The 55921-nt window shown below is 66.2% G+C and carries 48 protein-coding genes and 1 pseudogene (1 of these 49 cut by a window edge); 31 read left to right on the plus strand and 18 right to left on the minus strand.

Annotation, left to right across the window (positions count from 1 at the left end):
• On the minus strand, positions 1-384 hold a 384-nt coding region (locus PSEWESI4_RS15190), incomplete at its 3' end, for a contractile injection system protein, VgrG/Pvc8 family (RefSeq protein ID WP_268960786.1).
• Between the two features lie 479 nt (positions 385-863).
• Here PSEWESI4_RS15190 and PSEWESI4_RS15195 point away from each other — a divergent pair.
• The 7 genes from PSEWESI4_RS15195 to pelG are packed head-to-tail and all read left to right on the plus strand — an operon-like array spanning position 864 to position 13004.
• The gene (locus PSEWESI4_RS15195; protein WP_187672057.1) at positions 864-3644 is read left to right on the plus strand and encodes a bifunctional glycoside hydrolase 114/ polysaccharide deacetylase family protein; all 2781 of its coding nucleotides are present in this window, start codon (positions 864-866) and stop codon (positions 3642-3644) included.
• Entirely contained in the window at positions 3622-7221 is a 3600-nt protein-coding gene (locus tag PSEWESI4_RS15200; RefSeq protein ID WP_187672058.1) for a tetratricopeptide repeat protein, read from the plus strand. The genes PSEWESI4_RS15195 and PSEWESI4_RS15200 overlap by 23 nt, the downstream gene beginning before the upstream one ends.
• Positions 7222-7248: 27 nt before the next feature.
• Entirely contained in the window at positions 7249-7767 is a 519-nt protein-coding gene (locus PSEWESI4_RS15205) for a penicillin-binding protein activator LpoB (RefSeq protein ID WP_187672059.1), read from the plus strand.
• 5 nt (positions 7768-7772) lie between these two features.
• Positions 7773-9143, plus strand: a complete 1371-nt coding sequence (locus tag PSEWESI4_RS15210) for a PelD GGDEF domain-containing protein (RefSeq protein ID WP_187672060.1) — start codon at positions 7773-7775, stop codon at positions 9141-9143.
• Complete coding sequence (locus PSEWESI4_RS15215) at positions 9121-10113, plus strand: tetratricopeptide repeat protein (RefSeq protein ID WP_187672061.1); 993 nt, start codon at positions 9121-9123, stop codon at positions 10111-10113. Before PSEWESI4_RS15210 ends, PSEWESI4_RS15215 begins: the two co-directional genes overlap by 23 nt.
• Positions 10110-11633 (plus strand): GT4 family glycosyltransferase PelF, encoded by a 1524-nt coding sequence (gene pelF, locus PSEWESI4_RS15220; RefSeq protein ID WP_187672062.1) that lies wholly within the window; start codon positions 10110-10112, stop codon positions 11631-11633. The genes PSEWESI4_RS15215 and pelF overlap by 4 nt, the downstream gene beginning before the upstream one ends.
• Complete coding sequence (gene pelG, locus PSEWESI4_RS15225) at positions 11634-13004, plus strand: exopolysaccharide Pel transporter PelG (protein ID WP_187672063.1); 1371 nt, start codon at positions 11634-11636, stop codon at positions 13002-13004.
• Between the two features lie 2 nt (positions 13005-13006).
• On the opposite strand, the gene PSEWESI4_RS15230 is transcribed toward pelG, so the two are convergent.
• Complete coding sequence (locus tag PSEWESI4_RS15230) at positions 13007-13891, minus strand: DUF6685 family protein (protein ID WP_187672064.1); 885 nt, start codon at positions 13889-13891, stop codon at positions 13007-13009.
• A 134-nt stretch (positions 13892-14025) separates the two neighbouring features.
• Here PSEWESI4_RS15230 and PSEWESI4_RS15235 point away from each other — a divergent pair, with 134 nt between their 5' ends.
• Positions 14026-14244: a DUF2835 domain-containing protein gene (locus tag PSEWESI4_RS15235; RefSeq protein WP_187672065.1), complete on the plus strand. Its 219-nt coding sequence runs from the start codon at positions 14026-14028 to the stop codon at positions 14242-14244.
• Positions 14245-14319: 75 nt separating this feature from the next.
• On the plus strand, positions 14320-15342 hold the full coding sequence (locus tag PSEWESI4_RS15240; RefSeq protein WP_187672066.1) for a quinone-dependent dihydroorotate dehydrogenase: 1023 nt from the start codon (positions 14320-14322) through the stop codon (positions 15340-15342).
• 178 nt (positions 15343-15520) lie between these two features.
• Here PSEWESI4_RS15240 and rmf read toward each other — a convergent pair whose 3' ends face one another.
• Positions 15521-15736, minus strand: coding sequence for a ribosome modulation factor (rmf, locus tag PSEWESI4_RS15245; protein WP_187672067.1), 216 nt, complete (start codon positions 15734-15736; stop codon positions 15521-15523).
• A 541-nt stretch (positions 15737-16277) separates the two neighbouring features.
• Here rmf and rlmKL point away from each other — a divergent pair.
• A complete protein-coding gene (rlmKL, locus tag PSEWESI4_RS15250; RefSeq protein WP_187672068.1) occupies positions 16278-18461 on the plus strand; it encodes a bifunctional 23S rRNA (guanine(2069)-N(7))-methyltransferase RlmK/23S rRNA (guanine(2445)-N(2))-methyltransferase RlmL in 2184 nt (727 codons plus the stop codon).
• Positions 18462-18704: 243 nt separating this feature from the next.
• Here rlmKL and PSEWESI4_RS15255 read toward each other — a convergent pair whose 3' ends face one another.
• Positions 18705-19520 carry a TatD family hydrolase gene (locus PSEWESI4_RS15255; protein WP_187672069.1) on the minus strand — a complete coding sequence of 272 codons (816 nt, stop codon included), beginning with the start codon at positions 19518-19520 and terminating at the stop codon, positions 18705-18707.
• Positions 19521-19750: 230 nt separating this feature from the next.
• On the opposite strand from PSEWESI4_RS15255, the gene PSEWESI4_RS15260 reads away from it, so the two are divergent.
• Both PSEWESI4_RS15260 and PSEWESI4_RS15265 read left to right on the plus strand, forming a co-directional pair.
• A complete protein-coding gene (locus tag PSEWESI4_RS15260; protein ID WP_187672070.1) occupies positions 19751-21172 on the plus strand; it encodes an MltF family protein in 1422 nt (473 codons plus the stop codon).
• 109 nt (positions 21173-21281) lie between these two features.
• On the plus strand, positions 21282-21716 hold the full coding sequence (locus tag PSEWESI4_RS15265) for a DoxX family protein (RefSeq protein ID WP_187672071.1): 435 nt from the start codon (positions 21282-21284) through the stop codon (positions 21714-21716).
• Between the two features lie 61 nt (positions 21717-21777).
• On the opposite strand, the gene PSEWESI4_RS15270 is transcribed toward PSEWESI4_RS15265, so the two are convergent.
• From PSEWESI4_RS15270 to thpR, 3 genes are all read right to left on the minus strand, one after another.
• Entirely contained in the window at positions 21778-22719 is a 942-nt protein-coding gene (locus tag PSEWESI4_RS15270) for a triacylglycerol lipase (protein ID WP_187672072.1), read from the minus strand.
• Between the two features lie 279 nt (positions 22720-22998).
• Positions 22999-24015: a lipase secretion chaperone gene (locus tag PSEWESI4_RS15275; RefSeq protein ID WP_187672073.1), complete on the minus strand. Its 1017-nt coding sequence runs from the start codon at positions 24013-24015 to the stop codon at positions 22999-23001.
• A gap of 211 nt (positions 24016-24226) precedes the next feature.
• Entirely contained in the window at positions 24227-24745 is a 519-nt protein-coding gene (gene thpR, locus PSEWESI4_RS15280; protein ID WP_187672074.1) for an RNA 2',3'-cyclic phosphodiesterase, read from the minus strand.
• A 189-nt stretch (positions 24746-24934) separates the two neighbouring features.
• Here thpR and PSEWESI4_RS15285 point away from each other — a divergent pair, with 189 nt between their 5' ends.
• On the plus strand, positions 24935-25261 hold the full coding sequence (locus tag PSEWESI4_RS15285) for a class I SAM-dependent methyltransferase (protein WP_187672075.1): 327 nt from the start codon (positions 24935-24937) through the stop codon (positions 25259-25261).
• A 44-nt stretch (positions 25262-25305) separates the two neighbouring features.
• Here PSEWESI4_RS15285 and greB read toward each other — a convergent pair whose 3' ends face one another.
• Genes greB through PSEWESI4_RS15300 form a run of 3 tightly spaced genes read right to left on the minus strand, consistent with a single transcriptional unit; the run spans position 25306 to position 29039 of the window.
• Positions 25306-25803 carry a transcription elongation factor GreB gene (gene greB, locus PSEWESI4_RS15290; RefSeq protein ID WP_187672076.1) on the minus strand — a complete coding sequence of 166 codons (498 nt, stop codon included), beginning with the start codon at positions 25801-25803 and terminating at the stop codon, positions 25306-25308.
• A gap of 39 nt (positions 25804-25842) precedes the next feature.
• Complete coding sequence (locus PSEWESI4_RS15295) at positions 25843-28356, minus strand: ABC transporter permease (protein ID WP_187672077.1); 2514 nt, start codon at positions 28354-28356, stop codon at positions 25843-25845.
• Positions 28356-29039 carry an ABC transporter ATP-binding protein gene (locus PSEWESI4_RS15300; protein ID WP_187672078.1) on the minus strand — a complete coding sequence of 228 codons (684 nt, stop codon included), beginning with the start codon at positions 29037-29039 and terminating at the stop codon, positions 28356-28358. Before PSEWESI4_RS15300 ends, PSEWESI4_RS15295 begins: the two co-directional genes overlap by 1 nt.
• Before the next feature lie 10 nt (positions 29040-29049).
• On the opposite strand from PSEWESI4_RS15300, the gene PSEWESI4_RS15305 reads away from it, so the two are divergent.
• The 3 genes from PSEWESI4_RS15305 to PSEWESI4_RS15315 all read left to right on the plus strand — a co-directional run bounded on the left by PSEWESI4_RS15305 (position 29050) and on the right by PSEWESI4_RS15315 (position 31017).
• A complete protein-coding gene (locus PSEWESI4_RS15305; protein ID WP_187672079.1) occupies positions 29050-29655 on the plus strand; it encodes an arylesterase in 606 nt (201 codons plus the stop codon).
• Positions 29656-29713: 58 nt separating this feature from the next.
• Positions 29714-29995 (plus strand): hypothetical protein, encoded by a 282-nt coding sequence (locus PSEWESI4_RS15310; RefSeq protein WP_187672080.1) that lies wholly within the window; start codon positions 29714-29716, stop codon positions 29993-29995.
• Positions 29996-30057: 62 nt separating this feature from the next.
• Positions 30058-31017: a L,D-transpeptidase family protein gene (locus PSEWESI4_RS15315; RefSeq protein ID WP_187672081.1), complete on the plus strand. Its 960-nt coding sequence runs from the start codon at positions 30058-30060 to the stop codon at positions 31015-31017.
• 140 nt (positions 31018-31157) lie between these two features.
• On the opposite strand, the gene oprI is transcribed toward PSEWESI4_RS15315, so the two are convergent.
• Positions 31158-31409, minus strand: coding sequence for an outer membrane lipoprotei OprI (gene oprI / locus PSEWESI4_RS15320; protein WP_187672082.1), 252 nt, complete (start codon positions 31407-31409; stop codon positions 31158-31160).
• Between the two features lie 331 nt (positions 31410-31740).
• Here oprI and PSEWESI4_RS15325 point away from each other — a divergent pair, with 331 nt between their 5' ends.
• Positions 31741-33006, plus strand: a complete 1266-nt coding sequence (locus PSEWESI4_RS15325; RefSeq protein WP_187672083.1) for a hypothetical protein — start codon at positions 31741-31743, stop codon at positions 33004-33006.
• Between the two features lie 19 nt (positions 33007-33025).
• On the plus strand, positions 33026-33307 hold the full coding sequence (locus PSEWESI4_RS15330; protein WP_187672084.1) for a GNAT family N-acetyltransferase: 282 nt from the start codon (positions 33026-33028) through the stop codon (positions 33305-33307).
• 57 nt (positions 33308-33364) lie between these two features.
• Here PSEWESI4_RS15330 and PSEWESI4_RS15335 read toward each other — a convergent pair whose 3' ends face one another.
• Both PSEWESI4_RS15335 and PSEWESI4_RS15340 read right to left on the minus strand, forming a co-directional pair.
• Complete coding sequence (locus PSEWESI4_RS15335; RefSeq protein ID WP_187672085.1) at positions 33365-34441, minus strand: 3-deoxy-7-phosphoheptulonate synthase; 1077 nt, start codon at positions 34439-34441, stop codon at positions 33365-33367.
• Between the two features lie 169 nt (positions 34442-34610).
• Positions 34611-35024 carry a PilZ domain-containing protein gene (locus tag PSEWESI4_RS15340; protein ID WP_187672086.1) on the minus strand — a complete coding sequence of 138 codons (414 nt, stop codon included), beginning with the start codon at positions 35022-35024 and terminating at the stop codon, positions 34611-34613.
• 102 nt (positions 35025-35126) lie between these two features.
• Here PSEWESI4_RS15340 and PSEWESI4_RS15345 point away from each other — a divergent pair, with 102 nt between their 5' ends.
• From PSEWESI4_RS15345 to cysB, 5 genes are all read left to right on the plus strand, one after another.
• The gene (locus PSEWESI4_RS15345) at positions 35127-35411 is read left to right on the plus strand and encodes a YbbN family protein (RefSeq protein ID WP_235978950.1); all 285 of its coding nucleotides are present in this window, start codon (positions 35127-35129) and stop codon (positions 35409-35411) included.
• Positions 35412-36368 (plus strand): putative 2-dehydropantoate 2-reductase, encoded by a 957-nt coding sequence (locus PSEWESI4_RS15350; RefSeq protein WP_187672087.1) that lies wholly within the window; start codon positions 35412-35414, stop codon positions 36366-36368.
• A gap of 7 nt (positions 36369-36375) precedes the next feature.
• Entirely contained in the window at positions 36376-37281 is a 906-nt protein-coding gene (locus PSEWESI4_RS15355; RefSeq protein WP_187672088.1) for a 5'-nucleotidase, read from the plus strand.
• A 76-nt stretch (positions 37282-37357) separates the two neighbouring features.
• The gene (locus PSEWESI4_RS15360) at positions 37358-37858 is read left to right on the plus strand and encodes a universal stress protein (RefSeq protein WP_187672089.1); all 501 of its coding nucleotides are present in this window, start codon (positions 37358-37360) and stop codon (positions 37856-37858) included.
• A 121-nt stretch (positions 37859-37979) separates the two neighbouring features.
• Positions 37980-38954, plus strand: coding sequence for an HTH-type transcriptional regulator CysB (gene cysB, locus PSEWESI4_RS15365; protein ID WP_187672090.1), 975 nt, complete (start codon positions 37980-37982; stop codon positions 38952-38954).
• Between the two features lie 84 nt (positions 38955-39038).
• On the opposite strand, the gene PSEWESI4_RS15370 is transcribed toward cysB, so the two are convergent.
• Positions 39039-39386 carry a hypothetical protein gene (locus tag PSEWESI4_RS15370; protein WP_187672091.1) on the minus strand — a complete coding sequence of 116 codons (348 nt, stop codon included), beginning with the start codon at positions 39384-39386 and terminating at the stop codon, positions 39039-39041.
• A gap of 4 nt (positions 39387-39390) precedes the next feature.
• Positions 39391-40125 (minus strand): phosphoadenylyl-sulfate reductase, encoded by a 735-nt coding sequence (locus PSEWESI4_RS15375; protein ID WP_187672092.1) that lies wholly within the window; start codon positions 40123-40125, stop codon positions 39391-39393.
• Between the two features lie 187 nt (positions 40126-40312).
• Here PSEWESI4_RS15375 and thrH point away from each other — a divergent pair, with 187 nt between their 5' ends.
• Positions 40313-40930, plus strand: a complete 618-nt coding sequence (gene thrH / locus PSEWESI4_RS15380; protein WP_187672093.1) for a bifunctional phosphoserine phosphatase/homoserine phosphotransferase ThrH — start codon at positions 40313-40315, stop codon at positions 40928-40930.
• A 249-nt stretch (positions 40931-41179) separates the two neighbouring features.
• On the opposite strand, the pseudogene pabB reads toward thrH, so the two are convergent.
• Positions 41180-42238, minus strand: a pseudogene (pabB, locus tag PSEWESI4_RS15385) (aminodeoxychorismate synthase component I); the annotation flags it as partial.
• A 185-nt stretch (positions 42239-42423) separates the two neighbouring features.
• On the opposite strand from pabB, the gene PSEWESI4_RS15390 reads away from it, so the two are divergent.
• The 7 genes from PSEWESI4_RS15390 to PSEWESI4_RS15420 all read left to right on the plus strand — a co-directional run bounded on the left by PSEWESI4_RS15390 (position 42424) and on the right by PSEWESI4_RS15420 (position 53251).
• On the plus strand, positions 42424-45135 hold the full coding sequence (locus PSEWESI4_RS15390) for a LuxR C-terminal-related transcriptional regulator (RefSeq protein ID WP_187672095.1): 2712 nt from the start codon (positions 42424-42426) through the stop codon (positions 45133-45135).
• Positions 45136-45146: 11 nt separating this feature from the next.
• On the plus strand, positions 45147-47861 hold the full coding sequence (locus PSEWESI4_RS15395) for a helix-turn-helix transcriptional regulator (RefSeq protein WP_235978949.1): 2715 nt from the start codon (positions 45147-45149) through the stop codon (positions 47859-47861).
• Between the two features lie 215 nt (positions 47862-48076).
• Positions 48077-48538, plus strand: coding sequence for a DUF6160 family protein (locus tag PSEWESI4_RS15400; RefSeq protein WP_187672097.1), 462 nt, complete (start codon positions 48077-48079; stop codon positions 48536-48538).
• Positions 48539-48632: 94 nt separating this feature from the next.
• A complete protein-coding gene (locus PSEWESI4_RS15405) occupies positions 48633-49394 on the plus strand; it encodes a C39 family peptidase (RefSeq protein WP_187672098.1) in 762 nt (253 codons plus the stop codon).
• 107 nt (positions 49395-49501) lie between these two features.
• Entirely contained in the window at positions 49502-50470 is a 969-nt protein-coding gene (locus PSEWESI4_RS15410) for a transporter (RefSeq protein ID WP_187672123.1), read from the plus strand.
• A gap of 18 nt (positions 50471-50488) precedes the next feature.
• Entirely contained in the window at positions 50489-52081 is a 1593-nt protein-coding gene (locus PSEWESI4_RS15415) for an outer membrane protein transport protein (RefSeq protein WP_187672099.1), read from the plus strand.
• Between the two features lie 9 nt (positions 52082-52090).
• On the plus strand, positions 52091-53251 hold the full coding sequence (locus PSEWESI4_RS15420; RefSeq protein WP_187672100.1) for a MalM family protein: 1161 nt from the start codon (positions 52091-52093) through the stop codon (positions 53249-53251).
• Between the two features lie 475 nt (positions 53252-53726).
• Here the strand turns inward: PSEWESI4_RS15420 and PSEWESI4_RS15425 are convergent, their stop codons facing one another.
• Positions 53727-54716, minus strand: coding sequence for an alpha-L-glutamate ligase-like protein (locus PSEWESI4_RS15425; RefSeq protein ID WP_187672101.1), 990 nt, complete (start codon positions 54714-54716; stop codon positions 53727-53729).
• A 3-nt stretch (positions 54717-54719) separates the two neighbouring features.
• Positions 54720-55921 carry the 3' portion of an osmotic stress tolerance membrane protein RloB gene (gene rloB / locus PSEWESI4_RS15430; protein ID WP_187672102.1) on the minus strand. The gene runs 325 nt beyond the window's last position, so the window shows 1202 of its 1527 coding nt (coding positions 326-1527); its start codon lies beyond the right edge, outside the window; it ends in the stop codon at positions 54720-54722.

Genomic DNA, 55921 nt, shown 5'->3' on the forward strand with positions numbered 1-55921 from the left:
GTTGATGCCCTGGGCGCGGAGGACGCTGTCGAGGATCTGCGGGACGCTGCGCTGCTGGAAGATCCGCCAGTTGGAGCGCAGCTCGGCGCGGGCCAGGGCGGGCTCGACCACGGCGCTGTAGCGGGTGCGGCGGAAACCGGTGTCGCCCTGGGCGAAGGCGCTGACCAGGCCGTGGACATGGCGCACCGCCCGCTCGCCGCGCCAGAGGGTGAACAGCGCGGGCCGGTCGAGGATGGCGCCGAAATCCACGGCGGGGTCGCGGCTGGAGAGCTCGAGGGTCAACCGGAAGGGCATGGACAGCCCTTCGTCCAGCTCGAAGGAGATGACCTCGAAGTCGCCGCTGGCGGGCGCGAAGGTGAAGCGCAGGTCGGATTGGCGGGGCATCGCAGGCTCCTTGCCGATGGTTCGGCATCCTTGCAGGAATGGCACGCCGCACCATCGGGGGGCAGGGAGGAGCGATCAATAGGACTTTTCTGGAATATGTGCGGGGTGGATTCTGGTGTGAGCGGCACCTCTTTCCGGGTGCCGACCCGATCGCATTTGCGGGGAGGCAACCCAGGTGCGGAGGGTTTGCAACCCATGCCGCACGATAGTGCCAGTATATTGGCATGCTAAGTGACTAAAAATTGACGATAAGCCATCGAATAAATCAATAAGCTATTCAATAGACAATAAATTGACATTTCTCCGGTAAAGCTGATTCAATCCCGCAGAGTTAATCGGGATATTTGGACTAGGGACCGGCAGCGTTCTGCTCTTGGATGGTAGTGGGAGCGAGTGGGTGGGCTGTAGCAATCGGGGGCAGCCATGTCGGACCCGCTAAAAAGGAAGTCGGTGCGTCAAGCACCGCAGCTCATGGAATTATGCGACTGACTGATTCGAGGGGGATGGCCAGGTCTATCGGCCTGGCCGTGCTGTTGTTTGCTTCAGTGGCCCTTGCCAAGCCTTCCAGTGTGGCGTTCTGGTATGCCGACCAGCCGCCGCTGGCAGAGCTGGCGCAGTTCGACTGGGCGGTGCTGGAGCCGGGCCACGCCTCGGCCGCCGATGTCTCCTATCTGAAGACCCAGGGCAGCGTGCCTTTCGCCTATCTGTCGGTAGGCGAGTTCGACGGCGACGCCACGGACCTCGCCAGCACCGGACTCAGCGATGGCGCCAGTTCCGTGCGCAACGATGCCTGGAGCAGCCAGGTCATGGACCTGGGCTCGCCGGTATGGCGCAAGCACCTGCTCGAACGCGCCACCGAATTGCGCCAGCAAGGCTACGACGGCCTGTTCCTCGACACTCTCGACAGCTTCCAGATGCAGGCCGAAGACCAGCGCGATGCCCAGCGCCAGGCATTGGCCAGCCTGCTGGCGGAAATGCATCGCCGCGAGCCGGGGCTGAAGCTGTTCTTCAATCGTGGCTTCGAAGTGCTGCCCGAGCTACCGGGCGTGGCGTCGGCAGTGGCGGTGGAGTCGATCCACTCCGGCTGGGACGCCGCCAGCTCGCGTTACCGCGAAGTGCCGCAGGAAGACCGCGAGTGGTTGCAGCCGCACCTGGAAAAACTGCGTGCCCAGGGAACGCCCATCGTTGCCATCGACTATCTGCCGCCGGAAAGCCGCGACCAGGCCCGTGCCCTGGCCGCGCGATTGAAGGCCGAGGGCTTCATTCCCTACGTGACCACCCCGGCGCTGGACTCCCTGGGCGTCGGCGCACTGGAGGTGCAGCCGCGCCGTCTCGCGCTGGTGTACGACCCGAGGGAAGGGGACCTGGAACTCAATCCGGGGCACATTCACCTGGGCGGCCTGCTGGAATACCTCGGCTATCGCATCGACTACTGGCCTTCCGACTCCCTGCCGCAGCGTCCGCTGAAAGGGCTCTACGCCGGCGTGGTGATCTGGATGACCAGCGGCCCGCCGGAAGCCAGCGACGCCTTCGACGCCTGGCTGGATGCCCGCGTGGACGAGCAAGTGCCGATCGCCTTCCTCGCCGGCTTGCCGGTCGACAACGACAGCCTGTTGCAGCGCCTGGGCATGCGGACCCTGTCCCAGCCGCTGCGGGGAACCCCGACGCTGGAGTCCCACGACAGAACCCTCGTCGGCTCCTTCGAGGCGCCCCTGACGATCCGCACGCGCGACCTGCCGGCGCTCACCGTGACCGATCCGCAGCGGACCACCGCCGCGCTGGTCCTGCAAGGCGACGGCCGCCGCTACGTTCCCGTGGCGACCGGCCCCTGGGGTGGCGTCGCGCTGGCGCCCTACGTGCTCGAAGAGGCGCTAGACCATCGGCGCTGGATCATCGATCCGTTCGCCTTCGTCCAGCGGGCGCTGGGCCTGCCGCCGCTGCCCAGTCCTGACGCGACCACCGAGAACGGCCGGCGCATCGCCACCGTGCACATCGACGGCGACGGCTTCGTCTCGCGGGCGGAAGTGCCGGGCACGCCCTATGCGGGCCAGCAGGTGCTGGAAGACTTCATCAAGCCCTATCCGTTCCTCACCTCGGTATCGGTGATCGAGGGCGAGGTCGGGCCGAAGGGCATGTATCCCCACCTGGCCCGCGAGCTGGAGCCGATCGCGAGGAAGATCTTCGCCGACTCCAAGGTCGAGGTGGCCAGCCATACCTTCAGCCACCCGTTCTTCTGGCAGCCGGACAAGGCCTCGCAGCGCGAGGGGTTCGAAGCGCAGTACGGCTACAAGATGGCGATTCCCGGCTACGACAAGGTGGACCTGCGCCGCGAAGTCGTCGGTACCCGCGACTACATCAACGAGCGGCTGACCACGTCGGACAAGCCGGTGAAGATGATCTTCTGGTCCGGCGACGCCCTGCCTGACGCCGCCACCATCAAGCTGGCCTACGACAGCGGGCTGCCGAACGTCAACGGCGGCAACACCGCGCTGACCAAGGCCTTCCCGTCGCTCACCGGCCTCTACCCACTGATCCGCCCCACCAGCGGCGGCGTGCACTACTACGCGCCGATCATCAACGAGAACGTCTACACCAACCTGTGGACCGGGCCCTACTACGGTTTCCGCGGCGTGCTCGACACCTTCGAGCTGACCGACCAGCCGCGCCGCCTGCGCGGGCTGCACCTCTATTACCACTTCTATTCCGGCACCAAGCAGGCGTCGATCCGCACCATGCACGAGATCTATCGGACGATGCTGAAGCAGCAGCCGTTGTCGTTGTGGATGAGCGACTACGTCACGCGCCTGGAAGGTTTGCACCAGGCCAGCCTGGCCAAGCGGGCCGATGGCGCCTGGCAACTGCGCGGGCTCAATGGCTTGCGCACCCTGCGCCTGGACCCGGCGTTGGGCTGGCCGGACCTGGCCCGCTCCAGGGGAGTGGCCGGCGTGCGCGATCTGCCGCAGGGGCGCTACGTCCACCTCAGTGATCCAAATGCCGTGCTGGCCCTGCGTGCCACGCGCGATCCGCGCCCCGCGCTGGAAGAGGCCAACCTGCCGCTGAGCGGCTGGAGCTACCGGGGGGAGAACCAGGTGGCCTTCTCGTTCCGCGGGGACATGCCGCTGCACTTCAGCGTGCGGGCTTCCGGCACCTGCCGGGTAACGGTCGCGGGCAAGCCATACCACGGGCAAGGCGCGAACGGTCTGTGGAATTTCGAACTGCCGATGAAACAGGTGCGTGATGGTCAACTTGTCTGTAACTGATAACAGCGAGAAGACGCGCCTGCTCAACCCCTGGATGATCGTGCTGGTCGCATTGATCGTCGCTGCGTTGCTGGCGTTGTCGTACAAGAGCGAAGAGGTGTTCCTGCCGGCGGACGACGAGAAGCCGGACGCGGTGGCGATCGGCTACACCGAATTGCTGCTCCAGGCCCACCCGGACGACGACCGCCTGCGGGTGCGGCTGATCGACCAGTTGATCCAGTTCGGCGACCTCAAGCGGGCGCGCGAATACCTGAGCCAGTTCCAGGAGCGGGTGTTGGCCGTCGCGCCTTTCTACGCGGCGGTGCTGGATATCCTCGGCGCCCAGGCCAACCCGGAAGGCATCGACGAAGCCGAGCGGCTGCGCCTGGTCGAGCAGTTGCGCGCGCTCGATCGTGCGACGCTGGACAACGCCATGCTCGAACGCCAGGCGAGGCATGCCTTGCACCTCGACGCCCCGGACGTGGCGGTGCTCGCCTACCTGGAACTGGCCGAGCGTGATCCGAAGCGGCGGCAAGACTGGCTGGACAAGGCGGCGCGCTGGAGCCTGGCCATGGACGACCAGGGCAGGGCGGCGCAGCTCTACCTGCAACTGGCCGACGCGGAGCAGGACCCGGCCAAGCGCACCGAATACCTGCACAAGGCGTTCAGCAGCCTGCTGGCCGCCGACAAGGGCGAGCAGGCCGCCGAACTGCTGGCGGCGCATCTGGACGAGCTGGGCAGCGACCAGGAGTCCCTGGACTGGCTGGCCGACGGCGTGCTCGCCGCCCAGGGCAATCGCCGCTACGACCTCGCCGAGCTTTTCATCCAGCGCTGGCGCGGCCTGCGGGAAAACGACTCGCGCGCCATCGCCGCGGACTTCCGCCTCAGCCTGGCTTCCGGCGCCATCGAGAGGGCCTGGCAGCTCGGTCCCGAACTGCTCGGCGTGAACCCCGGCGACCGCCAGTTGCTGGCCGAGCTGGCGCGCCTGGGCGAGTGGACGGGGCATCCGCAACAGGCGCTGGAATACTGGATCGAGCTGCTGAAGGGCGGTGAAGAGCCGACCCTGCGCGAACACGCCTGGCGCCTGGCGCTGCAACTGTTCGACTTCGACAGCGCGGTAGGCGCGCTGGCCGCGCTGGAAGCCCAGCGGCAGATGTCGGACGAGGAGGTCGACGCGCTCGTCTACAGCCACGAGACCCGTGGCACGCCGGAGGACGCGGAAGCCTGGCTGCGCGGCTACGTGCGGCACTACCCGGGGCACCGCTATGCCTGGCAGCGCCTGCAAATGCTGCTGGAAAACACCCAGCAGCTTCAGGAAGAGACGCCGCACTGGGCCGCCATGGCGCAACGCTTCCCGCTGAGCCTGGAGGAGCGCATCCGCTGGGCGGAGACCCACTGGAACCTGTTCGAACTGCAACAGGCCTGGGACGTGCTCACCGCGGTGGACGCCGACAGCGTGGTCGACCCCGAGTACTGGAGCCTGCGCGCCAGCCTGGCCTGGGATCTGGAGCGGGACGAGGAGACGCGTCTCGCCTACGAGCGTTTGCAGGCACTGGACGTTCCCCTCGCGCGCGACGACGAGGACCGCCTGATCAGCCTCTATTGGGATCGCGATCCACGGCGGGCCCTGACCATCCTGACCGAGAGCTGGCAGCGCACGCGCAACCCGCTGCGCCTGGTCATCGCCCTGCAACTGGCCGAGGTCCTGCACGACTGGAAGGCGCTGAAGGCTCTGCTGGAGGATGCCGAAAGCGCCCCGAACGGCACCGGCAGCCCGCAGTACTGGATCGCCCGCGCGGCCCTGGCCGCGCACGAGGAGCGGCTCGAAGAGGCCGAGCAGTTCTATCGCGAGGCGCTGACCCGCTTCCCGGAAGAGAACCTGGTCCGCGAGCGCATGCTGTGGTTCCACATCGACCACGGCCAGCGCGAGGCGCTAGCGCCGCTCCTGCAGCAATGGCGGGCGCGGGCCTACAAGGACAGCCGCCTGTGGCTGCCGTTCGCCACCGGCCACCTGCTGCTCAACCGCACCGAAGAGGCGCTGGCCTGGTTCCGCCTGTACATCAAGTCCAATCCTGCGGACCGGCTGGTGCAGGCCGCCTATGCCGATGCCCTCGATGCCGCCGGCTACCAGGACCGGGCCCTGCGTCTGCGCCGCCAGTTGCTGGCCGGGCTGGACCGCGAACGGCTGCTGGCCACGCCGGAAGGCTTTGCCGCCTACCTGCGCCTGCTCACCGTCAGCCAGGGACCGCTGCTGGCCCAGCGCGAGGCGCGCCGGGCCTGGAACGGCGAGCCGGCGATGCTGGAGGTCTGGTTCGAGCATTTCCTCGAACAGCTCGACGCGGGCAACCGGTCGGCCCTCAAGGACGACTGGCTGGCCTGGGCGCGTGCCCGTGGCTTGAAGGTGAACGACTACGAGCAGGTCCAGCAGGCCCTGCGTACCGACAATCGCGTGGCGCTGGAACGCATGCTGGCGCGCGGCAACCTGGACCCGGCGCATCAGGTGGAGGTGCTGGCGCGCCTGGGCCACGGCGGCGAGGCGCTGGGTACGGGCCTGAGCGCCCTGGGCGACGAGCAGTCGGCGTCGGTCCGCGAGCAACTGCTGCACCAGACCACGGGCTTGCTCGAACGCACGCCGCAGGGCCTGCAACTGGGCTGGCGCAAACAGGACTACGGCGATCTCGACTTCAAGGGCCCGAGCCTGGAAGTGGCGCGCCACCTGGGCGACGACTGGTACGCCGATCTCAAGCTGGGGCAGGGACGCTACGACAGCGACAACCTCGACAGCTCGGTGATGGGCAGCGAGCACAACGCCCAGTTGTTGCTGCGCCGCGAACTGTCCGACGGGGCTCTCGACCTGACCCTGGACAGCAGTTGGCGCGACGACGAGGACCGCCACGGCTTCGGCCTGGAGCGTATCTGGCGACTGAGCTCGCGCGACGAGCTGGGATTGGCCCTGGACTGGCACCGGGAAACCGAGGAGACCGGCCTGCTGCGTGCCCTGGGCATGCGCGACAGTATCAGCGTGCGCGGCCAGCACGGCTTTTCCGCGCGCGACCAGTTGGCCTGGTCGCTGGCCCACAACCGCTACTCCTCGCGCCAGGGCGACGACCTCGGCAGCGGCGAAGCCGTCTCCCTGGAGTGGGGACATGCACTGTTCTTCGATGACCCGTCCTGGCTGCTGCGCAGCGGCGTCGACTACCAGCACAACCGCGTGGAAAGCCGGGTGCCGGACGAGTTGCTGGCCGCCAACGGCGGTGCCTTCGTGCCGTTCGACGATGCGCCGGGAGCGATCGTTTCCGGCAACGAACTGCTGCAGGACCGCTATGGCCAGGTCTACTTCGGCAGCACCTGGCGGCGCGGCTTCCCCGGCGCGCTGAACCGCACCCGCCCGCAATTCACCTGGATGGTGGACACCCTGGTCGGCTGGCAATGGACCGAGCGGGAGTTCAACTACGGAATCAACGTCGGCCTCGGCATGGAACTGCTGGGCGACGATGAGTTGGCGTTCACCGCCGGCTATCAATCCGCTCCCCGGGGCGGCGAGGGCGATGCCGGTGGCTCGCTTGGCGTTACCTACAGCACCCGCTTCGGGCGCTGAGCACGGAATTCAACAGGAGGAACGAAGATGCAATCCATTCGCTGCCTGACCCTAGCGGTCATCGCCTTGTTCGTGGCGGGCTGCTCCAGCTTTACCAGCGAAAGCGGTTCTGCCTTGCCGCGCACCGCCGCCTGGGGGCTGGCGCCGCTGGTCAACTATTCGCAAGCGCCGCAGGCCGGTGAACGCGCCGAGCAGATCCTGCTCAGCGTGCTGGCCGAGGAGGGCGTGCGGCCGCGCCTGTACCCGGCGCCGGTGCAGAAGGACCTGCTGTTGCAGGACGACCGCGACCGCCAGTACCAGGCGCTGGCCTGGGCGCGCCAGCAGAAGCTGGCCTATGTCGTCACCGGCAGCGTCGAGGAGTGGCAATACAAGAACGGCCTGGACGGCGAGCCGGCGGTCGGTATCAGCCTGCAAGTGCTGGAGCCGGACACCGGCCGCGTCGTGTGGAGCACCAGCGGGGCGCGTGCCGGCTGGTCGCGCGAAAGCCTGGCGGGCGCGGCGCAGAAAGTTCTGCGTGAGCTGGTCGGCGACCTCAACCTCGAGTAACGGACATGCAATCCGCCCAGAAGGATTACATCCTGGCGCCACGTGCCAGCGGCGAGGTTTCCTGGATGGAAACGCTGTTGCTCACATTGCTGTCGCTCGGCCTCGGCTACTGGTTTTCGCCGGAGGATCCGCTGCTGGTCTCGGAGCCGTTCCCCTGGATGATCCTCGCGCCATTGCTGCTCGGCATTCGCTACGGCTTCGTGCAGGGCCTGGCCAGCGCGGCCTTGCTGATCGCCGCGCTGTTCGCCTTCCGCGTCGCCGGCTGGGAAGCCTATGACCCGGTCCCGGCCGCGTTCGTGGTCGGCGTGCTGCTCTGCACCATGCTGGTGGGCGAGTTCCGCGACATCTGGGAACGCCGCCTGGAGCGCCTGAGCCTGGCCAACGACTATCGCCAGTTGCGCCTCGACGAGTTCACCCGTGCCCACCACATCCTGCGCATTTCCCACGACCGCCTCGAACAGCGCATCGCCGGCAACGACCAGAGCCTGCGCAGTTCGCTGCTCAGCCTGCGCGAGCAACTGCGCGCGCTGCCACGCGAAGGAGATGCGCTGGCGGCCCTGGCGGAGACCGTGCTGTCGCTGCTGGCCCAGTACGGTTCGCTGCGGATCGCCGGCCTCTACCGGGTGCACGACAACGTCCGGGTCGACGAGCGGCCGCTGGCGGTGCTCGGCGACATGGCCGAGCTGGACGGCAACGACCTGCTGGTGCGCCTGTGCCTGGAGCGCGGCGAACTGGTCAGCGTGCGCTCGGACCTGCTCGACCGTGGTGAGAGCCGCAGCCACTCCGCCCTGCAGGTCTGCGTGCCCCTGGTGGATACCGAGGACCGGATACTGGCCGTCCTGGCGGTGCAGCAGATGCCGTTCTTCATGTTCCACGAACGCAGCTTCAGCCTGCTGGCGATCCTGGCGGGACACATCGCCGACCTGTTGATGAGCGATCCGCAGGCGCTGCAGCTCCCGGATATCGACGCCCAGCATTACTCCCAGCTCCTCAAGCGTTCGTTGCTGGATGCCCGCGATCACGGGCTGCCGGCCTGCCTGTTCAGTTTCGAACTGACCGACGAAGCGCACGGCGAGGAACTGCAACGGCTGCTCGAAGGCAGCCAGCGCGGGCTGGACGTGCAGTTGAGGGTGCGCAACGGCCATGGCAACCGCCTGGTCCTGGTGCTGTTGCCGCTGACCTCGGCGGACGGCTCGCAAGGCTACCTGCGCCGCCTGCGGATGCTGGTCGCCGAACGCTTCGGCCCGACCCTGGAGCTGGAGGCGCTCGGCGTGCGCACCCATCACTACCAGTTGGAAGCCGGCAACGAGCGTGAAGCGTTGCGCCGCTTCCTCTTCAACGAGTGTGCATTGAATGATCAGCAAGTGGCTGTTTAGCGGCGCCTTCCTGCTCGAACTGGGCAGTTGGATCAGTGCGGTCAGCGGCCTGCCGATCCTCCAGGCGGCGTTGCTCTATACCACCGCCCACGGGCTCGGCAGCCTGATGCTGGCGTTCGGCATCTGGGTGCTGCTGCCGAGCCGCTATCGCTTCCCGTTGCCGTGGAGCCCGCTGTTCATCTTCAGCCTGTCGTTCTTCATCCCGCTGATCGGGATGATCGGCGTGGCCCTGGCCCTGTTCCCGGCGCTGTACCTGCCGCGCAAGCGCAGCGAGCAGCCGTGGCAGGCCACCGGGGTTCCCGACCTGCCGTTCCGTCCGCAGCAGGAGAAGAGCCGCGAGCTGATGTTCAGCGATGGTGGCCTGCAGGACGTGTTGCGCCATGCCACCGATCCCGACCAGCGCCTGACGGCGATCTTCGCCACCCGGCGGATGCGCAGCAAGGAAGCGATCCCGATCCTCAAGCTGGCCCTGCGCGACCCGGCGGACGACGTCCGCTTGCTGGCCTACTCGATGCTCGACCAGCGCGAGAGCCGGATCAACCAGCGCATCGAAGCCACCCTGGCGCTCCTGGCCAAGGCCAGGCCAGCCCGCCAGTTCGCCCTGCACGGCACCCTGGCCCGCTGGTACTGGGAGCTGGCCTACGTCGGGCTGGCCCAGGGCAGCGTGCTCGAACACGTGCTCGAACAGGCCCGCAACCACGTGACCCAGGCCCTGCAGGGCGCGGCCACCGAAGAGCTGCACCTGCTGGCCGGCCGCATCGCCCTGGAGCAGGGCGACCTCGACCAGGCCGAGAGCTTCCTGGACCAGGCCGAGGCGGCCGGGACGGATGCGAGCCAACTGGCGCCGTACCGTGCCGAGATCGCCTTCCTGCGGCGCCGTTATCGAGAGGTCCCCGAGCTGCTCGCCGGGATACCTGGAGACATGTTGCAGCGACCGCCCTTCGCGGCGCTGGCGAGATACTGGTTATGACTGCGAATACCGTTCCGAGCGATGCGCCGAGTGTCGATGTCTGCCTGCTGCTGGAGGGCACCTGGCCCTACGTGCGCGGCGGCGTGTCCAGTTGGATCAACCAGTTGATCCTGGGCCTGCCGGAGCTGACCTTCTCGGTCTTCTTCATCGGCGGCCAGCGGGAAGCCTACGGCAAGCGCCACTACGCCATCCCGGACAACGTGGTGCACCTCGAGGAGCACTTCCTGGAAAGCGCCTGGACGTCGTTGCCGGGGCAGCCCACCCAGGACGGCGACGTGAGCAGGCTGATGCTGGATGTGCATCGCTTCCTCCATTATCCGGACGAGCCGAGCGCGGAGCAGGGCGAGGCGTTTCTCGACACCCTGGCCGAGAGCCGCATCGGCCGCGAGGATTTCCTGCACAGCCGGGCCAGTTGGCAGGCGATCACCGAGGGCTACGGGAAACACTGCTCCGATCCGTCGTTCGTCAATTACTTCTGGACCTTGCGCTCGATGCAGGCGCCGCTGTTCATGCTGGCCGACGCGGCCCGCAACATGCCGCGGGCGCGCATGCTGCACTCGATCTCCACCGGTTATGCCGGGATGCTCGGCAGCGTCCTGCAACGCCGCTGGGGCTGCCACTACCTGCTCAGCGAGCACGGCATCTACACCAAGGAGCGCAAGATCGACCTGGCCCAGGCCAGTTGGATCGCGGAGAGCCCCGGCGAACAGTTGAACACCGGGCTGGATGCAGAGGTCAGCTATATCCGGCGCCTGTGGATCCGCTTCTTCGAGCGGATCGGCCTGGTGGCCTATCGCTCGGCGCATTCGATCATCGCCCTTTACGAAGGCAACCGGCGGCGCCAGATACTCGATGGCGCCGATCCCGAGAAGACCCGGGTGATCCCCAACGGCATCGCCCTCGACAACTGGGCCGATGCCCTCGAGCGCCGGCCGCCGGGCATTCCCCCGGTGGTCGGGCTGGTCGGTCGGGTGGTACCGATCAAGGACGTGAAGACCTTCATCCGCGCCATGCGCGGGGTGGTCAGCGCCATGCCGGAAGCCGAAGGCTGGATCGTCGGCCCGGAGGAGGAAGACCCGGACTACGCCGCCGAATGCCGCAGCCTGGTGGTCAGCCTCGGCCTGCAGGGCAAGGTCCGCTTCCTCGGCTTCCGGCAGATGCAGGAACTGCTGCCGCAGCTCGGCGTGATGGTGCTGACCTCGATCAGCGAGGCCCAGCCGTTGGTGGTGCTTGAAGCCTGGGCCGCCGGCACCCCGGTGGTCACCAGCGATGTCGGCTCCTGCCGCGAACTGGTCGAAGGCTCCTCGGCCGAGGACCGCGACCTCGGCCAGGCCGGCGAGGTGGTGGCGATCGCTGATCCGCAGGCCACCGCGCGCGCCATCCTCTCGCTGCTGCGCAACCCGCAGCGCTGGCAGGCCACCCAGGCCGTCGGCCTCCAGCGGGTGCGGCGCTACTACACCGAAGAACTGATGCTCGCGCGTTACCGTGAGCTGTACCGCGAAGCCACGGAGAGCGCATAGATGGCGGGTATCGGCTTTGAACTGAGGAAGATCCTGTCCCGTGATTCCTACACGGCGACCCTGCGTGCCTACCTGTATGCCGGGCTGATCAGCTCGGGTCCCTGGGTGCTGTCGATCATCAGCGTGATGCTGATCGGCGTGCTCAGCCTCGGCACGGTGCTGCCGGACGTGCTGATTCGCCAGTTCCTGATCACCGTGACCTACCTGATGGCCGGCTCGCTGATCCTCACCGGCGGCCTGCAACTGTTCTTCACCCGCTTCATCTCCGACCGCCTGTTCGAGCGCAAGCACGGGATGATCCTGCCCAACCTGGTGGGCATCCTGCTGCTGGTGACCATCGCCTCGGGGCTGCTCGCCGTCGTCCTGCTGGGTACTTTGTTCGAGGAGTCGTTCGCCTACCGCCTGCTGGTGATGGCCAACTTCGTGGTGCTCTGCAACCTGTGGCTGGTGATCATCTTCCTGTCCGGGATGAAGGCCTACAAGCGCATCCTGGCGGTGATGTTCGTCGGCTATGCGCTGATGGTGGCGTCGGCCTACCTGCTGCGCTTCCTGAAGATGGAAGGCTTGCTGCTGGGCCTGCTGATCGGCCACTCCAGCCTGCTGTTCATCTTCCTGTTCGATATCCTCCGCGAGTACCCGGCGGACCGCATGGTGGCCTTCGACTTCCTCGATCGGCGCCAGGTCTTCGTCAGCCTGCTGCTGACCGGGTTCTGCTACAGCCTGGGCATCTGGATCGACAAGTTCATCTTCTGGTTCAACCCGGCGACCTCGGATGCTGTGATCGGTCCGCTGCGCGCCTCGATGCTCTACGACCTGCCGATCTTCCTCGCCTACCTGTCGATCATTCCGGGGATGGCGGTGTTCCTGGTGCGTATCGAGACCGACTTCGCCGAATGGTACGAGCGCGTCTATGCGGCGATCCGTGGCGGCGAGACCTTGCAGCACATCGGCTGGCTCAAGGAGCAGATGATCCTAGCCATCCGCCAGGGGCTGCTGGAGATCTGCAAGGTGCAGGGGCTGACCCTGGTGCTGCTGTTCCTGCTGGCGCCGCAGTTGCTGTCCTGGCTGGGCATCTCCCACTACTACCTGCCGCTGTTCTACGTCGACGTGATCGGCGTGAGCATCCAGGTGGTGTTCATGGCGCTGCTCAACGTGTTCTTCTACCTCGACAAGCGCGCCATCGTGCTCGAACTGTGCGTGCTGTTCGTGCTGGCGAACGGAGCCCTGACCCTGTTCAGCCAGATGCTGGGGCCGAGCTTCTTCGGCTACGGCTTCACCCTGTCGCTGCTGCTCTGCGTGCTGCTGGGGCTGTATCGGTTGACGTCGGCCCTTGACGACCTGGAGTACGAGACCTTCATGCTCAGCCGTTGAGCTCAGCCCGGCGTCGCGTCCAGCAGGCTCCGCAGCCAGGCCGTCACGTCGGCGGCGCCGGCCTGGCGCAGGCCTTCGCCGAGGGCGTTGGCCTCCGGGTGCCGGCGGGGCAGGAGGAGGATCTCCGGGGTGCTGCTGTGCAGCAGTGGCAGGCGGGCGTAGGGCAGGCCGCTGTCGAGCAGCAGGCCCATGAACGCCGGGTCGCTCCAGGCCAGTTCGGGCATGGCCAGCACGTGGTGGTTCCTGCGCAGTTCGTTCAGCCCGTCGGCGCTCAGCCGATAGCGGGTGACGACCGCCGGCAGGCTGTCCTCCAGGCCGCGCAGGCGGGCGTAGACGATGGCGCTGGCGAAGGCTTCGTGGTTTTGCTCGCCGGTCCAGAACAACCGCTCGCCGAGCCAGTCGGCCTGGAGCAACTGGATCGGTTCGCCGGCCAGGAAGCGCGGCAGGGCCAGGCTGATCGTCTTGAGGAAATCCTTGTAGCTGATGATGCGCAGGTTGCGGCAGGCCGGGGTGGCGGCGAAGTCCTCGAGGTGGGCGAAGGGCGGTTCGTTCGACTCGCCGGCCAGGCCATCGATCCGCTTCAGGTCAAGATCGGCCACCTCGTGCCGCTGCTGCTCCACCACGCGGACCAGCAGCGCGTGGGCATCGGCCTTGTCTTCCTGCACCGGCCCGGACAGCGCGCCGCGCGGCAGCTCCACCAGGCGTTGCAACTGCGGCCCGGCACGCCACCAGATGCTCGGCTGCAACAGCGGCGGCGCGGGGAACGGCAGACGCAGCGCGGCGGCCCGTTCGCGCACCTGGCGCGCACCCCGGCCGCCCAGGCCGAAACGCCGGGCGAGATCGCCAAGGCGGGTCGTCAGGCTGGCAGGGGATTCGGGCAGACTCATGGGGTGGGATACTCCGGGGACTCGGGTGCCAGTTTGGCAGAGGAACGCCCTGGCTGCACGATCCATCCCGGCTGCCGACGCCTCCATGATGTGTTTATGGCACTATGCCGGCGATTCGTTACATGGGGGCCGACATGAGGCTCGAGCTGGACATCGCCTTGCCTGCCGAACGACTGCAAGCGGTCTATCGTGGCCAGGCCAACCGGGTTCTCCTGACCAGTCGCGACGGTCGGCGGGTCAGCCTGCCGGCCCATCATCTGCGTCCGTTCATCGGCCATGCGGGTGTCTACGGCAGTTTCGTCCTGGAGTTCTCCGCCGAAGGCGAACTGCTCAGCCTGCGCCGGCAGGATTGACCGCGTGCCTCGCCTGGCCGGCCGGCGCGCGGCTATAATCGCGGCCCATCGCCCAATACCGAGCTAAGCCTGCCCATGTACAACCTGGCCCGCGAGCTGCTGTTCCAACTGTCCCCGGAAACTTCCCACGAACTGTCCATCGACCTGATCGGCGCCGGCGGCCGTCTGGGCCTCAACGGCCTGTTGTGCAAGGCACCGCGACCGCTGCCGGTGAACGTCATGGGGCTGGACTTCCCCAATCCGGTCGGCCTGGCGGCGGGGCTGGACAAGAACGGCGACGCCATCGACGGTTTCGCCCAACTGGGCTTCGGCTTCATCGAGATCGGCACCGTGACCCCGCGTCCGCAGCCGGGCAATCCCAAGCCGCGACTGTTCCGCCTGCCCGAGGCCGAGGCGATCATCAACCGCATGGGCTTCAACAACCATGGCGTCGACCACCTGCTGGCGCGGGTCAAGGCGGCCAGGTTCAAGGGCGTGCTGGGCATCAATATCGGCAAGAACTTCGACACCCCGGTCGAGCGCGCGGTGGACGACTACCTGATCGGCCTGGACAAGGTCTACGCCCATGCCAGCTACGTCACCGTCAACGTCAGCTCGCCGAACACCCCGGGGCTGCGCACCTTGCAGTACGGCGATTCGCTCAAGCAACTGCTCGAGGCCCTGCGCCAGCGCCAGGAGGACTTGGCCGTCGAACACGGCAAGCGCGTGCCGCTGGCGATCAAGATCGCCCCGGACATGACCGACGAGGAGATCGCCCAGGTCGCCGCCGCGCTGGTGGAGGCGGGCATGGATGCGGTGATCGCCACCAACACCACACTCGGCCGCGAAGGCGTCGAGGGCCTGCCCCATGGCGACGAGGCCGGCGGGCTGTCCGGCGCGCCGGTGCGCGACAAGAGCACCCATACCGTCAAGGTGCTGGCCGGTGAACTGGGCGGGCGCCTGCCGATCATCGCCGTGGGCGGCATCACCGAGGGCAGCCATGCGGCCGAGAAGATCGCCGCCGGTGCCAGCCTGGTGCAGATCTACTCGGGCTTCATCTACAAGGGGCCGGCGCTGATCCGCGAGGCGGTGGACGCCATCGAGGCGCTGAAGCGCTGAAACCCTGTAGGAGCGAGCTCTGCTCGCGAAAGAGAGGCTTATTTACTGGTTCCCCGCGTTCGCGGGGACCCAAAAAGAGAAAAAACAGGCAATAAAAAGGGCTCCCGAAGGAGCCCTGGGCTCTCGCCCGCCGCCCGGATGGGGCGCGCTTGGTGAGTCTTGAAGTCGGGACCCTTTATCAGCCGACAGCGTTAATTTGATTGAGGCGATGGATGCCGGCCGTGCCGGTCAGACCGTCCCACTGGTCGCCACGACCTTCGCGCCAGCCGTTGAGCCAGGCCTGGCGAACAGACGGTAAAGTGAAAGGACACAGATCGCGGGATTTGCCGTGCAGACCGAATTGATAACCGCGCACAAAAGCTCTTTCTAAAGGATCACGCTTAAGTCTTCTCATAGGGTGTTGCCCTCTACTGTTGACTGTTATGTCCTCTTCGCCTCAGGTCGAGGCCTGGTAGTAATGGTTCTACCAGTGGAGCTGCTGCCGGCGTCGCAGCTCATCCGTCATCCCATTGCGGCGATGACCTGAGTTGATTTCTAACCATTCCCACCCCGGGTGGGAATGATCGATTTGTCATAAGCACGTAACGATTACGAGATAGGGGCGATAAGGCGAGGTTCCTCTACACAGCGTCATTCTTGCCTGAAGTCCGCTATATGGGGCTTAGGGGATAAAGATGGCCAGTCGCTGATGGCTCCCTGGCACTACCCTGTATTCCGACGAAGGGTCCACCTGCGACCTTTTGTCACCCAACAGGCTCGACTCCGTCACACAGGATGGAACGAGCCGGCTGGGCGCGTCGTCGACGCTCCCGGCCTGACGCCCGCCACACGCGGGCAAGCGACACCTGTCGTGTCGCGCAGCCGCGGATGGACCGTGGCTGTCCAACCCCGGCCATGTCCCGCGAGGGCAGGCCACAGACCGCCGCGAGGCTTGCATGTCGGACCGCTACGAAGTTTTTCTCACCTGCCCGAAAGGCCTGGAAACCCTGCTCGCCGAGGAGGCCGGTGGCCTCGGGCTGGAGGATGTAGCCACCCAGGTCGCCGCCATCCGTGGCAGCGCCGACCTGGAGACGGCCTACCGGCTGTGCCTGTGGTCGCGCCTGGCCAACCGTGTGCTGCTGGTGCTCAAGCGATTCACCATGGCCAACGCCGAGGACCTCTACCAGGAAGTGCTGGCGGTCGACTGGCAGGAACACCTGGCGGCGGGCGGCAGCCTCGCCGTGGAGTTCAGCGGCCATGGCTCGGGCATCGACAACACCCACTTCGGCGCGCTCAAGGTCAAGGACGCCATCGTCGACCGCCTGCGCCGCGACAGCGGCCAGCGTCCGTCGATCGACAAGATCAACCCGGACGTGCGCATCCACCTGCGCCTGGAGCGCGGCGAGGCGATCCTCTCCCTGGACCTTTCCGGCCACAGCCTGCACCAGCGCGGCTACCGCTTGCAGCAGGGCGCCGCGCCGCTCAAGGAAAACCTCGCCGCCGCCGTGCTGATCCGCACCGGCTGGCCGCGCATCGCCGCCGAGGGCGGCGCGTTGGCCGACCCCATGTGCGGGGTCGGCACCTTCCTGGTCGAGGCCGGGATGATCGCCGCCGACATCGCTCCCAACCTCAGGCGCGAGCGCTGGGGTTTCTCCAACTGGCTGGGCCATGTGCCGGCCTTGTGGAAGCGTCTGCACGCCGAGGCCGAGGAACGCGCCGCCGCCGGCCTGGCCAGGCCGCCTCTGTGGATTCGCGGCTACGAGGCCGACCCAAGGCTGATCCAGCCGGCGCGCAACAACATCGAGCGTGCCGGGCTGGGCGAGTGGGTGCGCGTCTACCAGGGTGAACTGGCGACCTTCGAACCGCGCACGGACAAGGGCCAGAGCGGCCTGGTGATCTGCAACCCGCCCTACGGCGAGCGCCTGGGCGACGAGGCCAGCCTGCTGTATCTCTACCAGAACCTCGGCGAGCGCCTGCGCCAGGCCTGCCTGAACTGGGAAGCCGGGGTGTTCACCGGCGCGCCCGAACTGGGCAAGCGCATGGGCATCCGCAGCCATAAGCAGTACGCCTTCTGGAACGGTGCGCTGCCGTGCAAGCTGCTGCTGTTCAAGGTGCAGCCGCAGCAGTTCGTCACCGGCGAGCGACGGTCCGCCGAAGAGCGCGATGTCGAGCCGGTCGCGGCGAAGCCCGCCGAGTCGGCGCGTCTCAGCGAGGGCGGGCAGATGTTCGCCAACCGCCTGCAGAAGAACCTCAAGACCCTCGGCAAGTGGGCGCGCCGCGAGGGCGTCGAATGCTACCGCTTGTACGACGCCGACATGCCCGAATATGCCCTGGCGGTCGACCTCTACCGCGACTGGGTGCACGTGCAGGAATACGCGCCACCGCGCTCGATCGACCCGGACAAGGCCCAGGCGCGCCTGCTCGACGCCCTGGCGGCGATTCCCCAGGCGCTCGGCGTCGATACCGCCAAGGTGGTGGTCAAGCGCCGCGAGCGGCAGACCGGCACCAGGCAGTACCAGCGCCAGGCGGCGCAGGGGCAGTTCATGGAGGTGACCGAGAGCGGGGTGAAGCTGCTGGTCAACCTCACCGACTACCTGGACACCGGCCTGTTCCTCGACCATCGCCCACTGCGCCTGCGCATCCAGCGCGAGGCGGCCGGCAAGCGCTTCCTCAACCTGTTCTGCTACACCGCCACGGCCACCGTGCACGCGGCCAAGGGCGGCGCGCGCAGCACCACCAGCGTCGACCTGTCGAAGACCTACCTGGACTGGGCGCGGCGCAACCTGGCGCTGAACGGTTTCTCCGACAAGCAGCGCCTGGAGCAGGGGGACGTGATGGATTGGCTGGCGGCCGATCGCGGCGAGTACGACCTGATCTTCATCGACCCGCCGACCTTCTCCAACTCCAAGCGCATGGAAGGGGTGTTCGACGTGCAGCGCGACCACGTCCGCCTGCTCGACCTGGCCATGGCGCGCCTGGCCAAGGGCGGGGTGCTGTACTTCTCCAACAACTTCCGCAAGTTCCAGCTCGATGAAGGGCTGGTCGAGCGCTACAAGGTGGAGGAGATCAGCGCGCAGACCCTGGACCCTGACTTCGCACGCAACCCGAAGATTCACCGGGCTTGGCGGTTCGGCCTGTAGCGCAGGCACGCTCAAACGCCGACAAGAGCGCTGGAGGCTGGAAGGCTGGACGGAAAAGCTCTCCGCTCCTGGGGGAGGGAGCGACACGATGTGTATGGAAAACACGGAAGCCTGACAGCACGCACGAATACACCCCTCTCCCCCTGGGAGAGGGGCCGAGGGTGAGGGGCGGAATGGATGACAAACCCTAGCTAGCCTGCCCCCACTCGACGGCTTTTTCCGTACAGCCCCTAGCGCTCTGGATCATGAACCGGCTCCTGGATCGATCGCCGGCAGAGCGAAGAACGCCCGCGCGCAGGCCGTGGTGTGCTCGGCCAGTTGCTCCGGGCTCTCGCCGCGATGGCGGGCGACCTCGTGGAGCACCTCGGTGAGGAAGGCCGGCTCGTTGTACTTGGGACGCGGCCGCAGCGTGCGCGGCAGCAGGTAGGGCGCATCGCTTTCCAGCATCAATCGGCCCCGGGGGATTTCCCGCACCAGCGGATACAGGTGGGTGCCGCGGCGCTCGTCGCAGATCCAGCCGGTGATGCCGATGTGCAGGTCCAGGTCCAGGTAGCCGAACAGCGCGCGCCGGTCGGCGGTGAAGCAGTGCACCACCGCCGCCGGCAGATGGTCGCGGTAGTCTCGGAGGATTTCGCGCAGGCGCTGGTCGGCTTCGCGTTCGTGCAGGAACACCGGCAGGCGCAGTTCGGCGGCCAGCGCCAACTGCGCTTCCAGGGCTTTTTCCTGGGCCGGCCGGGGCGAGAAGTCGCGGTTGAAGTCCAGCCCGCATTCGCCGACCGCGCGCACTTCCGCCTCGTCGAGCAGGCCGCGCAGTTCGCCGGCGCTGGCGGTGTTCCAGTCGCGGGCATCGTGGGGGTGGACGCCGGCCGTGCAGAACAGCCGCTGGCCGCTTTCGTCCAGCCGGCGGCACATGGCCAGGCTTTCCGCGCTACCGGCCAGGCTGGTGCCGGTCAGTACGAGTTGGCAGACGCCAGCCCGATAGGCGCGCTCGAGCACCTCCTCGGGATGCCTGGCGAAGCTGGCGTGGGTCAGGTTGACGCCGATATCGATGAGTTGCATGGTGGGCCTCGAAACTGGACGGGCAGCATAGCAGAGCGAGGATTTCTAATAAAAAATCATATTAATCATATGCTTGAGATTCATTATTAAAGTCGAATAAGCGAATTGGGTTGGCATCCGCCGACAAGCTGTGCGAACCTCCGCGCCCCGCGCCGGGAACTGCCCCTCGACGCCACGCTCTCAGTCGATCAGTTCGCCCATGTTTTGGCTGATCCACTTCCGGAGACTCGATGACGCGACTGCTGTTGATTCTGCTCTGCCTGTTCGCTTGGCTGCCGCCGCCGTCGAGCGCCAGCCTGATCGGGCCGCCGGAAACCTGGCAGCGTCCCGGCAGCGAGCGCGACCTGGCGCAGATTCGTCGTAGCGGCGAGTTGCGCGTGCTGGTCAACCAGAGCCGCAACAGCTCCGGCGAAGTGAAAGGGCAGAGCATTGGCGTCGAGTATCACCGCCTGCGGGCCTTCGCCCAGTACCTCAACCGCAATGCCCGCGACGGCCGCAGCGTCGAGCTGAAGATCATCCCCAAGGCCAAGGACCAGTTGCTGGGCGCCCTGCAGCGCGGCGAGGGAGACCTGGTCGCGCCGGGCGAGCTGCTGAATGCCCGGCGTGGGCAGAACGTCGTCGCCACCGAGCCGTTTCGCAGCAACGTGCCGCTGGTGGTGGTCAGCCGCCAGGGCAACCGCCGCTACCAGAACCTCGAGCAACTGGCCGGGCGCAGCCTGCTGTTGCCGGCCGGCAGTGCGGTTGGCGAGGCGCTGAGGGGCGTCAACCAGAAGCTGGCGCAGCGCAAGCTGGAGCCGATGGCGATCGAGTGGGTCGACTCCAGCCTGGCGGTGGAGGACGTGCTGGAGATGGTCCAGGCCGGCATCTTCCCGCGTACCGCGGTGGAGCAGCCGATCGCCGAGCGTTGGGCCAAGGTGATGCCCAGGCTGCGGGTCGACCGCCACCTGGTGCTGTCCAGTGAAGGCGGCATGAGCTGGTTCGTGCGCCGCGACGCGCCGATGCTGCGCGCCAGCATCGACCGATTCCGCAAGACCTACCACGCGCCCGATAACCAGGACGCCGATTTCCAGCGGGTCTACCGGCGTCTTTACCGGGTACACACTCCGCTCGGCCGTCAGGAGCTGCGGCGCCTGGAGAAGGTCCGCCCGGTGCTGCAGAAGCATGCCGAGCAGAGTGGTTTCGATTGGCTGCTGCTGGCGGCGCTGGCGTTCAAGGAGTCTACCCTGAACCCCGCCGCGCGCGGGGCCGGCGGTGCCACCGGGCTGATGCAGATCACCCCGGCGGCGGCGCGCAGTGTCGGGGTCGGCAACGTGCAGGCGCTCGACAGCAATGTGCTGGCCGGCACCAAGTACCTGGCGATGATCCGCCGCAACTATTTCAGCAGCGCGCAGATCAACGAGCGCGAGCGCATGGCGTTCACGCTCGCTGCCTACAACCTCGGCCCGGAGCGGGTGCAAGGCCTGCGTGCCGAGGCGCGCAGGCGCGGCCTGAACGGCAACCAGTGGTTCTTCCAGGTGGAGCGGGTGGCCATGGAGCAACTGGGGATGGGTGTGGTCAGCTACGTCGGCGCGGTGAACAAGTACTACCTGGCCTACGATCGCGAGCGGGATTGGCTGGAGCCAAGAGGAAGGCAGGCGGTTAGCACTCGATAAATATCCATTTATTAGATGTGTTTTAAGCGGTTTTTGCGCTTTTGTTATCGAAAAATGTAGCTAACCTTGTCTCCGTCAACACCCACTTTCCGACAAGGACCCTGGCACCATGAACGACATCCTCAAGGCAGTTTTCGCCACCCACGCCGGCTACGGCATCACCCTGCTGCGCGTGGTCACCGGCCTGACCTTCGCCGCCCACGGCGCCCAGAAGCTGTTCGCCTGGTTCGGTGGCTACGGCCTGGCCGGCACCGGCCAATGGATGGATAGCATCGGCATCACTCCCGGCTACCTGATGGCCCTGATGGCCGGCGGCGCCGAGTTCTTCGGCGGCCTGGCCCTGGTGGTCGGCCTGCTGGTGCGGCCGGCGGCGCTGTCGCTGGTGATCGCCATGCTGGTGGCGGTGTTTACTGTGCACTGGGCCAATGGCTTCTTCATCACCGCCAACGGCTTCGAGTACGCGATGATCCTCGGCCTGATCAGCGCGGTACTGCTGGTCGAAGGTGCCGGCAAGCTGTCGCTGGACCGTCGCATCGCCGGCTGAAACAAACCCTGCAAGAACAAAAGCCCGCATTCGCGGGCTTTTGTCGTTGTGCCGGGACGCTCTACAGCCCGGCGGTCTTCAGGCGGTTGGCCTGCTGCCGGAACACCGTGACCGGGCTGGTCTCGAACAGGCTGGTGAGGCCGAAGGTCTGGTTCACCTCGTCGAGGTGGTTCATCCGGTAGTTGTCGCGGATCACCATGCCCAGGTGCGAGCTGCAACGCCCGACCAGGCCGTCGTTGGGCTCGTTGAAGAGCAGCGAGGTGGCGCCGAGCAGTCCGTCGCTGACATCGAGGATGTTGGTCAGCGGGCTGGTGCCGCTCCAGGAGTAGTAGCGCACGCCGTTGACCGAGTAGGCGCCTTCGCCGCAGGCGCTGGTCGGGACGCCTTGCGGGAATTTGGCGTTGAACGCCGCCGCGCCGGCGCTGTTCAGCGATTCCAGCGAGCCCAGGGCGTTCTGCGGGGTGGTGCTGGAGCTGCCGGAGAGGAAGTTGATCAATGCGCCGAGGCCGTTGACGATGCCGGCGAGAATGGCTTCGCTGGCCGAGCCCGGCGGGATCTGGCGGAGGAAGTCGGCGACCGCCGAACCCTTGTGCGGGCTGCCGACGCTGGTTATCGAGGCGACCAGGTCCGGCCGCACGCTCGCCACGTAGCGCGCGGTCGGGCCGCCGTGGCTGTGGCCGATCAGGTTGACCTTCGGTTTGCCGCTGATCGCGACGATCTCTTCCACCCGGTCCAGCAACTGTTCGCCCCGCGCTTCGGACGTGTCGAGCTGGCTGACCTCGGTGACGTACACCTTGGCGCCGTCGCTACGCAGCGAACTGGGGATGCCGTACCAGTAGTTGACGCCGAGGATGCTGTCGAAGCCGAGCATGCCGTGGGCGAGGACGATGGGGTACTTGGTCTGCGTATAGCCGGACGAGCCGAACAGGCCAGCCTCGGCATGGCTGCTGAAGGCAAGGGCAGTACCAAGGCTGAGGGCGAGCAGGGTCTTGTTCTTGTTCATGGGCGCTCTCGTAGATGGATGAGGTCGCGGGGCGGAGTCCGTGCTCCCTTTGGGTCAGCCCATCCTGGACTATCCCTGGACGATGGCAGGAAGCGTGCCAGCCAACCGGGGCGTGTGGGCGGGAGGCTCTGGCGTGCGCCCTGGGGGGCAGGGCGCGGAAAGGCGGGGATCGCGCGATGCCGGCGGCTGTTACGCGCTGAAACGGGAACTGCGAGGCAGGAAGCGGGAAATTGTCGGACAGTTTGCCGACGATGCCGGCCGACTAGCCGAAAGTAGGGTTCAGCTTCTCGGTTGCCGCTCGGCCTGGTGCAACTGCTCGGCGGCTTCCAGGCGCAGCCGTTCGCGCTCGTCGAAACGCTCCTCGGCCAGGCGCTGGATGGCCGTCCGCCTGTCCGTTTCGCTCAGGCCCTCCTGGGCTTCGATCCTGGCTTTTTCGGCGCTGTACTCCGCCACGCGCTGCTTCCAGGCGGAGCGGCGCTGGTCGAGCGCTTCCAGCCGGGCGGTGGCTTCGCTGCCGACCAGTTGCTGGCGCAGCGCGCGAATCTGCTCGGGGCTGCCGCCCTGGGCGCGCAACTCGGCCGTGCGGGCCTGCAATTCGCTCTGCAACTGCGGCAGCACGCTGTCCTGCAATTCCTCCGGCAGGCTTTCCCGCAGCCGGTCGATGGCCGCGCCCTTGGCGGCGGCGTCCAGGCTGTCGTCGCGGCTGATCGCCATGCGCTCCAGGTTGAACCGGTTGTAGGTCTCCTCCAGGGCGAAGAACGCCTGGTGCGCCTCGGGGCTGAACGTCCGGGCGCGCAGGTCATGGACCGCCGCCTCGCGCCGGCGGATGGCGTCCAGGTCGTCGAGCAGCGGCAGGTCGCGTTCCAGCATCACCAGTTCGCGCTTGTAGTCGAGGTACTGGTCGAGCAGGGCGAGGGCCTGGTCTTCGGCGGGTTGTTGCAGCACGCCGGCGATATAGCCCCGCAGGCGTTCGATGCTGGTCTTCAGCGGTTCCTCGCCGATGGCGCTGAGGAAGTAGTCGAATAGATGGCGGACGTCCGAGTCGATGACCAGATTGCCCGCCTCGTCGACGCTGAGGCGGCCATCCACCTCGGTGCCTCGGAACGACGGCGGCAGGGGCGCGACCCCGGCTGGCAGCGCGGTTGCCTGCGGGGATTCCAGCGGCGTCTCGGCAGGGCTCATGTCGATGACGGCGGGGGCTGTCGGTGTGTTGGGCAGCGGCTCGGGCTGCCGGTCGAGGAACACGGCTACGGCGACGGCGAACGAGACGGGCAGCAGGAACAGCAGTTTTTTCACAAGGGATTCCCTGGATGGCGAGCGGGGCTGGGGATTCTGCGAGGCACAAGCCATGCCATGCCCGGGGATTCGGCCGGGAAAGGCTCTGGCGCGCGGCTTTGCCAGGAGCCCCGCCTTTCCGAAGCCTATGGCGGAGGTTACCCGCTGTAACGGTGCCGCATGCGCGGCGTAGGGTGGGCTTCAGCCCAGCAAAGAACGCCCGCTGGGATCTTCAAGCCCGCAACGGCCATCGGCCGAGCGCCTTGTAGCGGGAACCGCTGGCAGCGTGTTCCGACACGAACAGTGCGAACTCGCCGACTCGCCAGGCGAAGTCCGGCTGCGTCGCACCAGGCGCTTTCGTGCAGTGGCGCACCAGGGTCAGGTGCGGGCGGAACGGGCGGGTTTCCAGGGCGAAGCCCGCGTGCAGCAGCCGTTCGCGCAGGGCCTGTTCCAGCGCCAGGAGCGCTTCGGGCGTCTGGCTGGGGACCAGGTGCAGCAGCCCGTTGCGCCAGTGGCCGAGGCTATCCAGGCGCAGTTCGAAGCTGTCCCCTGTGACACCGGCGGCCAGGGTTTTCAGCTCGTCCAGCCGCCCGCGCGGTTGCGCGCCCAGGAAGGCCAGGGTGATGTGCAGGTTCTCCGCCGCCACCGGCCGGCCGGACAGCTCCAGGCCGTCGCGCCAGTCGGCCATCGCCCGGGCCGTCTCGGCCGGGCATGGCAGGGCGAAGAACAGGCGCAGCGGCGGTGTGCTCATCGGTGGCTCCTCGGTCGCCTTGACAGTATCGCCGGAGGTTATCCAGAATGCCGCCCAAGCGCCGATTTAAACAGCTACTTGCGGGGCGCGGAGGCCTTTTCACGAAGGCATCGAAATACCGCTAAAGCGCTGGTTCGGTGTCGCCTCTCACCGCATCCCAGCGGGATTCACGAGGCGGAGACTCGCACCATGACCTGTCCCCAACCACTCGTTCGCCTGGCGCCGATCACCAGTGGATTGCTGCTGCGCAACCCCAAGGTGCTGCTCGGCGGCGCCCATCAACCGACCCTGCTGCGTTATCTCGAAGGCTGGCCCAAGCGCTGGAGCAGGCCGCGTACCCTGCTGATCCAGTTCGCCCGGGAAGGAGAATCGCTCGAACGCTTCGCCACCGACAGCTTCGACCTCGCCGTGGTCCAGGCGCCCAGTGCGGAACAGTTGCCGGAGCTGGTTCGTCAATTGACCCGGGTGGCCCGCCAGGGGCTGATCACCCGTCGTCCGCATGGGGTGCGGTCCTAGGCAGGGCGGTGGTGGGCTTCAGCCCACCGAGCGAAGCCACGCCATCAGGGATATTCGATGGCGATGATGTAGCAGAGCTTTTCGCCGGTCGGCGTGTGTACCCGGACTTCCGCGTCCAGGGTCTTGCCGACCAGGGCGCGGGCGAGGGGCGAGTCGATGCTGATCAGGTTCTGCTTCAGGTCCAGTTCGTCCGGGCCGACGATGCGGTAGCGCGACTGTTCGCCGTCCTCGTCCTCGATGGTCACCCAGGCGCCGAAGTACACCTTGCCGGTGTCCGCCGGGCGTTCCTTCACCACCTTGAGGTTTTCCAGACGCTTGGTCAGGAAGCGCACGCGGCTGTCGATCTCGCGCAGCATCTTCTTGCCATAGGTGTACTCGGCGTTTTCCGAGCGATCGCCCTGGGCGGCCGCCTCGCTGACCGCCTGGGTCACCTGGGGGCGGCGTACGTGCCAGAGCTCGTGGAGTTCGGCGCGCATTCGCGCCTCGCCTTCCGGCGTGATCAGGGGAGTGCCCGCGCTGCGGGGGGGACGATAGCGGCTCATGAGTCGACGGACCGGTGAAAAATCGACAGTTTACCAAGCTCAGCTTTCGCGCAGCACGGCCAGCGGACTGATTCGCAGCGCGCGGCGGGTGCCCAGCAGCCCGGCAACGCCGACCAGCAGCGCGCCGATCAGCGGCAGTACCAGCAGCCAGGGATGCGGCTGCCAGGGCAGCTCGAAAGCGAAGCGGTAGAGCAGGAAGCTCACCAGTTCGCAACCCAGCGCGGCGAGCAGGCCGCTACAGGCGCCGAGCAGGGCGAACTCGGCGCGCCGGGCCTGCACCAGCAACTCGCGGCGGGCGCCGAGGGCGCGCAGCAGGGCACCCTGGCGGATGCGTTCGTCGAGGGTCGCCTGGAGGCCGGCGAACAGCACGGCCAGGCCGGCGGCGAGCACGAACAGCAGCACGTACTCCACCGCCAGGGTCACCTGGGCGAGGATGCTGCGCAGTTGCGCCAGCAGGGCATCCACCTGTAGCAGGGTGACCGCCGGGAAGGCGCGGGACAGCTCGACCAGTTGCCGCTCCTGATTGGCCGGCAGGTAGAAGCTGGCCAGGTAGGTGACCGGCAGGTCGCGCAGCGTGCCGGGCTCGAAGACCATGTAGAAGTTGGGCTGGAAGTTGTCCCACTTGACCTCGCGCAGGCTGGTGATCCGGGCGTCGCGCTCGATCCCGCCGACGTTGAAGCTGAGCTGGTCGCCGAGTTGCAGCCCGAGGCTGGCGGCCAGGTCGGATTCCACCGAGACGCCCGGCAACTCGCCGGCCGGGACACCGTTCCACCACTGGCCTGCCGCCAACCGGTTGCCGGATGGCAGCTCGGCGGACCAGGTCAGGCTGAGGTCGCGACGGGTGGCGCGGCGGCCTTCGCTGTCCTGGCTGTCCTTGCTGACCACCTGCCTGACCGGCTCGCCATTGATGGCCACCAGCCGCCCGGGCACCACCGGGTAGAGCGGCGAGGCGTTCGGCGAGAGCTTGGCCAGCCGCGCGGAGAAGGCATCGTGATCGGCCGGCAGCACGTTGAGGGCGAAATGATTGGGCGCATCGGGCGGCAACTGGGCCTGCCAGGTGTCCAGCAACTCGCCGCGCAGCAGGGTGATCAGGGCCATGGCCAGCAGGATCAGGCCGAACGCCAGGGCCTGGCCGGCGGCGGCCAGCGGATGGCGCAGCAGTTGCCCGAGCCCCAGGCGCCAGGGCAGGGCGGCGCGCGCCAGCAGCCGGCGCAGGCCACGCAGGCCGAGCAACAGCAGGCTGCCGAGCAGCAGGGCGGCGATCAGGCCGCCGCCGAGCAGCGACAGGGTCAGCCGCAGGTCGAGGCTCAGCCGCCACATGATCAGCCCGAGGGCCAGGACCGCGGCGCCATAGACCAGCCAGACGCTCGGCGGCGTCGGCAGCAGGTCACTACGCAGCACGCGCAGCGGGGGAACTCGGCCCAGCGAGGCCAGCGGCGGCAGGGCGAATCCCGCCAGGGCCACCAGGCCGGTGGCGATGCCGGCCAGCGCCGGCGTCGGGCCGCCCGCCGGTACCTCCGGTGGCAGCAGGTCACGCAATAGATAGAAGAGTCCGTACTGGCCGAACCAGCCGAGCAGGGCGCCGGCCAGGCAGGCCAGGCCGCCGAGCATGGCCAGTTGCAGGGTGAACAGGCCGAGCGTTTCGCGCCGCGACAGGCCCAGGCAGCGGAGCAGGGCGCTGGCGTCGAAGCGGCGGCTGGCGAAGCGCGCGGCGGACAAGGCGACCGCGACGCCGGCGAGCAGCACCGCGGCCAGGCTGGCGAGGTTCAGGTAGCGTTCGGCGCGACCCAGGGCGCCGCCGACCTGGCGGTTGCCGTGGCGCGCGTCCTCGATCCGCTGGTTGGGCGCCAGTCCCGCTTCGATGGCCTGCCGATAGGCCGTCAGGGCATCCTGGTCGCCGCGCCAGAGCTCGCGGTAGCGCACCCGGCTGCCGGGCTGCACGATGCCGGTCGCTTCCAGGTCGTCGAAGTGCATCAGCACGTGCGGGTTGAGGCTGTAGAAATCGCCGCCGCGATCGGGTTCGTAGGTCAGCACGCGGGTCAGGCGCAGGCTCTTGTTGCCGACGTCGATGCTGTCGCCGGGCTTGAGGTCGAGGGCGGCGAACAGGCGCGCCTCGGCCCAGGCCTCGCCGGGGCGGGGTCCGCCGCCGGTGGTTTCCGGCTGGTAGGGCGCGTCGGCGCTCTTCAGTTGGCCGCGCAGCGGATAGGCGCTGTCGGCAGCCTTGACGCTGGCCAACTGGATGCCGTTGTCGGTGGCGATCACGCTGGAGAACTCGACCACTCGCGCGTGGTCGAGGCCGAGGCGCTGACCGGCTGCGATCTGTTCGGCCGTAGCTGGCGAGCTGCTGTCGAGCACCAGGTCGGCGCCGAGGAACTCGGTGGCGCGCAGCAGCATGGAGGCGTTCAGCCGGGCGCCGAAGTAGCCGATGGCGGTGCTGGCGGCGACCGCCACCAGCAGGGCGAAGAACAGCACCCGCAATTCCCCCGAGCGGGCGTCGCGGAGCAACTGGCGGCAGGCCAGCCCGGCCAGGCGGGAGAAAGGCAGGCTGCGCATCAGGGTTCCACCTGATCGACCAGCCGGCCGCCTTCGAGGCGGATCAGGCGCCGGCAGCGGTGCGCCAGGCGTTCGTCGTGGGTGACCAGTACCAGCGTGGTGCCGCGTTCCTGGTTCAGCTCGAAGAGCAGGTCGCTGATGTGCTCGCCGGTATGGCTGTCGAGGTTGCCGGTCGGCTCGTCGGCGAACAGCACGTCAGGTTCGGCGGCGAAGGCGCGGGCGATGGCCACCCGCTGCTGCTCGCCGCCGGACAACTGGCGCGGCGAATGGCCGAGGCGCGCCTCCAGGCCGACCCGCCGCAGCAGGTCGACGGCGCGCTCGCGGGCGTCGCTGCGGCCTTCCAGCTCCAGCGGCAGCATGACGTTCTCCAGCGCATTGAGGTTGTCGAGCAACTGGAAGGACTGGAACACGAAGCCGATGTGCTCGGCGCGGACCTTGGCGCGCTGGTCCTCGTCCAGCTTGCCGAGCTCGTGGCCGACCAGCGAAACCTCGCCGGCGCTGGGCAGGTCGAGTCCGGCGAGCAGGCCGAGCAGGGTGGACTTGCCGGAACCGGAGGTGCCGACGATGGCCAGGCTGTCTCCGCGTTTCAGGGCGAGCGAGAGGTCGTGGAGGATGGTCAGGTCGCCTTCCGCGCCGGAGACCACTTTGCTAAGGTTCCGCGCAGTCAGAATACTCTCGCTCATGGAGGATCCAATGCGTAGCTGGTGGTTGGGCGGTGCCTTGACGCTGCTGCTGTGGACTCAGGGAGCACTGGCCGGCACCGTGCTGGTGGTCGGCGATAGTATCAGCGCCGCTTTGGGCCTGGATACCGCGCAGGGTTGGGTCGCGCTGCTGGAAAAACGCCTCGAGGAAGAGGGCTTCGACCATCGGGTGGTGAACGCCTCGATCAGCGGCGACACCAGCGCTGGCGGCCTCTCCCGCCTGCCGGGGCTGCTCGAGACGCACCGCCCCGAACTGGTGATCCTGGAGCTGGGCGGCAACGATGGACTGCGTGGCCAGCCGCCCGCGCAATTGCAACAGAATCTTGCCACGATGATCGATCGCGCCACCGCCAGCGGTGCCAAGGTCTTGCTGCTGGGGATGCGCCTGCCGCCGAACTACGGGGATCGCTACAACCGTGCCTTCGAGGGCGTCTACAGCCGTCTGGCCGAGGAGAAGCAGGTGCCGTTGGTGCCGTTCTTCCTGGATGGCGTGGGCGGCGTGCCGGGCATGATGCAGCCCGACGGAATCCATCCCACCGTCAAGGCCCAGCCGCGCCTGCTGGAGAATGTATGGCCGGCGCTGAAGCCGTTGCTCTGACGCTTTTCCGCGCCAGGGCTTTCGGCTAATGTGGCGCACCCCGCCCAGGAACCCTTCGATGCCGCGTCCCGTCTGGTCTTTGCATGCATACCAAGTGATCGAGCCGGATGAGCAGTTGGACCTGTTCGCCTGCCGTGAGGTCCGCCTGCATCTGGTCGCGCGCCAGCTCGAGCTGGGGGGCTTTGCTGACCGCACGCTCTGCGGTGGCCTGTTGCCTGCGCAGCCGCGCTGGTCGAGCCTGGAGCGTTCGTCGCTGCGCGACAAGCGTCTCTGCCCGGCCTGCCAGACTGTCCTGAGGGCCCAGAAAAGCGGCGAACGGCCCCATTGGCCGGGTTTCTGAGCGCTTCGGCGGCGGTGTACAATTCCAACCTTTCCAGTCGCTATCTCGTCAAGGATTTCCGGATGTTGTCGCGAGTTCCAGCGGTCGCACGTTCCCTTTCCCTCGCCACGCTGTTCCTGGCGGGCTCGGCCGCAGCCCTCGAGCTGCCGCTGCCGCCGCCCGGTGAGGACATCGTCGGCCAGGTGCAGGTGATCAAGGCCAAGTATGAAGACACCTTTGCCGACCTTGGCACCGCCCACCACCTCGGTTACCTGGAGATGGTCGCCGCCAACCCGGGGGTCGATCCCTGGCTGCCGGGCGAGGGCACCGATATCGTGCTGCCGACGCGCTTCATCCTGCCGCCCGGCCCGCGCGAAGGGATCGTCATCAACCTGGCCGAATACCGGATGTACTACTTCCCGAAAGACCGGGACGTCGTCTACACCTACCCGCTGGGGATAGGCCGCGAGGGCTGGGGTTCGCCGATCGCCACCACCACCATCGTCGCCAAGACCCCGAACCCGGCCTGGTATCCGCCGAAGTCGATCCGCGAGGAACATGCCGCCGAGGGCGATTTCCTGCCGACCGTCGTGCCGCCGGGCCCCGACAACCCGCTGGGACCGTTCAAGTTCGGCCTTGGCGTGCCGGGCTACCTGATCCACGGTTCGAACAAGAAGTTCGGCATCGGCATGCGGGTGAGTCATGGCTGTTTCCGCATGCTCAACGAGAACGTGCTGGAGCTGGCCAGGATGGCGCCGGTCGGGACCAAGGTGCGCATCATCAACGAGCCGTACAAGTTCGGCCTGAGCGGCGGCAAGATCTATCTCGAGGCGCATATGCCGCTCGACGACCATGGCGAGCCGTCGGTGGTGGACAAGCACACGTCGGTGATCAACGCGATGATCAAGCACGATGAACTCACCGCCAACCTGCGCCTGGACTGGGACGTGGTGCGCGAGGTGGTGGCGGCCGAGGATGGCCTCCCGGTGGCGATCGCCCAGCCGGACACGGCAATGGCAAGTAGCGCACCCGAGACGTTCTGATCCGCGAGGGTTGCCAAGGGCCCGTCGGTGCGTTGCGCCGACGGGTTTTTTATTGGCCGCTTAGTTGCCCTGGCCAACTAACGACCAATAAAAAAAGCCGACCCATTAACTGGGTCGGCTTATATAGCCGTGGAGGGCTATTACTTGCGGCTGGCTTTTTCCAGCATACGCAGAGCGCGCTCGTTGGCTTCGTCAGCGGTTTGCTGAGCCTTCTGAGCGGCAGCCAGAGCTTCGTCAGCCTTGCGATAGGCTTCGTCGGCACGGGCTTGAGCGCGAGCGGCTGCGTCTTCGGTCGCAGTCAGACGAGCTTCGGTTTCTTTGGAAGTGCTGCTGCAACCGGTAGCCAGAACTGCGGCCAATGCCAGAGCAGAGAATTTCAGAACGTTGTTCATCGTGTTCCCCTTAAGGTGGATATTCCATAAAACCAATTCCCCGAGCTCGAGGAATTAGCCGGCCTACATACTACCTGTTACTTTGGGTAAGTAAACTGACGGAACGCAGGGCCGACCGCTTTTTTCAGCTGATTGGGTGTTTCTTAAGCAAGTAGTAATGCCGCTGTATAAAAAACATACAGATTGCTTGCGGAACACTCAAACATCCCTTTCTTTGTAGCAGAGATTTTCGATACCGCAGGAGCGGGGAATGACTGGCACTTGGCCGGCCTGATAAGCTCCCCGATCGTTGGCCTCAAGAATAACTACCGCTGGCATCAAGGACGTACGCATGTCGAAAATTCTGAAGTGGGGGCTGCTTTCCATTCTGGCTATTGCCGTGCTGATCAAGTTGTCGCTCTGGTGGTCGGTGCGTTCGATCATGGACGATGCGATCACGCGACTGTCGCCTTTCATGCACATCAGTTACGGCAGCATCACTTCTTCCTTCGATGGCCGGGTGGGGCTGGAGAAGCTGCAGGTGCGGGTGCCGGCACTGAGGGACAGCGTGCGCATCGGCCATGCCGAGTTGAAGTTCAACGGCCTGGGCGAGTTGTTGCGTTTCAAGGAGCGCCTGGCCGAGGGCAAGTTCCCCGAGCAGATGGCGTTGAGCCTCAAGGGTATCTCCCTGGATGTGCATGGTCCCTTCATGCAGCACCTGTATGATGCGCCGGCCGAGCGCAGCCTGTGGACCGCGATGAGCGAGGTCGCCTGCGGCAAGGTACGCAATATCGGAACCGGCGAACTGCTCGACATGGGTTATCGCACCTTCGATACCGATGCGGAGTTGTCCTATCAGTTCAAGCCCGGCGCGAAATCCCTGGCGCTCAGCCTGAACGCGGATACCCGCGACGTGCTGGACATGCGCTTCAGCCTGCTGCTGTCTAACATGTCGGACAACCCCGGCGACCTGCGCGCCAATCCGCCGCGCCTGACCCTGTGGACGCTTGAATTGAACGACAACCAGTACCAGCGCAAGGTGCAGGAGTTCTGTGCTGCTAAGCTTGGCCAGTCTGGCGAGGAATATGTGCAGACGGCGCTCGATCATTTCGATCGCGTCTTGCGTAGCCAGCGCATCGCGCTGGACCAGCCGGTGCTCGATGGGTATCGGCGTTACCTGCAGGACCCGCAGTCCCTGCGCCTGGAGTTGAATCCGACTGAAGGCATGGCCTGGGATGGCCTACAATTCTTCGACGCCAAGGATGTCATCGCCATGCTGCGTCCGACCCTGCTGGTCAACCAGCAGGTCGTTTCGCCGGTGGGATTCGCCTGGGTGGACCCGGCATCGCGCAAGGCGGCGCAGCCGGTCGAGGTGGTCGCCGTCGAGAAAAGCGAGACGGCGCGCGCCATGCCGCAGTACGAGTTCGTCAGTGTGTCCAGCCTGGCGGACCATGCGGGTAAGCGCTTGCAGTTCATCACCTATGATGGTGCCTACTATCAAGGTATCTTGCGCAAGGTGGAGAACGGCAAGGCCTACCTGAGTGTCCAATTCGGCTCGGGAGCCGCGGAGATGTTTCTCCGCCTGGAAAAGATCGATAAGGTAAGGGTCATGTTCTGACCCGGAGAGGAGTGGGGTAATGAGCGAGGTGTTGTCGATAAGCCATGATAAAGCCGGTCACCGGTTCGAAGCCGTCGTAGATGGCGATCGTGCCTATCTGGCCTACATGGACCTGGGGCAGCAGACCTTGGATATCTACCGGACCTTCGTACCGAACCCCCTGCGCGGCCGTGGCATCGCCGCGGCGCTCACCGAGCAGGCCCTGGCCTATGCCGATCGCATGGGCTACACGGTGATCCCCTCCTGCTCCTACGTCGAACGCTATATGGAGCGCCGCCAGCGGCAGGTCGCCAAGGGCTGAGCGGCTACAGAAACGAAAACGCCGGGCATTGCCCGGCGTTTTCGTTCGTGCGCGGGATCAGCCGCGCTGGCGCTTGGGCAGCACGTCCTTGAGCTTGGCGTGCATGCTGCGCACGCTCTTCTCGGTTGTGTCCCAGTCGATGCAGGCGTCGGTGATGGAAACGCCGTACTTGAGCTGGCAGAGGTCCTTGGGAATCGGCTGGTTGCCCCAGCCCAGGTGGCTCTCGACCATCAGGCCGACGATCGAGTTGTTGCCCTCGAGGATCTGGTTGGCGACGTTGTCCATCACCAGTGGCTGCAGGGCCGGGTCCTTGTTGGAGTTGGCGTGGCTGCAGTCGATCATGATGTTCGGACGGATGCCGGCCTTGTTCAGTTCCTGCTCGCAGATGGCAACGCTGACCGAATCGTAGTTCGGCTTGCCGTTGCCGCCGCGCAGCACCACATGGCCATAGGCGTTGCCCTTGGTGGTGACGATCGATACGCCGCCCTGCTGGTTGATGCCGAGGAAGCGGTGCGGGCTGGACACCGACTGCAGGGCATTGATGGCGACCGTCAGGCTGCCGTCGGTGCCATTCTTGAAGCCGACCGCCGAGGACAGGCCGGAAGCCATTTCGCGGTGGGTCTGGGATTCGGTGGTGCGTGCGCCGATGGCGGACCAACTGATCAGGTCCTGCAAGTACTGCGGGGAGATCGGGTCGAGCGCCTCGGTGGCGGTCGGCAGACCCATCTCGGCGAGGTCGCGCAGCAGCTCGCGGCCGATGCGCAGGCCATCCTCGATCTTGAACGAGTCGTCGAGGTACGGATCGTTGATCAGGCCTTTCCAGCCGACCGTGGTGCGCGGCTTCTCGAAGTACACGCGCATGACCAGGTACAGGGTATCCGAGACTTCCGCGGCCAGTACCTTCAGGCGCTCGGCGTATTCGTGGGCGGCCTTGATATCGTGGATCGAGCAGGGGCCGATCACGATGAACAGGCGGTGGTCCTTGCCGTCGAGAATGTCGCGGATCACCTCGCGGCCATTGGCGACGGTGTGCAGGGCGGCGTCGGTGAGGGGGAGGTCGCGCTTCAACTGATCGGGAGTGATCAGGGTCTCGTTGGAGGCGACGTTGAGATCGTCGATCGGTAAATCAGCCATCGTGCTATTCATCAACTCAGTCTTCACGGGTGCCGGCCGCCAGCCATTCCCCGCGCGGCGGAGCGCAGCGTTATAGGCGCAACGGGGGAACGCACCTTAGCGCGTTACATATTGGCTCGACAATGGGGCGAAGGTCCTAGGCTCTATAGAAAGTGGCCCAATGCCCGCCTCAGGGAAACCTGGGGAAGTCGGCGGCATGCTGGTCGACCCACTCCTGGGCGATTTCCTCCACCGGCAGGGCATGGCCGGATTGTTCCTCGCACTGCTGCCGGTACTGCTCGATCTGGCAGACCTGCTCGACCATCCGGGCGCGGAACAGCGAGTCCTCGTCGAGGAACGTGATGCCGACCAGATAGTCGTCCGCCTGCTTGCGGCACCAGGCGACCACGCCGGCGCAGCGCGCCTGCTCGCCGAGCACGGGAATATGCAGTTCCACCGCGGTTCCGCGCCGGAACGCCTTGCTCGAGTTGCAGGCCACACCGCCCAGGCTGATATTGTGCAACCGCAGTTTGGGTAGAAAGGCATGCTTGCGTTCGACCAACTCCACGGGTAACTCGCTCGGGTGACGCAAGAACTGACGCATGTACGACTGTCTCCGGGGGGATGGCAATTGGACAGTGCCTTGAACAGTATAGTGGCCGAACTGGAGCTGACCGACCTCGATGCGGACCGACGGTTGCTCGACATGCCGGGTGTTTCCCTGCTGGTCTTCACCAGCGCGGGCTGTACCGGCTGTCGCTGGGCGCGGCGTGCACTGCCGGGCATGGGGTTGTCCGTCGATCGCTTGTGCTGGATCGACGCCGGTCGCAATGGCGGACTGGTCGAACGTTATGATGTGTTCCATCTGCCGGCCCTGTTCGTGGTCCGCGACGGCCTGTTCCTCGGTGCCTTGCAGGCACGCCTGAGCCTCGCCGAGTTGTCCGCCGCTCTCGAGCGAGCCTTGTTGGAGTCTGGAGAGGAGCTTCCCTGAATGTCCGAGTCACAACGTCCGCGCATCGGCATCATCGGTACCGGCGCCATCGGCGGCTTCTACGGCCTGCTGCTGGCCCGGGCCGGTTTCGATGTGCATTTCCTGCTGCGCAGCGAGTTCGCGGCGGTCGCCGAGCGCGGCCTGGTGTTGAACAGCGCGGTACATGGCGCCCTGACCCTGCAACCGGTGCAGGCGTATCGCTCGGCCGCCGACATGCCGCCCTGCGATTGGCTGCTGGTCGGCGCCAAGACCACCAGCAACGCCGAACTGGCGCCGGCGATCGCTGCTGCGGCGGCGCCGGGCGGCAAGGTCGTGCTGATGCAGAACGGCCTCGGTGTCGAGGACGAACTGCGGCCGCTGCTGCCGGACAACCTGCACCTGCTGGGTGGGCTCTGCTACATCTGCGTGCACCGCGCCGGGCCCGGGGTGATCGAGCACCAGGCGCTGGGAGCGGTGAACCTGGGCTACCACTCCGGCCCCGCATCGGAGCCGGCTGCGCGGCAGGCGACCGCCGAGGAGGGCGCTGGGCTGTTCCGGGCGGCCGGCATCGACTCCCAGGCGATGCCCAACCTGGATCAGGCGCGCTGGCAGAAGCTGGTCTGGAACGTTCCCTACAATGGCCTGGCGTCCCTGCTCGACGCCGGCACCACGGCGCTGATGGCCCAGGCCGACAGCCGTGCGCTGATCAAGGCCATCATGGAAGAAGTGGTGCAGGGCGCCCAGGCTTGCGGTCACGCCATGCCGGACGGCTACGCGGCGCAACTGCTGGCGGCCACCGCACGCATGCCGGACTACCTGCCGAGCATGTACCACGACTTCGCGCAGCGCCGGCCGATGGAGCTGCGGGCGATCTACGCCGCGCCGCTGGAGGCGGCGGCCCGTGCCGGTTGCGCCATGCCGCGCACGGAGATGCTGTACCAGGCGCTACGCTTCCTTGATGAACGCAACTCGGGCTGAGGTCGATATGGGCAAGGGACTGGGTGACAAGCTGGTACTGGCGATTTCCTCGCGGGCGCTGTTCGACCTGAGCGACAGCCATCGGATCTACGAGAGCGAGGGGGTCGAAGCCTATCGCCAGTACCAGATCGACCACGAGGAGGAAATCCTCGCGCCGGGAGATGCCTTTCCCCTGGTGGAAAAGCTGCTGGCGCTCAACGACGCGCTGGACGAGGCCCGCGTCGAGGTGATCCTGGTGTCGCGCAACAGCGCCGATACCGGCCTGCGTGCCTTCAACTCGATCCAGCACTACAGGCTCGGCATTTCCCGCGCGGCCTTCGTCGGCGGGCGCAGCCCGGATCCCTACCTGGCGGCGTTCGGCTGCCACCTGTTCCTCTCGACCCACGCCGAGGATGTGCGCAACGCCCTGCGTTCGGGGTTCGGCGCGGCGACCATCCTTTCCGGCGGGCCACGGCGGGCGGCCAGCAACGAATTGCGCATCGCCTTCGACGGCGATGCGGTGCTGTTCTCCGATGAGTCCGAGCGCATCTACCAGCAGGGCGGCCTGGACGCGTTCCAGCACCACGAGCGCGAGTCGGCGCGAGAGCTCCTGGGCGGCGGGCCGTTCAAGCCGTTCCTCGCCGCGCTGCACCGCTTGCAGCAGGAGTTCCCCAGCGAAGCGTGCCCGATCCGCACGGCACTGGTCACGGCGCGCTCGGCGCCGGCCCACGAACGGGTCATCCGCACCCTGCGCGAATGGAACATCCGCCTGGACGAATCCTTCTTCCTCGGCGGCCTGGAGAAGTCGGCGATCCTCGAAGCCTTTGGCGCCGACGTGTTCTTCGACGACCAGGTGGGCCACTGCGAGAAGGCCCGCGAACGGGTCGCCACCGGCCACGTGCCGCACGGGGTCAGCAACGAAGCCTTGCCCTGACCGCCGGTCCCCGCGCGTTGCGTTGCCCTTGGCGCTGCTAAGCTCAGACAAGACGCGCCGCAAGCGGGGAGGGCGCATGATCCGTTCGATTCTCTATGCGACCGACCTCGGTCTGTATGCCCCTTATGTGCTCCAGCATGCCCTCGCTCTTGCCCGGGCCTTTCGCGCCGAACTTCATGTCATCCATGCCGTCGAGCCGATAAGCCTGCTCGCCGAGTCGGTTCTGAAAAGCTACCTGGACCGGGACACCCTCGACGAAATCCGCAGCAAGGGCCTGAGCACCGTCATGTCGAGCATCGAGCAGCGCGTGCTCGATGCCTTCCGCGACGAGCTGGACGACACCTGCGATGACATGGCGATGATCCGTGCCGTGCGCGTTCTGCAAGGCGACCCCCCGCAAGTGATCCTCGATGAGGCCAAGCGCCTGGCGGTCGATCTGCTGGTGATCGGCAGCCACAGCCAGGGCATGGAACTGGAGGTTCCGATGGGCAGGACGGCGCAGCGCCTGCTGCAATTGGCGGAGGTACCGGTATATCTGGTGCCGATGCTGCAGCACCGCGAGAGGGGGGAAGGGTGAGTCATTAGACGAATGGCATGCAGGCGTGAAAAAAACGTCTAGTTTTATTCTTCTAACCATTAATATGGTTATATGACGTCGCTGGCCTCCACAGTGCCGTATTTCGCTTTGAGGGATATCTATGAAGCTTCAGCAATTGCGTTACATCTGGGAAGTAGCGCACCACGACCTCAACGTCTCCGCTACGGCCCAGAGCCTCTACACCTCGCAGCCCGGTATCAGCAAGCAGATCCGCCTGCTGGAGGACGAGCTGGGTGTCGAGGTCTTCGCCCGCAGCGGCAAGCACCTGACCCGCGTGACCCCTGCCGGCGAGCGGATCATCAACACGGCCGGGGAGATCCTGCGCAAGGTCGAGAGCATCAAGCAGATCGCCCAGGAGTTCTCCAACGAGAAGAAGGGCACGCTGTCCATCGCCACCACCCACACCCAGGCCCGCTACGCCTTGCCGGCGGTGATCAGTGGCTTCATCAAGCAATATCCCGAGGTCGCCCTGCACATGCACCAGGGCACGCCGATGCAGATCGCCGAGATGGCTGCCGACGGCACCGTGGACTTCGCCATCGCCACCGAGGCGCTGGAGCTGTTCGGCGACCTGGTGATGATGCCGTGCTACCGCTGGAACCGCTGCGTCATCGTCCCGCAGGGCCACCCGCTGGCCAAGCTGCCGAAGCTGACCCTCGAGGCGCTGGCCGAGCACCCGATCGTCACCTACGTGTTCGGCTTCACCGGCCGTTCCAAGCTCGACGAAGCCTTCAGCCGCCGTGGCCTGGCGCCGAAGGTGGTGTTCACCGCGGCCGACGCCGACGTGATCAAGACCTACGTGCGGCTCGGCCTGGGTGTCGGCATCGTCGCCAAGATGGCGGTGGACCCCAAGCTGGATGCCGACCTGGTGGTGCTCGATGCCAGCGAGCTGTTCGAGTCCAGCGTGACCAAGATCGGTTTCCGCCGTGGCACTTTCCTGCGTGGCTTCATGTGCGACTTCATCGAGAAGTTCGCCCCGCACCTGAACCGCGACATGCTGGCCAAGGCGGTGCAGTGCCACAACAAGACCGAACTGGAAGAGCTGTTCCAGGACGTCGAGTTGCCGACCTACTGACGTTGTGTGCGAGACAGAAAAGCCCGGCCATCATGCCGGGCTTTTTCATGGCGGAGCGGTGGGTTTCAGCCCACCGCAGATAGCTCAGAGTCGATCCAGCCCATCGCGCTTGGCCAGCTCGGCAAGTTGCTGGGCGCTCTCGCCCGGCTCCTGGCCGGCCTTGGGTTCGAGCACTTCGTGGAGCAGGGCGAGGAACACGGTGTAGACTCGCTCGCTGCCATCGTCGTGGCGGACCACGAAGAATGGGGCGCTGTCCACGCCATAGTGCTGGGCGACCATCCAGCCGGTGCTGCCGGGATCGCGCTCGTCGGCGACCAGGATGCGGTCGATGCGCCCCAGCAGGCCGCGCCGTTCGAGCTGCTGGAGCACGTCGCGGCATTTGCGGCAGTCCTGGCCATCGGCCAGGACCTTCTTCACCAGGGTGATGCGCATGGGGTCAGTGCTTCGCGATCAGGTTGCCGGCGTGCAGACCGCATTCCTTCTGGGTGGCTTCTTCCCACCACCAACGGCCTTCGCGTTCGTGCTGGTTGGGCAGCACCGGGCGGGTGCAGGGTTCGCAGCCGATGCTGATGAAGCCGCGCTCGTGCAGGCTGTTGTAGGGCAGTTCGAGCATGCGGATGTAGGCCCAGACCTCTTCGCTGCTCATCTGCGCCAACGGGTTGAACTTGTACAGCGGCTTTTCCGGGGTGGAGAAGGCGCCATCCAGTTCCAGCACCGCCACGGCGCTGCGCGTGCCGGGGCTCTGGTCGCGGCGCTGGCCGGTGGCCCAGGCGGGGACGCTGGAGAGCTTGCGCTTGAGCGGCTCGATCTTGCGGATGCCGCAGCATTCGCCGTGGCCGTCCTTGTAGAAGCTGAACAGGCCCTTTTCCTTGACGAAGGATTCGAGCAGGCGCGGATCGGGGGAGAGTACCTCGATGGCGATGCCGTAGTGCTCGCGTACCTGCTCGATGAAGCGGTAGGTTTCCGGGTGCAGGCGGCCGGTGTCCAGGCTGAACACCTTGACGTTCTTGTTCAGTTTCCAGGCCATGTCCACCAGCACCACGTCCTCGGCGCCACTGAAGGAGATCCACAGGTCGTCGCCGAAGTGTTCGAAGGCGAGCTTGAGGATGTCCTGGGGGGATTTGTTGGCGTAGGTCGTCGCCAGTTCGGCGACGTCGAAGGAGTGGCTCATCAGGCGGTTTTCCTAGTGCTGGCGTTTACACGCTCTGTAGGCGGCGATGGTAGCAAATCGAAGATATGCTCCTAAATAACCATCTGAAAGCAGCACTGCATGTTTTGAGCATAAGGGTTGCGTTGCGCCGCCAGGGGCGAGCGGCTAGAGTGCCGCCTTCGTCCAAACAACTCGCTGGGAGTGTGCTGTGGAAATCGCCTGTCTCGACCTGGAAGGGGTTCTGGTTCCGGAAATCTGGATCGCCTTCGCTGAAAAAACCGGTATCGACGCGCTCAAGGCGACCACCCGGGACATTCCCGACTACGACGTGCTGATGAAGCAGCGCCTGCGCATCCTCGACGAGCACGGCCTGAAGCTCAAGGACATCCAGGACGTGATCGCCACCCTCGAGCCGCTGGACGGCGCGGTGGAGTTCGTCGACTGGCTGCGCGAGCGCTTCCAGGTGGTGATCCTCTCCGACACCTTCTATGAGTTCTCCCAGCCGCTGATGCGTCAGCTCGGTTTCCCGACCCTGCTGTGCCACCGCCTGATCACCGACGAGACCGACCGCGTGGTGGATTACCAACTGCGCCAGAAGGACCCCAAGCGCCAGTCGGTCATCGCCCTCAAGAGCCTCTACTACCGGGTGATCGCCGCCGGCGACTCGTACAACGACACCACCATGCTCGGCGAAGCCCACGCCGGCATCCTGTTCCACGCGCCGGACAACGTGATCCGCGAGTTCCCGCAGTTCCCGGCCGTGCACACCTACGCAGACCTCAAGGGCGAGTTCATCAAGGCGTCCAATCGCTCGTTGAGCCTGTAAGGCAGTCGACAAGAGCGCTGTAGGCTGGAAGGCGGGACGAAAAGCCCGCTTTCGTAGCGTAGGGTGCGCCGTGTGTTCAGCCGGGATAGATGGGTAACGCTTGTCGGGAGACATGGGTGTTGGCCCCGGATCGGTGCGCGCGGTGCCCCCTACGTTGGATTTCCGCATGTATAGCGCCGTAGGATGGGTGAAACCCATCGATTTCAACGCTGATGGGTTTCACCCATCCTACGAAGACGGTGCGGGCGTCTAGGCAAGCCGCTCGAGCGTCTCCAGCAGCACCTTCACCTTGGTGATCGATTCGCGGTATTCAGCCTGCCAGTCGGAGTCGGCGACGATCCCGCCGCCGCCCCAGCAACTCACCTGGCCGTCCTTGACCAGCAGGCTGCGGATGGCGATGGAGCTGTCCATCTCGCCGCGCACGTCCAGATAGAGCAGCGAACCGCAATAGATCGAGCGCCGGGTCGGCTCCAGTTCGTCGATGATCTGCATGGCGCGGATCTTCGGCGCGCCGGTGATCGAGCCGCCGGGGAAGCTGCCGGCTATCAGGTCCAGGGCGTCCTTGCCGGGCGCCAGTTCGCCGACCACGCTGCTGACCAAGTGATGCACGTTGGGGTAGCTCTCCAGGGCGAACAGCTCCGGCACGCGCACCGAGCCGGTGTGGCAGGTGCGGCCCAGGTCGTTGCGCAGCAGGTCGACGATCATCAGGTTCTCGGCGCGGTCCTTGTCGCTGGCCAGCAGGTCGGCGGCGAGCGCGGCGTCTTCTCCGGCGTCCCGGCCACGTGGGCGGGTGCCCTTGATCGGACGGGTTTCCACTCGGTTGCCGCTGACCTGCATGAAGCGTTCCGGGGACAGGCTGAGAATCGCGCCGCCGTCGTCCAGGGCGAGAAAGCCGGCGAATGGTGTCGGGCAACTGGCGCGCAGGGCGCGGTAGGCGCTCCACGGATCGCCCTGGCAGGGCGCGCGGAAGCGCTGGGTGAAGTTCACCTGGTAGCAGTCGCCGGCCTGGATGTAGGCCTGGACGCGCTCGATGGCGCCGCGGTACTCGTCCTCGTCGATATCCGGGCGGAACGGCGCCCGCAGCCGGAACGGCTCTTCCTCCCGGGCGGCGGGCTGGCTGAACAGCTCGATCAGCCGTTCGCGCTCGGCGCACGCCAGGCTCGGATGGAAGACCAGCCGGGTGACGCCGAGCCGGTGGTCGCTGACCAGCGCCCAGGCGTACAGGCCGAAGCGCGCATCCTCCAGGCCGAGGTCATCCCCGGCGTGCCTGGGCAGCCGCTCCAGGCGGCGGCCGAAGTCGTAGGGCAGGGTATGTAGCGTGCAGGTAGACATGCGAAGCTCGGGCAGGCGCGAGCGCCGATTGTAGTCCGCCCGCAGTGTTCGTCCTAGAGCCGCCGCGGGGGTTTGCTCCGGGGCCTGGTCGCTGATTAGTATGCGAGGCAGCAGACCAAGGCCTTGCCGTATCACAACAATAACGATCAAGGATCAAAAGCATGGAAGTTGTGCTGGATCCAACTGCCGGTAGCTTGCAACGCTCCAAACTCACTCCGCCCCAGATGCCGGCAGACTACCTGCCCAGGCCCCTGGTTGGTGCGGCGCTGGAAGGGCATGCCCATGCCCGCCTGTTGTTGTTCTCCGCGCCCGCCGGCTTTGGCAAGACCTGCGCGCTGGCGGCCATGGCCGAGCAGCGCCGGCAGGCTGGCAGAGCCGTTGCCTGGCTGTCCCTGGGAGCTGAGGACGACGACCCGTCGCGGTTCTTCCAGCAACTGATCAGATCCCTCGGCACGGCGTTGCCGGGCGTCGGCGCGGATGCCCTGGAATACCTGAAGGACACCATGCAGGTGCCGATGGCCGTGGTGATGGAGAGCCTGCTGGCCGACCTCAGCCGCCATTCGCAACCGCTGCTGCTGGTGCTCGACGACCTGCACCTGATCCGCGATGCCGAACTGGTCGGCACCCTGGACCGCCTGGTCAGGCTCGCCCCCGAGGGTTTCGTGCTGGCCGTCGGCAGTCGTGCCCATCTGCCGCTCAGGCTGGCCACCTGGCGCGCCCAGGACCTGCTCCTGGAGATCGGTTCCGACGAACTGCGCCTGAGCAAGGAGGAAACCCGCGACTACCTGGCCCGCAATGGCCTGGAGTTGGACGCCAAGACCCTGGATGCCCTGTACGCCCAGACCGAAGGCTGGATGGTCGGCGTGCAACTGAACAGCCTGCTGTTGCGCCACCAGCCGCAGAACCCGGCGCCCATGGCGCCGGTCGGCGGCGATCAGGTGGCGGTCGGCGACCATCTGCTGCGTTCGGTGTTCGAGCAACTGCCGGCGGACATGCAGGAAGTCCTGCTGGCGCTGGGCGTGGCCACCCAGTTGTCCGGCGAGCTGGCCAATGCCCTGACCGGCCGCCAGGACGGCCAGGCGCTGCTGGAACGGCTCGAGGCCATGCAACTGTTCCTGCTGCCGCTCGACCGCGAGCGCCAGTGGTACCGCTTCCACAACCTGTTCGCCGAGTTCCTCCGCGCGCGCCTCAAGGAGCGCGACCCGGAGCGCCTCAAGCAACTGCACTTCAATGCCAGCCTGTGGTTCACCAACCACCACATGCAGAACCTCGCCATCGAGCACGCCTGCCTGGCCGAGGACTCGCAGATGCTCGCCGCGCTGATCGACGGCTGCGGCCTGGAGCTGATCAACCGTGGCCAGCTCAACCTCATCTACCGCTGGCGCCAGCGGGTGCCCAACGATGTCGCCCAGCACTTCCCGGTGCTGGTGCTCGCGGACGTCTGGGCGCGCGCCAGCGAGCTGTCGCTGCCCGAGGCCAACCGCATGCTCGACGAGCAACTGGCGCGCTGGAGCCCGGGCAAGGCGGAAGGCCCGCTGAACGACAAGGTCCTCGCCGTGCTGGCCATCAAGGCGGTGCTGGCGATGCAGAAGGACGACCTGGAGGCCTGCATCGCGCTGGTCCGTAAGGTCGAGGCGCAGCTCGGCCAGCACGCCGCGTTCCTCGAGGTGGCGATCCTGCTGCTCGGCGCCCTGGCGCACGTGATGCTGGCGCAGCCCGACCAGGCTCGCCGCCTGCTGGCGCTCGCCCAGCAGCGCAAGCATTTCCTCGAAGGCCGCTACCTGGACATGCAACTGGTCAACGTGGAGATCTTCCTGTACCTCGAACAGGGGCAGGTCAAGCAGGCGCAACTGCTGTTCGAGCAGTTGCGTTCGCGCCTGCTGCCCTGGTTCGGCGAGCGTTCCCGGGCCAGGGTGCTGCCGACCATCACCGAGGCACTGATCGCCTATCAGCAGGCCAACTTCGAGCATATCGAGGAACGCCTGCGCTGGGCGCTGGCCACCGTGGACGTGATCAACCCAGTCGATTTCTACGCCCAGGGCATGCTCGTTCTGGCGCGCACCCAGCGCCTGCAGGACCGCGCCAAGGAGGCCCAGGCCAGCCTGGCGCTGATGCAGAACCTGGCGGCGCGCAACCAGTCCTGGCGCTTCTATGCCCAGGCGGTGGCCGACGAGATCGCCATGATCCTCCAGGAGCCGGCCGCGGATCGCCTCAAGCGGGCCGAGCAGCGTTTCAGCGGGGTGGACTGGAGCAAGCTGGCCAGCCACTACCAGAACATGTCGTTCAACCCGGTGTCGTGGGCGCAGGGGCTGACGCGTATCCGTCTGCAGCAGGCACGAGGTCACTACAGCGAGGCCCTGCACGAGATCACCCAGTTGCGGGGCCAGTTGCAGAACGGCTGGCACGGCCTGCAACGCCTGCGCCTGGACCTGCTGGCGGCGCACAGCTACCAGCGCCTGGGCTATCAGGAGCGCGCCCGTTCGTTGCTGGTGCAATGCCTGGTCACCGCCGAGCGCGGGGAAATCCGCAGCCTGTTCATCGAAGAGGGCGAGGCGATCCAGCAACTGCTCCAGCAGCTCGAGTCCGCTGAGCGGCAGCCAGCCATGCAGGGTTTCATTCGCAGCCTGCTGGCGATCTGGCCGGGGCAGGCGGCGCGCAAGTCCCTCGACGCATTGGAGGAAGGGCTCACCGAGCGCGAGCGCGAAGTGGTCTGCCTGGCCGCCAAGGGCATGTCCAACGAGGAGATCGGCCAGCAACTGGCCCTGGCCCTCGGCACGGTCAAATGGCACCTGCACAACATCTACGAGAAGCTCAAGGTGCGCAACCGGACGCAAGCCATCCGCCGTGCCCGCGAACTGAGTCTGCTCGATTGAGGAGTCTTCCCGTGAACAATCCGGATTCCCTGCCGCTGCTGCGGACCAAACTGTTCCCGGCGCCGGTCGGCGACCGTCCGCAACTGGTGCGTTCGGAGCTGATCGAACGGTTGCTCGCCGCCCGCGAACGGCGGCTGGTACTGCTCTGCACCCCGGCCGGCTGTGGCAAGAGTACCTTGCTCAGCCAGTACCGCCAGCGCCTGCTGGACAGCGGGGCGCGTGTCGCCTGGCTGTCCTGCGACGAGACGGACAGCGAGCCGCAGCGCCTGATGCGTTACCTGATCGCGGCGCTACGGACCGTCGAGGCGGATTTTGGCGGGCGTGTGCTGCCGTTGCTGAGCGAGATGCAGGAGATACAGGATGTGCGGGTGGAGGCGCTGCTGGATGCCTTCATCGCCGACCTGAAAGCGCTGGAGGGCACGGTCTACCTGGTGCTGGACGACTTCCACCGCGTCCGCCATCCGTCGATGCGCCAGGCCGTGCGTTACCTGACCGAGCACCTGCCGGACAACATCCGGCTGATCGCCAGCATGCGCTACCAGTCGTACCTGTTCGAAATGCGGCCCGCCCCGCCCTGGCTGTTCTCGCTGCGTGGCGAGGACCTGCGCCTGACCCGCGAGGAGACCGCCGCCTATTTCCGCGAGGTCAAGCGACTCCCGTTGACCGCCGCCCAGGTGGCGCTGCTGCACAAACGCACCCAGGGCTGGGTCACCGGTCTGCACCTGGCGGCGTTATCGCTGCAACGTCATCCCGATCACGACGCCTGCCTGGCCGGGTTCTCCGGGACCGAGCGCAACCTCGCCGACTACCTGACGGAAGACGTGCTGTCCGGTCTCTCCGAAGGCATGCTCCAGTTCCTCGAGCAGACCTCGGTGCTCGACGAGCTCAACGCTGAGCTGTGCAACGCGCTGACGGGGCGTCGCGATGGCTTGGACATGCTGCTGCGCGTGCAGAACGAGCAGTTGTTCCTGTTTCCGCTGGACGAGAAGGGCGAGTGGTTCCGCTACCATCATCTGTTCGCCGAGTTCCTCCAGGGGCGCCTGGCCAAGCGCGGCGATCCTTCGCTGCTGTTGCACGCGGCGGCGCGCTGGTGCGACAGCCATGGGCAGCCCGACCGGGCGATCGGCTACGCCCTGCGCGGGCGCGACTTCCGCTTCGCGGCCGATCTGCTGGAGCGGCAGGGCGCGCAACTGGTTGCCGGCAACGAGGTATACGGCATCCTCGGCATGTTCAAGGCGCTGCCGGCGGAAGTGATCCACGAACATCCGGTGTTCCAGATCTTCTATGCCTGGCAACTCGCGTTCGACCAGAACTTCGCGGAAGCCGAAGCGCTGATCGAGGATGTCTGCGCGCGGCTGTTGCAGGGGCGTGGCACGGTCCTGCACTTCGGCATGCTCGAGTTGCTTGGCGTCGCCCAGGTGCTCAAGGCTCTGGTGCTGCTCTACCAGGACAAGCTGGAAGCCTGCCTGAAAATCTCCCGCCATTGGCTGGGGATGGTGCCGGACAACCAGCCGGTGTTCCGCGCCGCGCTGTCCTGCGTGCAGGCGGCGGCCTACGCGCTGCTCGGCGAGTACGGCGAGGCCGGCAAGTCGATCGCCGTGGCCCGCGACTGCCTGAGCCGGACCGATAGCGAATACCTGCAAGTGATGGCCAGCCTGATCGAATCGCTGATCTGCAAGGAGAATGGCGAGCCGGCGCGTGGCCGGGAACTGGCCGAGGTGGCGCGGGCGAAGGTGGAGAGGCTGTTCGGCCGCCGCAACCGGGTCGGCGGACCGCTGGCGCTGGCCTATGCCGACCTGCTGTACGAGGAGGATCGCCATGCGGCGGTGCTCGCCGAACTGCCGCGCGCCACCACCTGGCGCGATGTGGCGACGCCGGCGGAACTGATCAGCCGTGGCGAACTGGTAATGGCGCGCGCGCGTTTCTTCGCGGGCGAGATGGACGGGGGCCTCGCCCAGCTCGACGAGTGGCTGGCCGAACTGCAGGGGGCGCGTTTCGAGCGGGTGTTCGCCCTGGCGATGGCCTGCAAGGTGCACTTCCTGTTGTGGATGCGTCGCCCCAACGAGGCAGGGCGGGTCTACTTGCAGTTGCAGCAACACCTGGCCGGATTGCCGGATGGTCGCTATGCGGACGCGGATGTGGCACTGGCCCTGGCCGAGGCGCGCCTGGCCCTGAGCGAGCGCCGCGCGGACAGGGCCCAGGCCTGCCTGGAAGCCTGCCTGGCCAAACAGACGGCGGTGCACCATAGCGACCGTCGCCTGCGCCTGGCCTTGTTACTTTCTGTGGCGTACTGGCGCAAGGGTAACAGCGAGAAGGCCTTCGCCTTGTTCCTGCCGACCCTGGAGGAAGCCTGGAAGAACGGCTACCGGCGGCTGTTCCTCGACGATGCGCTGTGGCTGCTGCCGTTCTGGGAGGCCTGGCAGGCGGCGGAGCCCAAGCAGGCCATCGCCTGGCAGGGCGTCGTCGAGCAGCTTCGCGAGCAGTGCCGGAAGTTGGCCGTCGACCATGAGAATCTCGAAGAGAATCAGGATGTTAGTCACCGGGAGCGGGAGATCCTGCGGTTCGTCGCCGCGGGCCTGTCGAATCGCGACATCGCCCAGACGGTGCATCTGTCGGAAGCGACCATCAAATGGCACCTGCACAACCTGTTCGCCAAGCTGGGCGTGCGCAGCCGCACCCAGGCGGTGCTGAAGGGGAAGAGCATGGGGTTGCTCAGCGAGCTCTAGAGCGTTTGGAGCGGCCATCCGTTGGATAGGCTGGCAGCCGGGAACGGCATCGGTAACTTGAGGTTCAGGGCGGGAAGCACGGCGCTTCACGAATCCGGACCGGCGATACCTAGGGAAGTCATCGCGGGTTTGGAGATCGGCGTGAGCCGGTCCAGTTGCCGGAGACAGGATGTCCGTGGCAGCAACCTCATCTGTGAACCTTGGAGAGAACAACAATGAAAAGCTTCAAACAACTGGCCCTTGCCGCTGTTCTGGCTGCTCCTTTCATGGCCCAGGCCGATCTGAAAGCTCTGGATGACAGCTCGCTGGCCAGCGTGACCGGCCAGGACGGGATCAGCATTTCCGGTGAGTTCGACGGCTCCATCGGCAACATCGCCTATCTCGACGACGGCAATGCCCTGAACCTGAACGGCGTCGATCTGGATGGCTTCAACATTCTGGACAGCGACCCGGTGACCGTCGACGTGGTCGAAAACGGTAGCGGCGTCAAGCAACTGGCCATCGGCCTGCCGGCCATGACCGGTACCCTGACCGTCACCGCCATCAACGTCGGTGGCACCTATACCGCCAGTTCCGGCGGCACCGCCGGTTCGCTGTCGGGCGGCACCAACATCGGTGGCCTGGCGATTTCGGACATCAACATGGCCGGCACCACCGTCAAGATCTGGGGCCACTGAGTTCGGCCTCGTTCGCTTGACCTGAAAACCTTACCGGCTCCGGCCGGTAGGGTTCTTCTCCCGAATAAGAAAAGTCGCTCCGTATGGTCTGTTGATGATCGAAATTCTCGTGGGTAGCCTGATCGGCCTGTTCGGTTTCACCGAGGCGGTGGACACCAAGCCGCCGGTGCAGGGCTCGGTCAACCTGAGCCAGGCAATGGTGCCCAACGGCCCGTTGCGTGAAACGGTGATCCTCGAGCCGATGAGTCAATTGCAGTTCCGCAACGTGATCCGCCAGGCCTACGACTACAGTTGCGGCTCCGCCGCGCTGACCACCCTGCTGGACTATTACCTGGGCCGCAACCTGGAGGAACGCCAGGTGATGGAGGGCCTGCTGCGCTACGGCGAGGCGGAGAAGATCGTCGAGCGGCGCGGCTTCTCCCTGCTCGACATGAAGCGTTTCGTCGCCGCCCTGGGCTACCAGAGCGGCGGTTTCCGCGCCGAGTTCGACGACCTGGACGGACTCGAACATCCGGCCATCGTGCCGATCCACTATGCCGGCTTCAAACACTTCGTGGTGGTACGCGACGTCTACAACGACCACGTGTTCGTCGCCGACCCTGCGCTCGGCAACATCAGTTTCACCCGTACCCGCTTCGAGGAAATCTGGGATCAGAACGTGCTGTTCGTGATCTTTCCCGGCGGCCAGGAACCGCGTAACGCGATGGCGCTCACCGAGCGCGACCTGCGCATCATCGATGATCGCACCATCAGCCTGCTGGCGTTCCGCGAGTTCCCGCAGATGAGCAAGTTCATGGAGAACCAGGCCGACGAGCTGGGATCTGGAGGAGACATTCAGTACATCCGCCGCAAATGACCGGTGGCAAGCCATCGGGCCCGGGTGAGAGACACGGCCCGCGTCCGGGATAACAAGAATCTACTGGGGATAGCGTCATGGGTTCCAAGAGTTGCGCATGGCTGGCCATGCTGACGCTGACGATCGCTGCGCCGCTGTGGGCCGACGAGGTCGACGAGGCGCGGGATGCCTTGAGCAAGAAAGAGGACGACGCCGACAGCGCCAAGGCGCTGGAAGAGGTGTTCCAGGCCGCCGAGAAGAGCTACACGCTGCTGAAGAAGGGCGAGCGCACGCTGACCTACGGCTTCGACTACTCGCTGCTGCGCGACACCCAGGTGCAGACCGTGCGTACCGGCAACAACGTGTTCAGCGTGGTCTCCCAGGCCGAGGCCCAGCACACCTTCACCAACTCCTTCACCTTCGACTACGGCATCTGGGACAACCTGACCTTCAGCATGCGCCTGCCGTTGGTGGCCAAGTACGACACCGAGCGCGAGATCGACGTCTACGGTCTCGGCGACGTCTCCCTCAGCCTGCGCTGGCAGCCGTGGTCCTCGTTGCGCGGCCGGCCGGTCTACACCCTGTACGGCACCCTCGGCCTGCCGACCGGCACCAGCCCCTACGACATCAACAGCGACAAGGACCTGGCCACCGGCAGCGGCTTCTACAGCATCGGCGGCGGCCTGAACATGTCCTACGTGATCGACCCGGTGGTGCTGTTCGGTTCGCTGGGATACACCTACAACGTGCCGGTTTCCGGGCTGCACCAGGTGCGCGGCGGGCGCGAGCTGAACAAGGTCGACCCCGGTTCGGCGATCAACTTCAGCATGGGCTTCGCCTATGCGCTGTCGTATGACGTGTCGCTGTCGACCTCCTACCAGATGTCGCACAACTTCAAGCCGACCTACACCTTCGCCGATGCCCGCTTCGACGGCACGGAACAAACCAGCGCGATCATGAACTTCTCGCTCGGCCTGCGCACGTCGCCCAACTACATCGTCAACGTCAACGCCGGTTTCGGCATGACCGAGGACTCGCCAGACGTGCTGCTGGGGCTCTCCATGCCCCTCGACATCAAAGGCCTGAAGGCCCAGTAAGCTGCGAGCGGACATCTCATGACGATGCGAATCACACCGCTCGCCCGGGCGGTCGCCGGGGCGGCCTTGCTCTGGAGCGGGTTGAGCCAGGCGCAGATGGCGCAGAACCTGACCATCGGCAACCCCAAGGCCATGGCCCTGGGCAACGCCATCACCGCCGATTACAGCGGGATCGACGCGGTGCACTACAACCCCGCGGCGCTGACCAAGCTCAAGGGCCGGCAGACCCTGGTGAAGTTTCTCACCGGGGTGATGGACATCCGCGCCGACTTCGATGCGCCGGCGGACTACGGCAGCAACTTCCTCGGCCTGGACGACGATCCCATCGCCAACCGTTCCAGCCGCACCACCGCGGCGGCCATGTACCTGCCCGGACTCGGTGGCGCCACCGAAGTGCCGCTGCTGTTCGCGCCGCTGGCGGGGCTGTCGATCAACCCGCCGGGCTCGAAGTTCACCTTCGCCACTGACGTCTATGCGCCACAGGCGCTCGGCTATTCCCGTGGCGACAACGACCCGGGGCGCTACCAGGGCAAGGAAGTGGTGTTGCAGCGCATCACCTACTTCTCGCCGTCGATCGGCTACCAGGTCAACGACGAGCTGTCGGTGGGGTTGTCGATCGGCTTTTCCCACCAGGCGGTGGCGCTCAACCAGGACTTCCGCGCCCCCGGCGTGCTGACCGGGTTCACCGGGGTGGCCCAGGATGCGCTGTGCACCATCGGGGGGAATCCCTTCGAGGTGTTGCTGAACATCTGCGGCGGCGACCTCGGGCCGTTCACCGACATCGCCAACATCGACATCGACCTGCAGCAGTCGCTGTCGCCGACCTGGAACATCGGCTTCCTCTGGGAGCCGAACGACTGGTTCGCCTGGGGCGCGGTGTACCAGAGCGAGGCGAAGATGCACTTGCAGGGCAAGTACCGGGTGGACTACTCGAAAGACTGGCAGGGCTTCTGGCAGGGGCTGGACAGCTCGCTGATCGGTGCCATCTTCAGCAGCATCACCCCGGACGGCGTGTTCGACGAGGAGTCGGGCAACGTGTCCATGGACCTGACCTATCCGGCGCATTTCGCCACCGGCATCAAGCTCAAGCCGCACCCGAAGTGGCAGATCAACTTCGACCTGAAGTGGACCGACTACGCGGCCTGGGACGACTTCGTGCTGGAGTTCGACCGTCCGCTGGACGTGCTGAAGATCGCCAGCCTGTTCTCGCCGGAAAACGCCACGGCGACCACCATCACCCTCAATCGCGACTACGAGTCGGTGTGGAGCTGGGCGGTCGGTGTGCAGTACGACGTCAACGACCGCCTGAGCCTGCGCGCCGGTTTCGAGCCCCGGCCATCGGCGATTCCCGGCAACAAGGCCGACGTACTGGCACCGCTCGGCGACGCCAAGCTCTACGGGCTTGGCGTCGGCTATCGTTGGGACAAGGACACAGTGATCGACCTCGGCTTCAACTACCTGACCAGCAAGCAGAGCATCCCGGCCCGCTCCAGTTGCAACGTCAACTGCTCGGATATCGACAGCATGGTCTACAACCCCTATGCCGACCTCGACATCGACACCCGCGTCAAGGCCTATATCCTGGCGCTGACCTACCAGACTACCTTCTGAGCCGCCGCCATGCAGAGTCCATCGCGCCTCTTCCTGTTTCTGCTCTGTAGCCTGCTGCCCCTGGCGGCGGGTGCCAGCCAGGGCCGCTACCTGACCTGGGTCGACGACCAGGGCCGGGTGCGCAACACCTTCATCGACAGCCACTACAGCGAGCAGCAACGCCAGGCGGCGCGGCGCATCAGCCTCGGCGACCGGGCGCGGCTGCACGACGACGGCGCGACCCAATGGCCCGGCAGCCAGGCCAGCAGCGAGAGCAAGCGCCGCTACTTCACCTGGGTGGATGCCAGCGGCAACCTGCAGAACAGCTTCTATGCCGGCGACCAGCAACTGCTCGCCGGGCGGCGTGACCGGTTGCTGCCGAGCGGCGAGCGTTCCAGCGACTACATCGACGCCGACGTACTGGAGGGCCGCGACTACGTGCGGCCCGGACAGGACGACCGCTATTACACCTGGGTGGACGAGCAGGGGAGGATGCGCAACTCCAGCGTCATGCCTTCGGCGAAGCGTTCCGCGGGCACGCAGCCGGTCAGGTTCACCGAAGGCCGGCAGATCGAGTTCGACAACCGCAAGCCGCTGCTGCCGTCCCTCGACGGCCAGCCGACGGAAGCCATGGAGGCGCTGCTGGCGGGCAGCCGGACGAAAGGCGAGGGGCTTTATCAGGAGCTCGTGAACCATTGCTGCGGGCAACTGGCCGACGGCGATTTCACCGAGCTGTCCGCCGAGGAGCCGCGCTACGAGGAGCTCAACCGTTTTTCGCCGAGCCTCGACTTTCCCATGGGCCGCAGCTACTACGCGGCCCTGAAGCTGCCGCGCTCGCACCGTACCTATGGCCTGCGGGTTCGCAGTTTCGCCAACAAGGGGCTGGTCTACCCGTCACTGCTGTTCCTCGACGAGGCCAAGCGGCCGACCCGGCTGGTCAGCGACGCGGTGTACCAGTTGCACGGCGAGACCTGGTATCGCTACGCCTTCATCGAAGGCACCGTGCCGGTCAGGGCCGAGGCCGGCGAGCGCTACGTGCTGCTGCTGACCACCAACGAGGACCGCAGCCTGAGGACCCTCGACAACAAGCCCTTCAAGCGCCCGCTGCAGAAGCTGGAGGTGGACGACGCCGGCATGCAGTCGCACGCCCATGCCGACCAGGGCGGATTCGAGCTGGCGGTCGTGCGGTAGGAGCTGGCCATGCCTGCGGTTCGCGGCCATGGGCCGCTCCTACGGGATGGTGGGCTGGATGTCCGCCGATGGGTTGTCACCCATCCTACGCCTGGCCCGGTGATGGGGGGCAGCCCTGGCGGTCATGCGTAGGAGCTGGCCATGCCTGCGGTTCGCGGCCATGGGCCGCTCCTGCGGGATGGTGGGCTGGATGTCCGCCGATGGGTTGTCACCCATCCTACCGCCTGGCCCGGTGATGGGGGGCGGCTCTGGCGGTCATGCGTAGGAGCTGGCCATGCCTGCGATTCGCGGCCATGGGCCGCTCCTGCGGGATGGTGGGTTGGATGTCCGCCGATGGGTTGTCGCCCATCCTACCGCCTGGCCCGGTGATGGGGGGGCGGCTCTGGCGGTCATGCGTAGGAGCTGGCCATGCCTGCGATTCGCGGCCATGGGCCGCTCCTACGGCGTTGTGGTCGAGCGGGTGTTCGCAGGGGGCTTACGCCTCGGCTTTCGTCGGCACGTGCCCGAACAGGCCCTGGGAGAACTTCACGCGTTCCTCGACGCTCTCGGTGATGCCCTTGGCCTCCAGTTCGGCCAGGTGCGCCTCGACGGCGTGGGTGCGCTTGGTCAGGCCGCAGTCGTTGGCGATCTGGATGTTCAGGCCGGGGCGGGCGTTGAGCTCGAGGATCAGCGGGCCCTTGTCCTGGTCCAGCACCATGTCCACGCCGATGTAGCCGAGGCCGCACAATTCGTAGCAGCCGGCGGCGAGCTTCATGAAGCCGTCCCAGTTCGGCAGTTGCACGCCGTCCACCGCGTTGCCGGTGTCCGGGTGCTTGCTGATCTTGGCGTTCAGCCAGGTGCCTTTCAGGGTCACCCCGGTGGCCAGGTCGACACCGACGCCGATGGCGCCCTGGTGCAGGTTGGCCTTGCCGTTGGACTGCCGGGTTGGCAGGCGCAGCATGCCCATCACCGGGTAGCCCTTGAGGACGATGATGCGGATGTCCGGCACGCCTTCGTAGCTGATGCTCCTGAAGATCTGGTCCGGGGTCACCCGGTACTCGATCAGCGCGCGATCGCGATGACCACCGAGCGAGTACAGGCCGGTGAGGATGTTGGAGATCTGGTGCTCGATTTCATCGTGGCTGATGATCCGCCCGGACACCGTCTTGTAGCGATCCTCGAAGCGGTCGGCGATCACCAGGATGCCGTCGCCGCCGGCGCCTTGCGCCGGCTTGATCACGAAGTCGGTGTGCTCGCCGATGATCGACTGGAGCTTATCGATCTCCTTCTCGGTTTCGATGATCCCGTACATCTCGGGTACGTGGATACCGGCCTCGATGGCGCGCAGCTTGGTGATGATCTTGTCGTCGACAATGGGGTAGAGGTGCCGGTCGTTGTACTTCAGCACGTAGTCCGCATTGCGCCGGTTGATGCCCATGATGCCTTTGGCTTCAAGGGCTTTCCATCGCTTGATCAGGCCGAACATGGCTCAGTCCTTCAGGAAGGCTTTGAAGCGGAACAGTTCGGTCAGCCGGTAGCCGCGGTAGCGACCCATCGCCAGCATGAAGCCGACCAGGATCATCAGCACCGCTGGGAAGGTGAACACGAAGTACACCAGTTCCGGCACCTTCATCAGCAGGTGCGCCAGCGACGCGGCGAACAGGGTGCCGATGGCGGCCTTCATGGCATGCGCGGCGCCGCGCTCTTCCCAGGTGATCGACAGGCGTTCGATGCTCATGGTCAGGATCACCATCGGGAACAGCGCCACCGACAGGCCGCTGTCGAAGCCCAGCTTGTGGCTGAGCAGGCTGATCGCGGCGATGGTCACCACCACGAAGGTCAGCACCACCGACAGGCGTGGCAGCATCTGCAGCTTCAGGTGTTCGAGATAGGAACGTAGCGACAGGCCCAGGGCGGTGATCACCGTGAACAGGCCGATACCCCATTCCAGGCCTGTTTCGCGGAAGGCGAGGGCGATCAGCACCGGGGTGAAGGTGCCGAGGGTCTGCAAGCCGATCAGGTTGCGCAGGATCAGGATCACCAGCACGCCGATGGGGATCATGATCATGATCTGGAAGGTTTGCTGGGTCTGCAGCGGCAAGCCGTACAGCGAGTATTCGAGGAAGCCCGCCTCGGTGCTTTCGTCGGTCAGCTTGGCGAGGTGGATGGCGTTGATCTCGCTGCTGTTGAGGTTGAAGCTGACCTGCGCCCGGCGGCCGCCTTCGACGCTGATCAGCGGCTCGTCGCCGAACCACCAGATCAGGCGGTCGCTCGGCAGGCCCTGCTCGCCGGTCTCGGGGTTGAAGTACAGCCATTTCTCGCCGTTGAAACTGCGCAGCCACAGCTCGGGGCTCTGCTGCACGTCGGCGATCAGGCGGATGGTGTGCAGGCGTTCCATCGGCACGTGGGCGATGGACAGCAGCAGCTCGATGGCCTTGGCCTTGTTGGCGGTGGAGGTGTCGCCGCCCAGCAGCAGCTTGACGTTGTCATCGGCGGTGTTGTTGACACGCTTGATGGTCTCGCTGATGAAGGTCTCGACGTCCGCCGAGTGCTGGCGGATCGGCGCCAGCAGCGCTTCGGCGGCGATTTTCTCCGGGCCTTCGACGGGCAGGCTGTCGCGGAAGATCGGCCCCTTCGGCTTGGGTTGCTCGCCGCTGTAGCGCTTGGTCAGCACCAGGCGGTAGTAGAGCA

The sequence above is a fragment of the Zestomonas carbonaria genome (assembly GCF_904061905.1).
Lineage (GTDB): Bacteria > Pseudomonadota > Gammaproteobacteria > Pseudomonadales > Pseudomonadaceae > Aquipseudomonas > Aquipseudomonas carbonaria.

Bases quoted from the DNA above. Each gene is read 5' to 3' on its own strand.
- PSEWESI4_RS15195 (WP_187672057.1), top strand. From the start codon at position 864: ATGCGACTGACTGATTCGAGGGGGATGGCCAGGTCTATCGGCCTGGCC.
- PSEWESI4_RS15200 (WP_187672058.1), top strand. From the start codon at position 3,622: ATGGTCAACTTGTCTGTAACTGATAACAGCGAGAAGACGCGCCTGCTC.
- PSEWESI4_RS15205 (WP_187672059.1), top strand. From the start codon at position 7,249: ATGCAATCCATTCGCTGCCTGACCCTAGCGGTCATCGCCTTGTTCGTG.
- PSEWESI4_RS15210 (WP_187672060.1), top strand. From the start codon at position 7,773: ATGCAATCCGCCCAGAAGGATTACATCCTGGCGCCACGTGCCAGCGGC.
- PSEWESI4_RS15215 (WP_187672061.1), top strand. From the start codon at position 9,121: ATGATCAGCAAGTGGCTGTTTAGCGGCGCCTTCCTGCTCGAACTGGGC.
- pelF (WP_187672062.1), top strand. From the start codon at position 10,110: ATGACTGCGAATACCGTTCCGAGCGATGCGCCGAGTGTCGATGTCTGC.
- pelG (WP_187672063.1), top strand. From the start codon at position 11,634: ATGGCGGGTATCGGCTTTGAACTGAGGAAGATCCTGTCCCGTGATTCC.
- PSEWESI4_RS15230 (WP_187672064.1), bottom strand. From the start codon at position 13,891: ATGAGTCTGCCCGAATCCCCTGCCAGCCTGACGACCCGCCTTGGCGAT.
- PSEWESI4_RS15235 (WP_187672065.1), top strand. From the start codon at position 14,026: ATGAGGCTCGAGCTGGACATCGCCTTGCCTGCCGAACGACTGCAAGCG.
- PSEWESI4_RS15240 (WP_187672066.1), top strand. From the start codon at position 14,320: ATGTACAACCTGGCCCGCGAGCTGCTGTTCCAACTGTCCCCGGAAACT.
- rmf (WP_187672067.1), bottom strand. From the start codon at position 15,736: ATGAGAAGACTTAAGCGTGATCCTTTAGAAAGAGCTTTTGTGCGCGGT.
- rlmKL (WP_187672068.1), top strand. From the start codon at position 16,278: ATGTCGGACCGCTACGAAGTTTTTCTCACCTGCCCGAAAGGCCTGGAA.
- PSEWESI4_RS15255 (WP_187672069.1), bottom strand. From the start codon at position 19,520: ATGCAACTCATCGATATCGGCGTCAACCTGACCCACGCCAGCTTCGCC.
- PSEWESI4_RS15260 (WP_187672070.1), top strand. From the start codon at position 19,751: ATGACGCGACTGCTGTTGATTCTGCTCTGCCTGTTCGCTTGGCTGCCG.
- PSEWESI4_RS15265 (WP_187672071.1), top strand. From the start codon at position 21,282: ATGAACGACATCCTCAAGGCAGTTTTCGCCACCCACGCCGGCTACGGC.
- PSEWESI4_RS15270 (WP_187672072.1), bottom strand. From the start codon at position 22,719: ATGAACAAGAACAAGACCCTGCTCGCCCTCAGCCTTGGTACTGCCCTT.
- thpR (WP_187672074.1), bottom strand. From the start codon at position 24,745: ATGAGCACACCGCCGCTGCGCCTGTTCTTCGCCCTGCCATGCCCGGCC.
- PSEWESI4_RS15285 (WP_187672075.1), top strand. From the start codon at position 24,935: ATGACCTGTCCCCAACCACTCGTTCGCCTGGCGCCGATCACCAGTGGA.
- greB (WP_187672076.1), bottom strand. From the start codon at position 25,803: ATGAGCCGCTATCGTCCCCCCCGCAGCGCGGGCACTCCCCTGATCACG.
- PSEWESI4_RS15295 (WP_187672077.1), bottom strand. From the start codon at position 28,356: ATGCGCAGCCTGCCTTTCTCCCGCCTGGCCGGGCTGGCCTGCCGCCAG.
- PSEWESI4_RS15300 (WP_187672078.1), bottom strand. From the start codon at position 29,039: ATGAGCGAGAGTATTCTGACTGCGCGGAACCTTAGCAAAGTGGTCTCC.
- PSEWESI4_RS15305 (WP_187672079.1), top strand. From the start codon at position 29,050: ATGCGTAGCTGGTGGTTGGGCGGTGCCTTGACGCTGCTGCTGTGGACT.
- PSEWESI4_RS15310 (WP_187672080.1), top strand. From the start codon at position 29,714: ATGCCGCGTCCCGTCTGGTCTTTGCATGCATACCAAGTGATCGAGCCG.
- PSEWESI4_RS15315 (WP_187672081.1), top strand. From the start codon at position 30,058: ATGTTGTCGCGAGTTCCAGCGGTCGCACGTTCCCTTTCCCTCGCCACG.
- oprI (WP_187672082.1), bottom strand. From the start codon at position 31,409: ATGAACAACGTTCTGAAATTCTCTGCTCTGGCATTGGCCGCAGTTCTG.
- PSEWESI4_RS15325 (WP_187672083.1), top strand. From the start codon at position 31,741: ATGTCGAAAATTCTGAAGTGGGGGCTGCTTTCCATTCTGGCTATTGCC.
- PSEWESI4_RS15330 (WP_187672084.1), top strand. From the start codon at position 33,026: ATGAGCGAGGTGTTGTCGATAAGCCATGATAAAGCCGGTCACCGGTTC.
- PSEWESI4_RS15335 (WP_187672085.1), bottom strand. From the start codon at position 34,441: ATGGCTGATTTACCGATCGACGATCTCAACGTCGCCTCCAACGAGACC.
- PSEWESI4_RS15340 (WP_187672086.1), bottom strand. From the start codon at position 35,024: ATGCGTCAGTTCTTGCGTCACCCGAGCGAGTTACCCGTGGAGTTGGTC.
- PSEWESI4_RS15345 (WP_235978950.1), top strand. From the start codon at position 35,127: ATGCCGGGTGTTTCCCTGCTGGTCTTCACCAGCGCGGGCTGTACCGGC.
- PSEWESI4_RS15350 (WP_187672087.1), top strand. From the start codon at position 35,412: ATGTCCGAGTCACAACGTCCGCGCATCGGCATCATCGGTACCGGCGCC.
- PSEWESI4_RS15355 (WP_187672088.1), top strand. From the start codon at position 36,376: ATGGGCAAGGGACTGGGTGACAAGCTGGTACTGGCGATTTCCTCGCGG.
- PSEWESI4_RS15360 (WP_187672089.1), top strand. From the start codon at position 37,358: ATGATCCGTTCGATTCTCTATGCGACCGACCTCGGTCTGTATGCCCCT.
- cysB (WP_187672090.1), top strand. From the start codon at position 37,980: ATGAAGCTTCAGCAATTGCGTTACATCTGGGAAGTAGCGCACCACGAC.
- PSEWESI4_RS15370 (WP_187672091.1), bottom strand. From the start codon at position 39,386: ATGCGCATCACCCTGGTGAAGAAGGTCCTGGCCGATGGCCAGGACTGC.
- PSEWESI4_RS15375 (WP_187672092.1), bottom strand. From the start codon at position 40,125: ATGAGCCACTCCTTCGACGTCGCCGAACTGGCGACGACCTACGCCAAC.
- PSEWESI4_RS15390 (WP_187672095.1), top strand. From the start codon at position 42,424: ATGGAAGTTGTGCTGGATCCAACTGCCGGTAGCTTGCAACGCTCCAAA.
- PSEWESI4_RS15400 (WP_187672097.1), top strand. From the start codon at position 48,077: ATGAAAAGCTTCAAACAACTGGCCCTTGCCGCTGTTCTGGCTGCTCCT.
- PSEWESI4_RS15405 (WP_187672098.1), top strand. From the start codon at position 48,633: ATGATCGAAATTCTCGTGGGTAGCCTGATCGGCCTGTTCGGTTTCACC.
- PSEWESI4_RS15410 (WP_187672123.1), top strand. From the start codon at position 49,502: ATGCTGACGCTGACGATCGCTGCGCCGCTGTGGGCCGACGAGGTCGAC.
- PSEWESI4_RS15415 (WP_187672099.1), top strand. From the start codon at position 50,489: ATGACGATGCGAATCACACCGCTCGCCCGGGCGGTCGCCGGGGCGGCC.
- PSEWESI4_RS15420 (WP_187672100.1), top strand. From the start codon at position 52,091: ATGCAGAGTCCATCGCGCCTCTTCCTGTTTCTGCTCTGTAGCCTGCTG.
- PSEWESI4_RS15425 (WP_187672101.1), bottom strand. From the start codon at position 54,716: ATGTTCGGCCTGATCAAGCGATGGAAAGCCCTTGAAGCCAAAGGCATC.